At 71.8% G+C, this 57671-nt stretch carries 47 protein-coding genes (2 of these 47 cut by a window edge); 25 read left to right on the top strand and 22 right to left on the bottom strand.

Annotation, left to right across the window (positions count from 1 at the left end; translation table 11 throughout):
• Positions 1–799: the 5' portion of a SpoIIE family protein phosphatase gene (locus tag ACIQI8_RS01885; RefSeq protein WP_402343518.1), read on the bottom strand. Its footprint begins 1949 nt before the window's first position; 799 of the gene's 2748 nt are visible here — the first part of the coding sequence; it begins with the start codon at positions 797–799; its stop codon lies beyond the left edge, outside the window.
• A 121-nt stretch (positions 800–920) separates the two neighbouring features.
• Entirely contained in the window at positions 921–3449 is a 2529-nt protein-coding gene (locus ACIQI8_RS01880; RefSeq protein WP_402343515.1) for a SpoIIE family protein phosphatase, read from the bottom strand.
• Between the two features lie 606 nt (positions 3450–4055).
• Between ACIQI8_RS01880 and ACIQI8_RS01875 the strand changes: the two genes are divergently transcribed.
• Positions 4056–4715 carry a GNAT family N-acetyltransferase gene (locus ACIQI8_RS01875; RefSeq protein ID WP_402343512.1) on the top strand — a complete coding sequence of 220 codons (660 nt, stop codon included), beginning with the start codon at positions 4056–4058 and terminating at the stop codon, positions 4713–4715.
• Between the two features lie 7 nt (positions 4716–4722).
• Here ACIQI8_RS01875 and ACIQI8_RS01870 read toward each other — a convergent pair whose 3' ends face one another.
• Together ACIQI8_RS01870 and ACIQI8_RS01865 are read right to left on the bottom strand one after the other, a co-directional pair.
• A complete protein-coding gene (locus tag ACIQI8_RS01870; RefSeq protein ID WP_402343509.1) occupies positions 4723–6447 on the bottom strand; it encodes a dolichyl-phosphate-mannose--protein mannosyltransferase in 1725 nt (574 codons plus the stop codon).
• Between the two features lie 33 nt (positions 6448–6480).
• The gene (locus ACIQI8_RS01865) at positions 6481–7158 is read right to left on the bottom strand and encodes a lipoprotein (protein WP_402346628.1); all 678 of its coding nucleotides are present in this window, start codon (positions 7156–7158) and stop codon (positions 6481–6483) included.
• Positions 7159–7238: 80 nt separating this feature from the next.
• Here ACIQI8_RS01865 and ACIQI8_RS01860 point away from each other — a divergent pair, with 80 nt between their 5' ends.
• Both ACIQI8_RS01860 and ACIQI8_RS01855 read left to right on the top strand, forming a co-directional pair.
• Positions 7239–8018 (top strand): maleylpyruvate isomerase family mycothiol-dependent enzyme, encoded by a 780-nt coding sequence (locus tag ACIQI8_RS01860; protein WP_402343506.1) that lies wholly within the window; start codon positions 7239–7241, stop codon positions 8016–8018.
• 260 nt (positions 8019–8278) lie between these two features.
• Positions 8279–10246, top strand: a complete 1968-nt coding sequence (locus tag ACIQI8_RS01855) for a DUF1996 domain-containing protein (protein WP_402343503.1) — start codon at positions 8279–8281, stop codon at positions 10244–10246.
• 61 nt (positions 10247–10307) lie between these two features.
• Here the strand turns inward: ACIQI8_RS01855 and ACIQI8_RS01850 are convergent, their stop codons facing one another.
• The 3 genes from ACIQI8_RS01850 to ACIQI8_RS01840 all read right to left on the bottom strand — a co-directional run bounded on the left by ACIQI8_RS01850 (position 10308) and on the right by ACIQI8_RS01840 (position 12827).
• Positions 10308–10589: a hypothetical protein gene (locus ACIQI8_RS01850; RefSeq protein ID WP_402343500.1), complete on the bottom strand. Its 282-nt coding sequence runs from the start codon at positions 10587–10589 to the stop codon at positions 10308–10310.
• 64 nt (positions 10590–10653) lie between these two features.
• On the bottom strand, positions 10654–12231 hold the full coding sequence (locus ACIQI8_RS01845) for a glycerol-3-phosphate dehydrogenase/oxidase (RefSeq protein WP_402343497.1): 1578 nt from the start codon (positions 12229–12231) through the stop codon (positions 10654–10656).
• Positions 12228–12827 (bottom strand): TetR/AcrR family transcriptional regulator, encoded by a 600-nt coding sequence (locus ACIQI8_RS01840; protein WP_402343494.1) that lies wholly within the window; start codon positions 12825–12827, stop codon positions 12228–12230. Before ACIQI8_RS01840 ends, ACIQI8_RS01845 begins: the two co-directional genes overlap by 4 nt.
• Positions 12828–12934: 107 nt before the next feature.
• On the opposite strand from ACIQI8_RS01840, the gene ACIQI8_RS01835 reads away from it, so the two are divergent.
• Together ACIQI8_RS01835 and ACIQI8_RS01830 are read left to right on the top strand one after the other, a co-directional pair.
• Complete coding sequence (locus ACIQI8_RS01835) at positions 12935–14530, top strand: FAD-binding oxidoreductase (RefSeq protein ID WP_402343491.1); 1596 nt, start codon at positions 12935–12937, stop codon at positions 14528–14530.
• A 52-nt stretch (positions 14531–14582) separates the two neighbouring features.
• Positions 14583–15464 carry a YegS/Rv2252/BmrU family lipid kinase gene (locus tag ACIQI8_RS01830; protein WP_402343488.1) on the top strand — a complete coding sequence of 294 codons (882 nt, stop codon included), beginning with the start codon at positions 14583–14585 and terminating at the stop codon, positions 15462–15464.
• Between the two features lie 49 nt (positions 15465–15513).
• Here ACIQI8_RS01830 and mgrA read toward each other — a convergent pair whose 3' ends face one another.
• Positions 15514–16557: an L-glyceraldehyde 3-phosphate reductase gene (gene mgrA, locus ACIQI8_RS01825; protein WP_402343485.1), complete on the bottom strand. Its 1044-nt coding sequence runs from the start codon at positions 16555–16557 to the stop codon at positions 15514–15516.
• 128 nt (positions 16558–16685) lie between these two features.
• On the opposite strand from mgrA, the gene ACIQI8_RS01820 reads away from it, so the two are divergent.
• The 3 genes from ACIQI8_RS01820 to ACIQI8_RS01810 all read left to right on the top strand — a co-directional run bounded on the left by ACIQI8_RS01820 (position 16686) and on the right by ACIQI8_RS01810 (position 20080).
• Complete coding sequence (locus ACIQI8_RS01820; protein ID WP_402343482.1) at positions 16686–17138, top strand: flavodoxin family protein; 453 nt, start codon at positions 16686–16688, stop codon at positions 17136–17138.
• Positions 17139–17190: 52 nt separating this feature from the next.
• Positions 17191–18831, top strand: a complete 1641-nt coding sequence (locus ACIQI8_RS01815; RefSeq protein WP_402343479.1) for a serine/threonine-protein kinase — start codon at positions 17191–17193, stop codon at positions 18829–18831.
• Between the two features lie 106 nt (positions 18832–18937).
• Positions 18938–20080 carry a serine hydrolase domain-containing protein gene (locus ACIQI8_RS01810; protein WP_402343476.1) on the top strand — a complete coding sequence of 381 codons (1143 nt, stop codon included), beginning with the start codon at positions 18938–18940 and terminating at the stop codon, positions 20078–20080.
• A gap of 28 nt (positions 20081–20108) precedes the next feature.
• Here the strand turns inward: ACIQI8_RS01810 and araB are convergent, their stop codons facing one another.
• Both araB and ACIQI8_RS01800 read right to left on the bottom strand, forming a co-directional pair.
• Positions 20109–21746 (bottom strand): ribulokinase, encoded by a 1638-nt coding sequence (gene araB / locus ACIQI8_RS01805; RefSeq protein ID WP_402343473.1) that lies wholly within the window; start codon positions 21744–21746, stop codon positions 20109–20111.
• Entirely contained in the window at positions 21743–22045 is a 303-nt protein-coding gene (locus tag ACIQI8_RS01800) for a hypothetical protein (protein WP_402343470.1), read from the bottom strand. The genes araB and ACIQI8_RS01800 overlap by 4 nt, the downstream gene beginning before the upstream one ends.
• Before the next feature lie 266 nt (positions 22046–22311).
• On the opposite strand from ACIQI8_RS01800, the gene ACIQI8_RS01795 reads away from it, so the two are divergent.
• Both ACIQI8_RS01795 and ACIQI8_RS01790 read left to right on the top strand, forming a co-directional pair.
• Complete coding sequence (locus tag ACIQI8_RS01795; protein ID WP_402343467.1) at positions 22312–23142, top strand: serine/threonine protein kinase; 831 nt, start codon at positions 22312–22314, stop codon at positions 23140–23142.
• Entirely contained in the window at positions 23139–24692 is a 1554-nt protein-coding gene (locus ACIQI8_RS01790; RefSeq protein ID WP_402343464.1) for a protein kinase, read from the top strand. Before ACIQI8_RS01795 ends, ACIQI8_RS01790 begins: the two co-directional genes overlap by 4 nt.
• A 15-nt stretch (positions 24693–24707) precedes the next feature.
• Here ACIQI8_RS01790 and ACIQI8_RS01785 read toward each other — a convergent pair whose 3' ends face one another.
• Positions 24708–25901 carry a hypothetical protein gene (locus ACIQI8_RS01785; RefSeq protein ID WP_402343461.1) on the bottom strand — a complete coding sequence of 398 codons (1194 nt, stop codon included), beginning with the start codon at positions 25899–25901 and terminating at the stop codon, positions 24708–24710.
• Between the two features lie 111 nt (positions 25902–26012).
• Positions 26013–26402 (bottom strand): hypothetical protein, encoded by a 390-nt coding sequence (locus tag ACIQI8_RS01780; protein WP_402343458.1) that lies wholly within the window; start codon positions 26400–26402, stop codon positions 26013–26015.
• A gap of 291 nt (positions 26403–26693) precedes the next feature.
• On the opposite strand from ACIQI8_RS01780, the gene pgm reads away from it, so the two are divergent.
• The 3 genes from pgm to ACIQI8_RS01765 all read left to right on the top strand — a co-directional run bounded on the left by pgm (position 26694) and on the right by ACIQI8_RS01765 (position 30858).
• Positions 26694–28334, top strand: coding sequence for a phosphoglucomutase (alpha-D-glucose-1,6-bisphosphate-dependent) (gene pgm / locus ACIQI8_RS01775; RefSeq protein WP_402343455.1), 1641 nt, complete (start codon positions 26694–26696; stop codon positions 28332–28334).
• Between the two features lie 149 nt (positions 28335–28483).
• Positions 28484–29314, top strand: coding sequence for a PP2C family protein-serine/threonine phosphatase (locus tag ACIQI8_RS01770; protein ID WP_402343452.1), 831 nt, complete (start codon positions 28484–28486; stop codon positions 29312–29314).
• Positions 29315–29820: 506 nt separating this feature from the next.
• A complete protein-coding gene (locus tag ACIQI8_RS01765; RefSeq protein ID WP_402343449.1) occupies positions 29821–30858 on the top strand; it encodes an MASE1 domain-containing protein in 1038 nt (345 codons plus the stop codon).
• Here the strand turns inward: ACIQI8_RS01765 and ACIQI8_RS01760 are convergent.
• Positions 30836–31300 (bottom strand): hypothetical protein, encoded by a 465-nt coding sequence (locus ACIQI8_RS01760; RefSeq protein WP_402343446.1) that lies wholly within the window; start codon positions 31298–31300, stop codon positions 30836–30838. The two genes, ACIQI8_RS01765 and ACIQI8_RS01760, sit on opposite strands and share 23 nt — an antisense overlap.
• A gap of 683 nt (positions 31301–31983) precedes the next feature.
• On the opposite strand from ACIQI8_RS01760, the gene ACIQI8_RS01755 reads away from it, so the two are divergent.
• Positions 31984–34254, top strand: coding sequence for a M4 family metallopeptidase (locus ACIQI8_RS01755; protein WP_402343443.1), 2271 nt, complete (start codon positions 31984–31986; stop codon positions 34252–34254).
• Between the two features lie 6 nt (positions 34255–34260).
• Here the strand turns inward: ACIQI8_RS01755 and ACIQI8_RS01750 are convergent, their stop codons facing one another.
• The 5 genes from ACIQI8_RS01750 to ACIQI8_RS01730 form a co-directional block, all read right to left on the bottom strand.
• Positions 34261–35748, bottom strand: a complete 1488-nt coding sequence (locus ACIQI8_RS01750) for an HAD-IA family hydrolase (protein WP_402343440.1) — start codon at positions 35746–35748, stop codon at positions 34261–34263.
• Between the two features lie 135 nt (positions 35749–35883).
• The gene (locus ACIQI8_RS01745) at positions 35884–36963 is read right to left on the bottom strand and encodes an ABC transporter ATP-binding protein (protein ID WP_402343437.1); all 1080 of its coding nucleotides are present in this window, start codon (positions 36961–36963) and stop codon (positions 35884–35886) included.
• A 3-nt stretch (positions 36964–36966) separates the two neighbouring features.
• Complete coding sequence (locus ACIQI8_RS01740; RefSeq protein WP_402343434.1) at positions 36967–37785, bottom strand: ABC transporter permease; 819 nt, start codon at positions 37783–37785, stop codon at positions 36967–36969.
• Entirely contained in the window at positions 37770–38669 is a 900-nt protein-coding gene (locus tag ACIQI8_RS01735; RefSeq protein ID WP_402343431.1) for an ABC transporter permease, read from the bottom strand. The genes ACIQI8_RS01740 and ACIQI8_RS01735 overlap by 16 nt, the downstream gene beginning before the upstream one ends.
• On the bottom strand, positions 38666–39823 hold the full coding sequence (locus tag ACIQI8_RS01730; RefSeq protein ID WP_402343428.1) for an ABC transporter substrate-binding protein: 1158 nt from the start codon (positions 39821–39823) through the stop codon (positions 38666–38668). The genes ACIQI8_RS01735 and ACIQI8_RS01730 overlap by 4 nt, the downstream gene beginning before the upstream one ends.
• Before the next feature lie 212 nt (positions 39824–40035).
• Here ACIQI8_RS01730 and ACIQI8_RS01725 point away from each other — a divergent pair, with 212 nt between their 5' ends.
• Together ACIQI8_RS01725 and ACIQI8_RS01720 are read left to right on the top strand one after the other, a co-directional pair.
• Complete coding sequence (locus tag ACIQI8_RS01725; RefSeq protein ID WP_402343425.1) at positions 40036–40776, top strand: GntR family transcriptional regulator; 741 nt, start codon at positions 40036–40038, stop codon at positions 40774–40776.
• A gap of 252 nt (positions 40777–41028) precedes the next feature.
• Positions 41029–41940: a hypothetical protein gene (locus tag ACIQI8_RS01720; protein WP_402343422.1), complete on the top strand. Its 912-nt coding sequence runs from the start codon at positions 41029–41031 to the stop codon at positions 41938–41940.
• A gap of 25 nt (positions 41941–41965) precedes the next feature.
• On the opposite strand, the gene ACIQI8_RS01715 is transcribed toward ACIQI8_RS01720, so the two are convergent.
• Complete coding sequence (locus ACIQI8_RS01715) at positions 41966–42433, bottom strand: hypothetical protein (RefSeq protein ID WP_402343419.1); 468 nt, start codon at positions 42431–42433, stop codon at positions 41966–41968.
• A gap of 222 nt (positions 42434–42655) precedes the next feature.
• Here ACIQI8_RS01715 and ACIQI8_RS01710 point away from each other — a divergent pair, with 222 nt between their 5' ends.
• From ACIQI8_RS01710 to ACIQI8_RS01675, 8 genes are all read left to right on the top strand, one after another.
• Positions 42656–42973 carry a hypothetical protein gene (locus tag ACIQI8_RS01710; protein WP_402343416.1) on the top strand — a complete coding sequence of 106 codons (318 nt, stop codon included), beginning with the start codon at positions 42656–42658 and terminating at the stop codon, positions 42971–42973.
• A 192-nt stretch (positions 42974–43165) separates the two neighbouring features.
• Complete coding sequence (locus tag ACIQI8_RS01705) at positions 43166–44749, top strand: ABC transporter substrate-binding protein (RefSeq protein ID WP_402343413.1); 1584 nt, start codon at positions 43166–43168, stop codon at positions 44747–44749.
• 2 nt (positions 44750–44751) lie between these two features.
• Positions 44752–45708 carry an ABC transporter permease gene (locus ACIQI8_RS01700; protein WP_402343410.1) on the top strand — a complete coding sequence of 319 codons (957 nt, stop codon included), beginning with the start codon at positions 44752–44754 and terminating at the stop codon, positions 45706–45708.
• Positions 45705–46595 (top strand): ABC transporter permease, encoded by an 891-nt coding sequence (locus ACIQI8_RS01695; protein WP_402343407.1) that lies wholly within the window; start codon positions 45705–45707, stop codon positions 46593–46595. The genes ACIQI8_RS01700 and ACIQI8_RS01695 overlap by 4 nt, the downstream gene beginning before the upstream one ends.
• A 26-nt stretch (positions 46596–46621) precedes the next feature.
• Positions 46622–48352 carry a dipeptide ABC transporter ATP-binding protein gene (locus ACIQI8_RS01690; protein WP_402346626.1) on the top strand — a complete coding sequence of 577 codons (1731 nt, stop codon included), beginning with the start codon at positions 46622–46624 and terminating at the stop codon, positions 48350–48352.
• Complete coding sequence (locus tag ACIQI8_RS01685; RefSeq protein ID WP_402343404.1) at positions 48349–50355, top strand: CocE/NonD family hydrolase; 2007 nt, start codon at positions 48349–48351, stop codon at positions 50353–50355. Before ACIQI8_RS01690 ends, ACIQI8_RS01685 begins: the two co-directional genes overlap by 4 nt.
• Positions 50352–50993: a TetR/AcrR family transcriptional regulator gene (locus ACIQI8_RS01680; protein WP_402343401.1), complete on the top strand. Its 642-nt coding sequence runs from the start codon at positions 50352–50354 to the stop codon at positions 50991–50993. The genes ACIQI8_RS01685 and ACIQI8_RS01680 overlap by 4 nt, the downstream gene beginning before the upstream one ends.
• 29 nt (positions 50994–51022) lie before the next feature.
• Complete coding sequence (locus ACIQI8_RS01675) at positions 51023–51700, top strand: NAD(P)H-binding protein (protein ID WP_402343398.1); 678 nt, start codon at positions 51023–51025, stop codon at positions 51698–51700.
• On the opposite strand, the gene ACIQI8_RS01670 is transcribed toward ACIQI8_RS01675, so the two are convergent.
• Positions 51672–53996: an FUSC family protein gene (locus ACIQI8_RS01670; RefSeq protein ID WP_402343395.1), complete on the bottom strand. Its 2325-nt coding sequence runs from the start codon at positions 53994–53996 to the stop codon at positions 51672–51674. The two genes, ACIQI8_RS01675 and ACIQI8_RS01670, sit on opposite strands and share 29 nt — an antisense overlap.
• Positions 53997–54177: 181 nt before the next feature.
• On the opposite strand from ACIQI8_RS01670, the gene ACIQI8_RS01665 reads away from it, so the two are divergent.
• Positions 54178–55653 (top strand): MFS transporter, encoded by a 1476-nt coding sequence (locus tag ACIQI8_RS01665; protein WP_402343393.1) that lies wholly within the window; start codon positions 54178–54180, stop codon positions 55651–55653.
• Between the two features lie 42 nt (positions 55654–55695).
• Here the strand turns inward: ACIQI8_RS01665 and ACIQI8_RS01660 are convergent, their stop codons facing one another.
• Together ACIQI8_RS01660 and ACIQI8_RS01655 are read right to left on the bottom strand one after the other, a co-directional pair.
• Positions 55696–56526 (bottom strand): MHYT domain-containing protein, encoded by an 831-nt coding sequence (locus tag ACIQI8_RS01660; protein WP_402343390.1) that lies wholly within the window; start codon positions 56524–56526, stop codon positions 55696–55698.
• Between the two features lie 122 nt (positions 56527–56648).
• Positions 56649–57671 carry the end of a PQQ-binding-like beta-propeller repeat protein gene (locus ACIQI8_RS01655; protein WP_402343387.1) on the bottom strand. It continues 1134 nt past the right edge of the window, so the window shows 1023 of its 2157 coding nt (coding positions 1135–2157); its start codon lies beyond the right edge, outside the window; its stop codon occupies positions 56649–56651.

The following is a 57671-nucleotide window of genomic DNA, read 5'->3' as shown; positions in this document are numbered from 1 at the left end:
CCCGCACGGAGTGCAGGACCGCGTCGTGATGCTCGTACATCCGGGTCATCTCGTGCGGCCCCAGGCCGTGCGTCTGGCGCAGCAGCCGTCTGCTCACCAGTGCGGTGCCGCCCGTGGCCAGGGCGAGTGCCGCGGCGGCGGCGAGCAGGACCAGGGGCAGTTGGCGGTCGGCGGCGCCGCCGACGTTATCGGTGGTGATGCCGGCCGACACCAGGCCGACGACCTTCCCGCCGGGCGCCTCGATCGGGACCACCGCCTGCACGAGGCGGCCGATCGTGCCGTCGACCTCCTCGGTCACGGTCCGCCCGGCCAGCGCGGGCGCCAGCGTCCCGACGAACTTCTTGCCGATGCGGTCCGGCTTCGGGTGCGTGTAGCGGATGCCGTCGGTGTTCATGACGACGATGAAGTCCACGCCGGTCGCCTTGCGGGCGGCCTCCGCGCGCGGCTGCAGGATCGCCGTGGGGTCGGGAGTGCTGAGCGCCTCGCGCGTGCCGGGCGCGTTGGCGAAGGACTCGGCGACGGCCACCGAGCGGTTGCGGGCCTCCTGGGTGCTGTCGTGCCGCACCTGCAGCACCAGCGCCACCACGGCGGCGACCACCAGCAGCAGCACGATCGCGACCTGGAGGAGGAACACCTGTCCGGCGACGCTGCGCCCGTTCACCGCCGACCGCAGTCCCGAGAGCCGCCCCTGTGCGGCCCGGTCCCCGTGCGCCGCCACTTGGGCAGGCGTGTGCCGGGTGCGCGTGGGGCCAGCCCGGCGGGTCGACCGGGTCTGGGAACGACCCAGAAGTCGGACCATGTGCTCATGTCTACACTGCCGGGCCGCGCGAGGCGAGAGGCGTCACGGAGGGTGACAAGGCGCGCCCCGGTTCCTGTGTGTCCGCTGTGCGCCGCGGGGTCCGTGGGGCCCGGTACGTCCGTCAACGCCGGTCGCCGCGACGGGTCGCGAGCAGGAGGGCGATGTCGTCGGGCCGGTCGGCGGTGTGCCGGGCCGCGGCGGTGAGGCGTTCCGCGACGCCGGCCAGTGAGCGGCCGCCGGCGCGGGCGGCCGGGGTGCCCGCCTTCGCCAGCGCCACCCGCAGAGCCGTGATGCCGTCGTCGATGTCGACGCCGGGCCGCTCGACAAGGCCGTCGGTGTACAGCGCGAGGATGGCGCCGGGCTCGACCTCCAGCTCCGCCACCGGGTAGTGGGCCTGCGGGTCGACCCCGAGCACGACCCCGCCGGGCAGGTCCACCACCTCGGTGTGACCGTCGGGGCGGCGCAGCAGCGGCGGCGGATGCCCCGCCCGGGCCGCCAGCGCCCGACCGGAGGCCGGGTCGAGCCGGATGTAGCAGCAGCTCGCGAACTGGCCGGGATCGAGGTCGATGAGCAGGTGGTTCGTGCCGCTCAGCACCTCGTCCGGCGGTCGGTCGCCGAGTGCGAACGCCCGTACCGCGGTACGCAGTTGACCCATCGTGGCCGCCGCCTGCACCCCGTGCCCCTGCACGTCGCCGATGACCAGCGCGAGCCCGTCCCCGGCCTCCACGACGTCGTACCAGTCCCCGCCCACCTCCATGCCCTGGGTGCCGGGCAGATAGCGTCCGCTGGTCTCCACGTCCGGGTGGACCGACAGCTTGCGCGGCAGGAGCGCCTGCTGCAGCCCGCGCGCGAGGGCGGCCTCGCTCTCGTAGCGCTGGGCCTTCTCCATGGCGTGGGCGATCAGTCCGGCGAGCGCGGTCAGGACCGCGCGTTCCTCGGTGCTGAAGCTGCGCGGGCGGTCGAAGCCGAGGATGCAGGAGCCGACCGGGCGCCCGGAGGCGATCAGGGGCAGGAAGGCGCGGGCCCCCTCGGCCGCGTCGAGCTCGATCCCGGGGTAGGCGGCGGACAGCTGCTGCATCGAGTCGAAGAAGAGCGGCCGGCCGCTGGTCAGCGTCTCGACCCCGGGCAGCCGGGCGTCGAGCCCGACCCCCTCGAAAGGGGCGAGGAACCCCTTGGGGAATCCGGTCTCCCAGGACAGGTACAGGTGCCGGTCCTGAAGGAGGTAGAGCGCGAGCCGGCCGCCGCCGAACGCGGGCAGCAGCTCCCGCATGACCACGGCCGACACCTGCCGTGCCGTGACCGCCTCGGTGAGCGCGATGGCCAGGACGATGGGCCGGTACAGCGGAGCCAGCGACGGCATGCCCGACCGGGACCCCTCGGCCGGGACCTCCAAGTCGGCCGCGGTGCTCGCCATCCGGTTCGCCGGACGGAACGTGCAGGTCAGCACGGATGCGCCGGCATGGACGGAGACGTCGAGCCAGGCGCCTTCGTACGAGGTGGTGGTGCCGTCCGTGTCCTCGCCGGCCCTGTCGTCGGCGGGGCGCTCGACGTGGAAGCGGACCGGGTCCGGGGAGAGCAGGGCGCTGCGCAGATGGTCCTCGCAGGCGGGCTGGTTCAGCCAGGGCACGGCCTCCCACAGGGGGCGGCCCAGCAGTTCGCCCTGTGAGCGGTGCAGCAGCTGTCCGGCGCGCGGATTGGCGTAGTGGACCATGCCGAGCCGGTCCAGTCCGAGCACGCCCTCGGGCAGCAGGTCGGCTGCCGCGTCGGCGGCGGCGCCGGGCCCGGGTTCGACGACCAGGCCCCGGACCGGGCGGGGGCCGGACGGGATGCCGGGGGCGGCGGAGTACGGGTTCCACAGCTCCACCAGCCGGAGCGGGCCGGCCTTGGGCTGGGTGTAGAGGGGAAGGGCGGGAGGCCTGCCCGCGGCCGTGTCCTGGAGCGCGGCCATGATCCGCTCGGCGTCGGACCCGGCCAGCGCGTCCGCGAGCGCCGCCGCGGAGGCCGAGATCTCGTCCTTCGGGCCGCCCAGCAGCCCCGGAAGCCGCTCGTCGACGGTCACGATGTCCGCCGCCGGGTCCCAGGCGAAGGCTCCGGCCCGGCCCGCCGGCCGGTTCGCGCCCGGCGGCCGGATGCAGACCGGCTCACCGTCCCAGGCGACCGCCGGGCCGCCCGCGTCGTCGAGGCCCCGCAGCTCCTCGCCCAGTTCCTCCGCCAGGCCCACCATGCGGTCGCGGTGGCGCAGCAGCTCGGTGGCGTCGGCGGCGGAGGGCCGCAGCACGGTCAGTACGCCGAAGGTGGTCGCGCCCGCCGTGATGGGCACGTACAGCGAGCCGAACTGGAAGGGCAGGCTGGCCGCGAACTGGGGGTAGCGGCGCATCGTCTCCGTGGCGTTCGGGAGAACCACCTGGACGCCCAGCCGGTAGGCGTCGGCCACGGGGAAGGCCCGGTCCACGTGCATCCGCCACCAGGCGCGGAACAGCGGCCCGGGCAGCCCCGAGAGCACGGCCAGGCGCAGCAGGCCGGGCGTGCCGGAGCGCAGATAGACGCCGCCCGAGTGCCCGCCGGCCGCGCCGATCGCCTCCGTCGAGGCGTCGATCAGCAGCGCGGCAAGCTGCCCGGGCGTTTGTATGTCCTCCGCGCTCCCAGTCATCAGCCCTGCCTCGTCCGTGCCCGCCGAGCGGGCGACACAGCAAGAATGCGCCACGACGGGGGCGCGGCGCACCTGGGCGGTATGGATTCGTGACCCGCGGCGGGAGTGACGCAGGGTTCCGGCGAGGTGCGCGGAGTGCCCAGGAGAGCGGGCCGAGTGTGCGGGAGGCCGACGGGGCGGCCTTCGACGGGTGCCCGGCCCTGGCCGGCGTGACCCGAAATCCGAGGGAATCCGCGGGCGCGGCCGAAAAGCGACACCCCCGCCACCGTCCGACTTCCTTTCTCCCGAAGGGACTTGGCGGACCCTCCGATCCACGCAGCTGCCACTCTTTTCCCAACGGGCGGCAACGGCCCGGCAACCGGCCGATACCCCGGGTCATGGCTTGGCCAACCCCTTCCCGCGCGTTGTCCGCAAGTTCACCACCCACCCCTGATGCCCCCGCCGAGCCGGGCGGGGAGTGATCGGCGGTCCGCTCCACGGGCGGACCGAAAGCCCTCACTCGGCAGAGCCGGTCCCGCTCAAGAAGGGGCAATCATGGCCGAGTTGACACGCCGTAGCCTCCCCCGAGTCTTGTGGGAGCGCTCCCAAATCGGCCACGATGCTGCGATGACCCCGACTTCGGACACCCGCCCCGCGATTCGCCCCTACCGGCCCGAGGACCGCGCGGCCCTCGACGACATCTGCGTGCGCACCGCGCACCTCGGCCAGGACTGCCGGCCCTTCTACGAGGACCCCGGCATCTTCCCGACCATCTTCGCCGCGCCGTACCCCCAGCTGGATCCCGGTCTGTCCTTCGTCCTCGACGACGGCATGGGCAACGCGGTCGGCTACATCGTCGGAACGGCCGACACCCCCCGGTTCGTCGCCGAATTCCGCACCAAATGGCTGCCGTTGGTCGCCGACCGCTACCCGCCGCACCCCGGCCCGCCGGCCACCCCCGACGCGGCGATGGTCGCGCTGCTGCACGACCCCGAGCGGATGATCGTCCCCGAAGTCGCCGCCTATCCGGCCCACTTGCACATCGACCTGCTCCCCGACTGGCAGGGGCAGGGCCACGGCCGCGAGCTGATGTGGACCTTGCTGGATGCCCTGGCGGACCGGGGTGTCCCGGCCATCCACCTCTGCATGGTCACCGCCAACACCCCGGCCAGGGCCTTCTACGACCGCCTCGGCTTCCACGAGATCGCGGTGCCGGATCCCGGCCCCGTCACCTACCTCGGGCGTACGACGGGCAAGGTGGACCGAGCGCCAGGCCAACTGCCGTGACCGGCCCTCAGATCCAGCTGTCCAGCCACATCCGGGCCTGCCAGTCCGGGTACGGGATCGTCACTCCCGTGTAGATCGGGAAGAAGTAGATGAAGTTCCAGACGATCAGCAGCACCAGCACACCCGCGCCGACCGCGCCCACGGTCCGCCGGCGCTGGTCCGCGTCGGGCGGCCCCAGTACGGCGCCCACCATCATCGCGACGGCCAGACACAGGAACGGCACGAACACCACGGCGTAGAAGGAGAAGATCGTACGGTCCTGGTAGTTGAACCACGGCAGATAGCCGCCCGCCACCCCGCACAGCACGGCTCCCGCGCGCCAGTCGCGGCGCAGGGCCCAGCGGAAGAGCAGGTAGAGGAGCGCGAAGCAGCCCGCCCACCACAGCAGCGGAGTGCCCAGCGCGAGGATCTCCTGAGAGCAGCCGGCCGTGACGTGGCAGCCGTCCTGGCCCTTCGGGGCCTCGTAGTAGAAGGACACGGGCCGGCCCTGGACCAGCCAGCTCCACGGGTTCGACTTGTAGCGGTGCCAGGCGTGCAGGTTGATGTTGAACTCGTAGACGGCGTGCTCGTAGTGCCACAGGCTGCGCAGGGGAGCCGGGATCCACGACCACACCCCGCCGCGGCCGTCCGCCCAGTGCCGGTCGTAGCCCTTGTCGGACAGGAACCAGCCGGTCCAGGTCGCCAGGTACGTCAGTACGGCGACCGGCACGAGGGACAGCGTCGACCGGCCGAGGTCCTTGCGCAGGACCGCGCGGTAAGGGTGGTGCGCGCCCGCCACGCGGCGGGCACCGACGTCCCAGAGCACGGTCAGGGCGACGAAGAAGGCCAGGAAGTACAGGCCGTTCCACTTGCTCGCGGCGGCGAGGCCGAGGAAGAAGGCGGCCGCCAGCCGCCACGGACGCAGACCTGTGCCCGCGTGTTCGCCGGTGTGCGCGTCCGGCCGGGCGAAACCGTCCGCGCCCACCGGGAGGGCGGCGGCGAGCCGGGCCCGTGCCTTGTCGCGGTCGACGAGGAGACAGCCGAAGGCGGCCAGCGCGAAGAACATCACGACCAGGTCCAGCAGGGCCGTACGGCTCATCACCAGGTGCAGGCCGTCCACCGTCATCAGCGCGCCGGCCAGACAGCCCAGGGCCGTCGAGCGGAACAGCCGGCGACCTATTCGGCACAGCATGAGCACCGACAGCGTGCCCAGGACGGCCGTCATGAACCGCCAGCCGAACGGGTCCAGGCCGAACATCCACTCCCCGAGGCCGATCACCCACTTGCCCATCGGCGGGTGCGCGACGAAGCTGCCCGCGTCGGAGAGCGGGATGACCTGGGGGTGCGCCAGGATCTGCGGGTCGGCGACCTTGCGGTCGGGCCAGGTGCCCTCGTAGCCGAGCCGGAGCATCGACCACGAGTCCTTGGCGTAGTACGTCTCGTCGAAGATGAGGTCGTGCGGCGAGCCCAGCCGCCAGAACCTGAGGATCCCGGCGACGACGGCGACGAGGACCGGGCCCACCCAACCGACGGACCGGGCCGCGAGAACGGCCAGGCGCGGGCTCAGTCCGGCCGACTCCCAGCGGCGGGTGCGCGGCTCCGGGAAGGGCGGGACCAGTCGCTCGCGGGTGTCGACGGGGCGGTCGAGCGGCGCGTACCCGAACCGGCGCAGCCGCCGCGCCCAGGCACTCGACTCGCCCTCCGTCGAAGCCTGCCCGCCTACCTGTTCCCGCGTCGGGGCGTCACTCGTCACCGGATCATCGTAGGGAAGGGGTCGCGGCCGGGCTCAGGCGGTGCGCAGGGTCTGCTTGGCCAGTTCGAACGCCGGGAGCATGTCCTCGTGCTCCTCGGAGTCCAGACCGCCCAGGTGCAGGACCACCGGTCCGCTCGCGGTGGTGACGGCGAGCGCGCGCTCCTTCTTCGTCTCCTCCAGGAGCTTGCTGGTGAACAGGTACTCCACCTCGACGCCGTCGAGGCCGCCGCTCCTGAACGTCGTGTACTTCGGCTTGCTCGTGTTGTCCTCGGCCTTCACGAAGGCCTCCAGCACGGTACGTGCGTCGTCCTTGCCCGGCTTGCCGGTCCAGACGCGCAGGAAGCCGATGTGGCCCGCCGGCTTGGCGTCCACCTCGCAGGCAGCGGTGACCGGGCCCTGGTGCAGCAGCGCGTCGGCGATCTCGTCGGCGAGATCGCTCCCGTCCCCGGCCGACTTGGCGTCGATGGACTTCGCCTTCCACTTCGCCGCGATGTCGAAGGTGACCGGGAGTTCGCAGGCCGAGCCGGACGTGCCGATCGTGCCGCCGCTCTCGGCGGCCTTTTCGCTTCCCCCGGCCGCGTCCGCCGTCGCCGACGCGCTCGTGCTCGCACTCGGCGCCTCGTCGGACGCCTCCGCGCACCCCGTCAACACCGCGGTCAGCAACGCCACATGGGCCAGCCCGCGTCGTGTGTTCCCCGCCCCCACCAGCATTTTCTGCATCTCCTCGTCGATTCGGCCGGGACACAGTATCCGAGGTGTGGCGGCGGGCCCGGATGACCCATGATGTCCGGGTGAGTTCGCTGACGTTCGACCGCTATTGCCATGAGATCGGCTATCAGACCGATCTGCTCGCCGGGCATGTGAAAGACGTGGACGGGACCGCTCCGATCGCCGCCTGCCCAGGCTGGGACCTCGACAGACTGCTGCGCCACGTGGGCGGCGACCACCGCTGGGCGGAGGAGGTGGTCCGCACGCGAGCCGCCGGGCCCGTCCCCGACGAGGGGGTCAACGACCCTGCCGTGTACGCCGACATCGACGGCGAGGCCCTTGGCCCTTGGCTCTCCGACGGCGCCGCGGCACTCGCCGCGAGCCTGCGTGCGGCGGGCCCGCGGGTCCGGGTGTGGACGCCGGCCGAGGACCGGTACACCACGGCGTTCTGGGCCCGGCGCATGACCCACGAGACCGTCGTGCACCGGGCTGACGCGGCGCTGGCGACCGGCGCGGAGTTCCGGCTCGACGACGACCTCGCGGCCGACGGGATCGAGGAGTGGCTGGAGTTCTCGACCGTCTCCGAGGCCTACGAGTCGCGTCCGGACACCCCTGAACTGCTCGGCGCCGGGCGCTCGCTGCGCTTCCACGCCATCGGCGCGGGGCAGTGGTTCGTCGACCTCGACGGCGACCGGCCCACCTGGCGCATCGGGTACGGCGACGCCGCCGTGAGCCTGCGCGGCTCCGTGACCGATCTGCTCCTGCTCCTCTACCGACGCCCCGCGCCCAGTGTGGAAGTACGGGGCGAAACGGACCTGTTGGACCTGTGGTTGACCAGAACGGGTTTCTGGCTTGAGGTTTAGCCTTCGGATCCTCGTGATCAGCTGGCTGACCAGGGCCGCTTTCGATTCTCCTGTGGTCTGTGAGTCACTGGAGTCGAACGCTTCCTAAGAGATTCCGAAGAATTTCCGATGCGGTTGAACGCGCCTGTCGTCTCGTGCGTATGGGACCGGGGGAAGCCATGCCCGACCCGCACCCGAGGCGCAGGAGAACTTCCGTGGGACGCAACACGCGCAGACGACCAACAGGCGCGCGCCGCGCAACCTTTGCAGCAGTGGCGCTGATGTTGGGAGGAGGAGGCCTCGTCGCGGCCAACGTGTACGCGTCGGCCACCGAGAGCGGTGGGGACTCGTCGCAGCACACGGACAGCGCCCCGGGTGGCGTCACGGTGGACTGCCCCGATGTGGGTGACCAGTTGACCGATGTGCCCGAGGAGGCGCAGCCCAAGGTCGACGAGGACCTCGCGGCGATGGACGGCCAGATAGCCGAGGCCTACCAGCGGATGCGGGACGGAAGCTCCGACGACGTCCTCGCCTCGCTGAAGGAGAAGCGGTCGGCGACGATCGAGGACATCTCCAACACGATCGACGAGGCGGGGGAGCGGCCGCAGGGCCTGGACGACCTCGCCGAGTGCACCTGGCGCAAGTCCGACGACCAGAGCGGCCAGGACCAGGCCCAGGACCAAGGGCAGGACCAGGGCCAGGGTCAGGACCAAGGCCAGGACCAGGGTGACGGCCAGGATCAGGGCGGCCAGCCGGCCGGCAACGGCCCGGTCGCCGCGGACTACGCGGACATCAACTCCGTCCAGCCCAACTCGCCCGCGCCGGACCTGAACTCGTTCGTCTCCAAGGGCACCTTCACCACCAGCTGCGGTGTCAACGAGAACGGCCTGCGCAACTCGGACAACGTGATCGTGGCCCCGGGTGTCTCCAACGGCGCCCACCACTTCCACGACTACGTCGGCAACCAGTCCAACACCGCCTTCGCGAGCGACGACGACCTCGCCAACGCCGACACCACCTGCGAGAACCCGGGTGACAAGTCGACGTACTACTGGCCGGTCATCCGCCTGCAGAACGGCACGCAGGAGAAGGACGCGGGCGCGCCCGGCGGCGGCACCGAGGGCAACTCGGGCCAGATCGTCACGCCCAAGCAGGTCACGCTGACGTTCATCGGCAACCAGCGCAGCGAGGTCACGGCGATGCCCCGCCTGCTGCGCATCATCACCGGCGACGCGAAGGCGTTCGTCAACGGCACGGCCAACGCCAACGCCTCCTGGAGCTGCACCGGCTTCGAGGACCGGCAGCTGAAGGACAAGTACCCGCTGTGCCCCCAGGGCAGTGACGTGGTCCGCACCTTCCGCTTCCAGAGCTGCTGGGACGGCCGCAACATCGACAGCGCCAACCACCGCACCCACGTGGCCTTCGAGGACTCCTCCGGCAACTGCCCGGCCGGCTTCAAGGCCATCCCGCAGCTGGTGCAGCGGATCGTCTACGACGTGGACGCGCCGAGCCTCCAGGACGGCGGGAAGACGACTCCGCTGTTCGCGCTGGACTCCTTCCCCGAGAACCTGCACAAGCCGGTCACCGACCACGGCGACTTCATCAACGTCTTCTCCGACAAGCTGATGGGCGAGGCCGTCGACTGCATCAACGGCGGCCGCCAGTGCGGTGCCGGCACCGGTGAGGACCCGGGCGGGGACAACGGCGGCGACAACGGTGGCGACAACGGCGGGAACCCGCCGGCGACCGAGCAGCCGAGCCAGCAGCCCTCGCAGCAGCCGTCCGAGGAGCCCACGCAGAAGCCCACCGAGAAGCCGACCGACCAGCCCACCGAGGAGCCGACGACGGCCCGGCCGACGGACAACCCGGGCGAGAACCCGTCGGAGTCGCCGCGCGAGACCCGCGGCAGCGGGAACAACAACGGCGACGACAACGGCAACGGCAACGGCTCCGACGACCAGAACAACGACGAGCCCACCATCTCCAGCACCGAGGAGCCTCAGGTCCTCGCCTCCGCCTCGAAGAGCGCCGAGGCACCCGCGGTGGGCCAGGACAGCTCCACCCCGCCCGCCCAGAACGTGGGCGGCAACGACCCGGTCGCGGAAGGCGGCAGCCAGTCGCAGGCGGTCGGGGGCGGTGACCTCGCCGAGACGGGCACGAACCTGTGGCCCGCCGCGGGTGGCACGGTCCTCCTGATCGGAGGCCTGGTCCTGCTCACCCGTACCAGGCGCCGCTACCCGAGCGCATAGCCGCACACGAAGGCGCCCGGACCGCACGAACGACATGCGGTCCGGGCGCCTTCGTACGCCGTCATTCCTCCGGCTTCGGGTGCCGCGCCGCCGACTTGACGTCCGCCTCGACGTCGTTGCGCGCCAGTCCCTCGTCCTTCGCGTACTCGGTGACGGTGGCCTGGACCTCGCGGGCCAGATCGCGCCAGGCCCGCCAGGCCGTCTCGTACGTATCGGTCTGCTGCCCGCTCCAGCCCTCCGGCTGCGTCGGCGGCCCGTAGGAGTCCCGCAGCTCCTCGACCCGGTCGTGCGCCTGATCGGCGGCGCGCTGCTTCTCCACCAGCTCGTCGAAGGTATGTGTCACGGAATCAGACGATAAGGACCGATACGCGCTTTCGCGCGACGGACGCGGCTGTCCGGACCAGCGCTCAGCCGTGCCGGGTCACGATGTCGCCCAGCAGTCGGCGCACCGCGTCCAGCGCCGCGGCCCGGTCGGCGGGCACCAGGCCGATGCGGGTACGCCGGTCGAGCAGATCGGCCTCGTCGAGGGCCCCTTCGTGGCGTACGGCCCAGACGACCTCGGCGGCGGTGACGGGATGGTCGGGGAGCACGCGCTCGCCGAGCCCGGGGTCGCGCTCGGCGAGTGCCTGGACGGCGAGGGCCTCGGTGCCGTACCGCCGGATCAGCCGCCCGGGTGCCGGTAGCGCGTCCAGCGTGCGCGGCGAGGCGGCGCCGACCAGGGAAAGCGAGGCGGTCGGGGAGGGACCCGCCGTGAGGCCGCGGGTGCGGACGGCGGCGTCCACGGCGTCCTGCGCCATCCGCCGGTAGGTGGTGAGCTTGCCGCCGACCACGGTCACGACGCCCTCCGACGAGGTGAGCACCGCGTGCCGGCGGGAGATGTCGGAGGTCCTGGCCGCCGTACCGGAGTGGGCGTCGGCCGTGGTGTCCAGCAGAGGGCGCAGTCCGGCGAACGCGCCCACCACGTCGGCGCGGTGGACCGGGGTGTCGAGGACCGAGCCGAGGACATCGAGCAGGAAGCCGATGTCCGCCTCGGGGACCTCGGGCACGTCCGGGATGTCCCCGTCGACGGGTTCGTCGGTCAGCCCGACGTAGACGCGGCCGTCGCCCTGGGGCAGGACGAGGACGAAGCGGTTGGTCTCGCCGGGGACGGGGATGTGCAGCCCGGCCGGGAGCGGGCCGAGGCGCTCGGCGCGCAGGACGAGATGGGTGCCGCGGGAGGGGCGGATGCGAATGCCGTCGACCAGGCCGCCGGCCCACACGCCGGACGCGTTGACGACCGCGCGGGCCCTGATCTCGCCCTCCTCGCCGCTGAGTTCGTCGCGTACGCGGGCGCCGGAGCCGGTCAGCTCCAGCGCCCGGACGCGGGTGAGGACGCGGGCGCCGTGCGCGGCGGCGGTCCGGGCGAGGGCGGTGACCAGTCGGGCGTCGTCGGTGAGCCGGCCGTCCCAGGACAGCAGGCCGCCGCGTACGCCGTCGGCGCGCAGGGCGGGCGCCAGGTGGCGGGTCTCCAGGGCGGAGAGCCGGCGCGGGGCGGGCAGGGTGGCGCGGGAGGTGCGGGCGGCCACGCGCAGGGTGTCGCCGGCCCGGAAGCCGGCCCGGGCCAGGGCGGCCTGACCGCGGGAGACCAGGGGAGTCAGCGGCAGCACGAACGGCTGGGCGCGGACCAGGTGGGGCGCCGTGCGCTCCATCAGCACCCCGCGCTCGACCGCGCTCTCGTGGGCCACGTCGAGCTGCCCTGAGGCGAGATAGCGCAGCCCACCGTGGATGAGTTTGCTGCTCCAGCGGGAGGTCCCGAAGGCCAGGTCGTGCGCGTCGATCGCGGCGACGGTCAGACCACGGGCCGCCGCGTCCAGGGCGACCCCGGCGCCGGTCGCGCCGAGTCCCACCACGAGGACGTCGACGACGGGACCGCCCACCGTGTCGGCCAGGTCGCGGGAGCGCCGGGCGGCGGACAGGGACGAACCGGCGGCGGGGCTGGGGGTCATGGCGTGAGGGTCCTCTCCAGGATGTCCCGCAGCTCCGTGAGGAAGGCGGCGGAGGACAGGTCGGCGTCGTCCTCGTCGGTCATGGTCCGCAGGGACAAGGTGAAGGACTGCACGATCAACAGCAGCGACCGGGCCTGTCGTTCAAGGTGTGCGTGACGCACCGAACCGTCGGCGTGCCCTTCCTTGAGGCCGTCGGCGAGCAGCTCCAACAGGGCGTTCTGGCTGGCTCCGCGGCGGTCCAGAACGTAGGGCAGGAGCAGTTCGGGATCGACGTCGACGATCTTGCGGAAGAGCGGGTGGGCGCGGAAGGACTCGACTCCGGCGACGAGTCCTGCCACGAGCCGCTCGCGCGCGGTCGTGTCCGGGCGGTGCTCGGGAATGGCCCCGGTGGCCACGCCGACCCACTCGCGGGTCATCAAGTCGCCGACCAGGGAGCGCACGTCGGGCCAGCGCCGGTACAGCGTCATCCGGGAGACGCCCGCGCGGCGGGCCACGTCCGTGAGCGTGGTGCGGCGGACCCCGACGGCCAGGACGCAGTCGCGGACCGCGTCCAGCACCGCGTCGCCGTCCGACTGGTTGTGACGAATAGGCGTCATGTGTCACAGTGTAACGCCTCGGGGCCCGGTGGGGCCGCGGAGGAACGGAATTCGGGGAACGGGACCGGAGCGCGAGCGCTCGACATCGACCGGTGAGGATGACAGCGATGGACATGCTGTGGAGCGGCTGGGGCGACCCGGACCGGGCAACTCCCTTGCCCGACACGGTGATCGGGCTGCTGCGCGATCTGCTCGGCGTGAAGCCGAGCGCGGCGGCGCCGGTCGACCTGGCCGAAATCGCCGTCCCCGAGCCGGAGTTGGAGCCTGCCGCCCTCAACGCCCTGAGCGCCGCGGTCGGCGGCGGGCGGCACGTCCGTATCGACGCGGAGACCCGGATCCGGCACACGCGCGGCAAGTCCACGCCCGACCTGCTGCGGATCCGGGAGGGCGAGGTCGACGACATCCCGGCCGCCGTGGTGCTCCCCTCGGACCACGACGAGGTGCTCGCTGTGCTGCGGGCCTGTGCCCAACTCGGCCTGGCGGTCGTGCCGTTCGGCGGTGGCACGTCCGTCGTCGGCGGCCTCGCCCCCGGCCGCGGGGGCGCCTTCGTCGCCCTCGACCTGCGCCGGATGGACCGCCTGCTCACCGTCGACCCGGTCTCCCGCACCGCCACCCTGCAAGCGGGCCTGCGCGCACCGCGGGCCGAGGCGCTGCTCGCCGAACACGGCTTCACCCTCGGCCACTTCCCGCAGTCCTACGAGTGGGCGACCATCGGCGGATTCGCCGCCACCCGCTCCAGCGGCCAGGCCTCCGCCGGCTACGGCCGCTTCGACGAGATGGTCCTGGGCCTCACCCTCGCCACCCCCGAGGGAACCGTCGACACCGGCCGCGCCCCGCGCTCCGCCGCCGGCCCCGACCTGCGCCAGCTCTTCCTCGGCTCGGAGGGCGCCTTCGGCGTCATCACCTCCGTCACGGTCCGGGTCCGCCCGGTCCCGCAGATCCGCTTCTACGAAGGCTGGCGCTTCGCGTCCTTCGAAGAGGGCGGCGCGGCCCTGCGCCGGCTCGCCCAGGATGGCCCGCGACCCACGGTGCTGCGGCTGTCCGACGAGACCGAGACGCTGACCGGGCTCGCCCAGCCCGAAGCGATCGGCTCCGCCGAGACACCACCGGCCGGCGGCTGCGTGGCGATCGCGGGCTACGAGGGCACGGTGGAGGGCACCGCCTACCGCCGGGAGCACGCGGCGGCCGTCCTGCGCGAGAGCGGCGGCACGCCCCTCGGCACCGAACCCGGCGAGCGCTGGGCGCACGGCCGCTACTCCGCCCCGTATCTGCGCGACTCGCTCCTCGACGCGGGCGCCTTCGCCGAGACGCTGGAGACTGCCGCCTTCTGGTCCCGCGTCCCCGGCCTGTACGCGGCCGTTCGTGACGCCCTCACCACCACACTCACCGAGGCGGGCACCCCGCCGCTGGTCATGTGCCACATCTCCCACGTCTACGAGAACGGCGCCTCGCTCTACTTCACGGTGGTCTCGGCGCAGGGCGAGGATCCACTGGCGATCTGGACACGGGCCAAGCACGCGGCCAACGAGGCGATCCTCGCCGCGGGCGGCACCATCACCCACCACCACGGCGTGGGCACCGACCACCGCGACTGGTACGTGCGGGAGGCGGGCGCGTTGGCCGTCGGGGCGCTGGGCGCCGTGAAACGGTGCGTGGACCCGGCCGGGGTGCTCAGTCCCGGTGTCCTGCTGCCCCTCGACTGAGCCGACCCGCCCACCGCCGAACCGACACCCCGTCCGCCCCGGAGGCGCACCGATGCGACAGTTCACCGCCGTCGTCAACCCCACCGCGGGCGGCTCCGCCTCGGCCGCCGCGCTGCTCGACGTGGCCCGGCTGCTGCGTGCGGCGGGGGCCGAGCTGGAGACCGAGTACAGCCGCAGCCTGGACCACGCCAAGGAACTCGCCCGGGATGCCGGCGGGCGAGGCCGCGTGGTGCTCGCCGTCGGCGGGGACGGCATCGCCGGCGGTATCGGGGGCGCGCTCAGCGGAACGGACGCCGTGCTCGGCCTCGTACCGGCGGGCCGTGGCAACGACTTCGCCAGGGCGCTCGAGCTCCCCACGGAACCAGCGGAGTTGGCGCAGGTGCTGCTCCATGGCCAGCCGCGCCCGGTGGACACCATCGAGGTCGAGTCGGCCGTCCACGACCGCACCGTCGTGCTCGGCAGCGTGTACGCCGGCGTCGACGCGCTCGCCAACCGGCACGCGAACCACGCGAAACTCCTGCGCGGAGCCGCCTCCTACTACGCCGGCGGACTGCGCGCCGTCACCACCTGGCGCCCGGCCCGGTATCGCGTCACCGTCGACGGCGAGGAACACCCGCACACCGGCTACACGGTGGTCGCCGCCAACTCCGGCTACTACGGCTCCGGTCGGCTGATCGCCCCCGACGCGCGCGTGGACGACGGCTTCCTGGACGTCGTCATGATCCGCGAGGCACCCCGGCGGCTGTTCTTCGCCCTGATGAACGAGCTCAAGACGGGCGCCCACGTCCGACGGCCCGAGGTGACGATTCTGCGCGGCCGGGAGATCCGCATCGAGGCCGACCGCGAGGTGCCCTACGGCGCGGACGGGGAGGTCGAGGCCGTCCTCCCCGTCACCGTGCGGGTCCTGCCGGGAGCACTGCGCGTGCTGTGCTGAGCGGCGCGGTGCCGGGCGGAGCCGTGCTCCTTCGAGCTGGTCCGGTCTGTCAGCCGAGGCTGCCGGTCCGGGCGTCCTGCCACAGGTCGACGCCGCCGTCGGTGGCGTACTTGTCGATCTCGGCCAGTTCGTCGGCGCTGAAGTCGAGGTTCTCCAGCGCGGCGACGTTCTGCTCCAGCTGCTCGGTGCGCGAGGCGCCGATCACCAGCGAGGTGACCCGTTCGTCGCGCAGCGCCCAGGCCAGCGCCATCTGCGCCAGGGTCTGGCCGCGCCGGGCCGCGATGTCGTTGAGCGCGCGCAACCGCTGCAGGTTGTCCTCCGACAGCCAGGACGTGTCGAACGACGTGCCCGCCGCGGCGCGCGAGTCCTCGGGTACGCCGTCGAGGTAGCGGCCGGTCAGCAGGCCCTGGGCGAGCGCGGTGAACCCGATGACCCCGAACCCCTCCTCCTGGGCGACGTCCAGCAGACCGTCCGTCTCGATCCAGCGGTTGAGCATGTTGTACGAGGGCTGGTGGATCAGGAGCGGCGTGCCCAGGTCCCTGAGGATCGCGGCGGCCTCGCGCGTGCGCTCGGCGTCGTAGGAGGAGATGCCGACGTAGAGGGCCTTGCCCTGGCGCACCGCCGTGTCGAGCGCGCCCATCGTCTCCTCCAGCGGAGTCGTGGCGTCGAGGCGGTGCGAGTAGAAGATGTCGACGTAGTCGAGGCCCATGCGCCGGAGCGACTGGTCGAGGGAGGCGAGGACGTACTTGCGGGAGCCGCCGCCCTGGCCGTAGGGGCCGGGCCACATGTCCCAGCCGGCCTTCGTGGAGATCACCAGCTCGTCCCGGTACGGCGCGAGGTCCTGCTTCATCAGGCGGCCGAAGTTGATCTCGGCGGAGCCGTAGGGCGGGCCGTAGTTGTTCGCGAGGTCGTGATGGGTGATCCCGAGGTCGAACGCGCGCAGGGCGATCTCGCGCTGCCTCTCGAAGGGGCGGTCGTCCCCGAAGTTGTGCCAGTAACCGAGGGAGAGGAGCGGGAGGTCGAGGCCGGAGCGGCCCGTCCGCCGGTAGCGCATGGTGCCGTCGTAGCGCTCGGGATTCGCGAGGTGGTTCATGAGGTTCACTGTGCTCGCGCACGATTCTGAAGTCCAACAACTCCTTTTCATCGCATTCAGCGGTGTCGTTTCTGAATGGAGATGCCGCTTCTGAAGGGGAGGCGTCCCCCTGACTTAGGGTGCGGAAGGTGCCCACCTTGCTGATCGTGCATCACACGCCCTCGCCCACCTGCCAGGCCCTGCTGGAGGCCGTCGTCTCCGGGGCGACCGCACCCGAGATCGAGGGCGTCGACGTCGTACGACGGCCGGCCCTGTCGGCCACCGCCTCCGACGTCCTGGCGGCCGACGCGTACCTGCTGGGCACGCCGGCGAACATCGGCTACATGTCCGGCGCCCTCAAGCACTTCTTCGACCAGATCTACTACCCGTGCCTGGACGCGACGCAGGGCCGCCCCTTCGGCTATTACGTGCACGGCGGGAGCGACGTCACGGGGGCGGTGCGCGCGATCGACGCGATCACGACCGGCCTCGGCTGGCGGCGCGCGGCCCAGCCGGTGACCGTGACGGGAACACCGGAGAAGTCCGATGTCGAGGCGTGCTGGGAGTTGGGCGCCACGCTCGCGGCAGGACTGATGAGCTGAGGGAGAAGGCCGCCGTCCGCTGCCGGACATGGTGTCCTTTATGCTCCTCGCCATGAACGAGGGGGACAGCGGCAGACGGGTCGTCGACGGGCGTTTCGAGCTGGAGTCGCGGCTCGGAGGCGGCGGGATGGGCACGGTGTGGCGCGCCCGCGACCTGCTGTTGCACCGGAGCGTGGCCGTCAAGGAGGTCCGGCCCGCGGACCCGGATCTCGCCGAGTACGACCCGCCCTCGGCGCGGATGCTGCGGGAACGGGTGCTGCGCGAGGCGCGGGCCCTCGCCCGGGTCCAGCATCCGAACGTCGTGACGATCCACCACATCGTCGACGGCGGCGAGGGCACCTACCCGTGGCTCGTCATGGAACTGGTCGAGGGCGGCTCCCTCGCCGACCGCCTGGCCCGTGGCCCGATGGCCCCGGCCGACGCCGCCCGCCTGGGCCGCGGTGTCCTTGAGGCCCTGAACGCCGCGCACGCGGCGGGCGTCCAGCACCGAGACGTGAAGCCCGCCAACGTCCTCCTGCGCACCGACGGCCGGCCCGTCCTCACCGACTTCGGGATCGCCGCGATCCGGGAGTCCACCGCGCTCACGGCCACCGGTTCGATCATCGGCACGCCCGACTACATGGCCCCGGAACGCGTCACCGGCGAGGCCGGCGGCCCCGCGGCCGACCTCTGGTCGCTGGCGATGATGCTGTACGTCGCCGTCGAGGGCCACCACCCGCTGCGCCGGGGCACGACGCTGGCCACGCTGGCCGCGGTCCTCCACGAGGACGTCCCGCCGCCGAAGCAGGCCGGGGCTCTTACGCCCGTACTGACCGCGGTGTTGGTACGTGATCCCGGGGCGCGGCCCGACGCGGCGACCGTCGACCGGATGCTGGCCGCCGCCGCGGAGGCCGTCCCGGAGCCGGTCACGTCGTATCCCTTGGCACCTCCGCAGGACGCGATACCCGTCCTGCCTCCGCCGCTCGCCGAAACGGTTGTGCCGGGCCGTTCCACGGGATCGCGCCGGGCTGTGATCGCCTCTGCCGCAGCGGGTGTGGTGCTGGTCGGTGGGCTGACCTGGGTGACGCAGTTCGGGGGCGATCGCGATGACGGGTCGGGGTCCCTGGGGGCGGGGCCGACGGGGAAGACCACGTCGGCGTCCACGCCTGGGTCGCTCGGTTCCGGGTCTGTGTCGGACCCTGCGTCTCCGTCTGCCGACAAGGGGACGCCGGTCCCGAAAGGCTCGTCGAAGCTGGCCAAGGGCATGCTCACGCCCGACGGCATCCGAACCGCGCTCAAGGCCATCGAGAAGAAGACGGGACGGGACACCTTCTGTGACCTTTCCGTCTACCAGGACTACGTGTCGGTGAAGGCGATGGTCCCCGGTAGCCGGACCAAGTACGACACGTACGACTACCGGCCGGCGACGGGGGTCAAGAAGGGCATAATCAACGGCAGCCTGTTTGGCGGCAAAGAGCCTGTGAGCCTTGAGAACTACGACTGGGACGCAGTGCCGAGCCTCCTCGCCTTCGCGGAGAAGAAGTTGAACGTCGACAAGCCGGAGACCGCCTACCTGCTGCTGAACCCGCCGAACAACATCTCCAACACCCCCGCCTACCTCGCGATCTACCTCAGTGGCGACTACAGCGTCAGTGGATATCTGCAGGCCGATCCCCAGGGCAGGGTCCTGAAGGTGTATCCCGCCGACGAATGACCGGTGCCGCGGCCGGCATTCCGCCGTATGCAGCAGCACAAGAAGCCTCCCCGCCGATCGAGGGAAAGGCTGGGCCTGCCCCGCCACCCCGTCCCTGGGAGATGCCATGCCCCTCCGGCTGCTCGCCTGTGCCCTCGTCGCCTGCGTGACCGCACTCGGCCCCGCCACCACCAGTACCGCCGTCACGAAACACGGCGACGACCTCCAGCGTCAGGCCGACCGGTTCGTCGAATCCCCGGGCGGACCGCCCGGTCTCATCGCCGTTCTCCAGAAGGACGGGGAGACCCGCGTCGTGCGGGCGGGTGTCGCCGACCTCGCCACGGACCGACGGCCCCAGCCGGACGACCACATGCGCATCGCCAGCACCGCGAAGGCGTTCAGCGCGGCGGTCGCCCTCAGCCTCGTCGACCGGCACGCCCTGCACCTCGACGACACCCTGGGGCGACGGCTTCCGCGCCTGCCCAAGGCCTGGCACCGGGTGACTCTGCGACAACTGCTCAACCACACCAGTGGTCTGCCGGACTTCTCGCGGAGCGAGGAGTTCCTGAAGATCGTCACCGCCGACCCGCGCCACCACTTCGACTCCCGCCGGCTGCTCGACTTCGTGGCCGATCAGCCGTTGGGGTTCAAGCCGGGAAGCCGGTACGTGTACTCCAACTCCGACAACATCGCCGTGGCCCTGATGGCGGAGGCGGTGACCGGGACACCGTACGAGAAGCTGCTGCGGACACTGGTCTACCGGCCGTTGGGACTGCGGGACACCAGCCTGCCGCAGGGGTACCGGATGCCCGAGCCCTATCTGCACGGCTATGACGTGGCGCCGCCCTCGCCGGTGGAGGACGTCAGCGAGGTCCTCAGCGCGTCCGGCGTGTGGGCTTCGGGCGGGATCATCTCCACGCCGGCCGACATGACCCGCTTCGTTCGCGGTTACGCCGGAGGGGCGCTCTACGAGCGGTCAAGTGTGCTGCGGGAGCAGCGGAGTTGGATCGCCGGTGCGTCCGAGCCCGCCGGTCCCGGTGCCAACATGGCGGGCCTGGGTATCTTCCGCTACGCCACCCGGTGCGGTGTCGTGCTGGGGCACACCGGCAACTTCCCGGGTTACACCCAGCTGATCGCGGCCACGCCGGACGGGCGCCGGTCGCTGACCTTCTCCGTCACCTCGCAGATCAACCAGGCCCAGGCGCCTGAGCAGTTGAAGCGGATGCGGGCCGTCGAGGAGAACTTCGTCTGCGCCCTGATGAGCGCATAGGAAGGCGCTCGGGCGTCCCCTTGGCGCATCACGGACTCCTCGTCTTCAGTGCGTGCAGGCGGTGCAGGACGTCGTTGCCCCCGCGGCCGAAATGGTCGTGCAGTCGCACGTACTCCTCGTACAACTGCTGGTAGACCCGCTGATGTTCCGGGATCGGCAGGTAGGCGGCATGGTGGCGGCGGCCCATGGCGGCGGACGCGGTGCGGACCTCGGGATGAAGGCCGGCGGCCACCGCTGCGTGGACGGCCGCACCGAGCGCGGGCGCCTGCGCGGAGTCGACCACGCTCATTGGCAGCCCGGTCACGTCCGCGTAGATCTGCATCAGCAGCGGGTTCCTGACCAGGCCTCCGGCGGCGACGAACTCCGTCACGGGCAGGCCCGCGGCGCCGAAGGCGTCCAGGATCACGCGGGTGCCGAACGCGGTCGACTCCAGCAGCGCCCGGTAGATGTCCACCGCCGTGGTCGACAGCGTCATGCCGAGCAGCGCTCCGGACAGTTCGTGGTCGACCAGCACCGACCGGTTGCCGCCCATCCAGTCCAGGGCCAGCAGCCCGTGCTCGCCCACCCGCTGGCGGGCGGCGAGTTCGCCGAGCACCTCGTGCACGCCACGGCCCGGTTCGTGGTAGCGCTCGGGTACGGCGTTCTCCACCCACCAGGCGAAGATGTCGCCGGCCCCGCTCTGCCCGGCCTCGTAGCCGAAGGACCCGGCGACGATGCCGCCGTCGACCACCCCGCAGGCACCGGGGACCTCGCGCAGCACGTCGGCGTTCATCATGTGGCAGGTGGACGTGCCCATGATGGCCAGGAGTTGGCCGTTCCCGTAGGTCTGGGCGGCGGCCGCGGTGACGTGCGCGTCCACGTTGCCCACCGCGACGGGTGTGCCCTCCGGCAGCCCGGTCCAGGCGGCGGCCCGCGCGCTCAGCCCGCCCGCGCTGCTGCCGAGCGGGGCGAGCGGATGGGCGACACGGGTGCGGTACACGTCGGCGAACCGCGGGTGCAGCGCGGCGAGATAGTCCTCCTCCGGGTAACTCCCGTCCTGGTGAAGGCCCTTGTATCCGGCGGTGCACGGGTTCCGGGTCTCCCGGCCGGTCAGCTGCCATACGATCCAGTCCGCCGCCTCGATCCAGCGTTCGGTGGCCGCCCATACCTCGGGGTCCTCGTCGAGGATCTGCAGCGCCTTCGCGAGCTGCCACTCGGCGGAGATCCTGCCGCCGTATCGGGACAGCCACGGCTGCTTCGACGCCTGCGCGAGGTCGGTGATCCGCTCCGCCTGTGGCTGAGCAGCGTGGTGTTTCCACAACTTCGGCCAGGCATGCGGGCGTTCGGCGAACTCGTCCAGGACGCACAGGGGTGTTCCGTCGGCGAGCACGGGCAGCGGGGTGCTGGCGGTGAAGTCGGTGCCCACCCCGGCCACGCTCGCCGGATCGATCCCCGCTTGCCCGACCGCCACGGGCACCGCCTCGCGCAGGACCGACAGCCAGTCCCGCGGGTCCTGCAGCGCCCACAAGGGTGGCAGCCCGGCGCCCGACCCGGGCAGGGCGCGGTCGATCACGCCGTTCCGGTACGGATGCTCCACACAGGCCAGTTCGGCACCGTCGTCGGCGCTCACCACGAGCACCCGTGCGGACAGGGTGCCGAAGTCGATCCCCAGGACATGCGCGGTCATGACCGGCCCTCCTGCCACTCACGCAGGAACCGCAGGCCCGCCATGGCGGGGCCGTCCTGGGACTGCGCCGGCGGGCGCCGGACAGAGGCGGCGGTGGCGATCGACGCGTTGTCCGCGGTGAACGACTCGATGCCGAGCATGCCCCGATAGCCCCTCTCGGTGAGGCAGTCGCGGATCAGCGGCCAGCCCTGCGGATCGTGGCCCGGCGCGCCCCGGTCGTTCCCGCGGACCCGCAGGTGCGGCTGCCGGTCGCCGACCGTACGGAAGGCCGTGCGCGGATCTCGCTCCTCGATGTTCATGTGCCCAGTGTCCAGACTGCCTTGCCGCTGTCGATGACCTTCTTACCGCGAATCGGCGCCGGTGCCGTCGCGCGACACCGTACAGAGGGGCGTACGACTCCGCGATCCTGCCCGATGAGGCGCCGGGCTCGTAGCGGTTTCGACGCGTTGGTTGCGACCTGTGTGTTCTCGCCGCGCGGCCGCGTGTGGCGTGAACGCGATCATCGCGGTGTGGGCCGCGACGATCGAACGTAGAATCCCCCCGACCGTCTCGGGGGAGATCACAAATGGAAACGATCATCGTCCAGTTGCCGGAGCCGCCGCGGCCTGACCTGTTGCGGCCGGAACCGGAAGTCGGACGCGGCACCGCACTGTTGCATCTGGGACCCGGAGACGCGGCCGACTTCGGGCGGGGCCTGCCGAAGGGTGGAGGCGTGCCGGAGGGTGCGGGCGTGCGCATCCTGCTCGCCGACCCCGGAGTCTCGCGCCGGGCCGGGCGGTTGGAGGCGGCCGAGGACTACTGGCGGCTGTCCAACTACAGCCGCAGCGCCTCCTACGTCGTGGAGAACCTGGAGGGCGCCGGCGAGTACATCACCGTCGCTCCGGGCCGCCTCGGCGCGCCGGTGCCGTTCGAGTTCTCGCGGGTGGTGCTGCCCGCCCTGTCCGGCACCGCCGCCTTCAAGGTGTTCGCCCCGCAGCACGCGTATCTCGACGAGCGATCGGTGCCCGGAGCCGGCGAACAGACCGTGCTGCCCTTCGCGTTGGACATGACGGCGAAGTACTTCCTCGTCCTGGTCGCGCTGTGCGAGCCACGCCTGCGCGACGGCTCGGACGCCACCCTGCCCGGCGTCGGGGAGATCGTGGAGCGCCTGCGCCCGCTGGAGTCCTGTCAGGGTCTGACGCGCTCGGCGGTCAACTACCACGTCGACTACCTGGCCCTCGCCAAACTCCGCCTGGACCTGGGCGAGGAGACCGGTCCCGACGACGGCCGCACCGGCGCCAAACGCGCCCGACTCGCCTCCGTCGCCCTGCGCTTCGGACTCGTACGTGAGGAGCACCTGGGGCTGCTGCCGCCGCGCGGGGCGGTCCGGGCCACCGTGGAGGGGGTACGGGCATGACCGCGTCCGAAGACGTCCGCGAGCCGTTCGAGGTGCGGCCGCTGCCCGTCGGATTCCGCATCGCCGACTGGGAGTTGGGCGCGGTCATCGGCTCCGGCGGCTGGGGCACCGTGCACGAGGCGCACACCGTCGGCGACGGTGACGGGGTGCCCGTCGCGGTGAAGCTGCTGCCGACCGGCGCCCTCGCCCCCGGGCAGCGCGCCGCGCTCGGCGAACTCGTCGCCAGCGAGGTCCGGTTCAGCACCGAGGCGGACCACCCCAACCTGGTGCGCACGCATGCCGTCCACACCGTGGAGGCCCCCGGTCTGGACGCGTGGGACGGTGCGATCGCCCTGGTCATGGACCGGGCAGAGACCGGCCTTCAGGACGTGCTGGACGCCGCCGACACCGGCCGCCCGATCGAGGGCGCCGACCGGGTGCTGCGCGGAGTCTCGGCCGGCCTCGCCCATATGCACGCATCGCGCCGGGTGCACGGAGACCTCAAGCCCGCCAACGTCCTGCTGGGGCCGAACGGCGCCGTATGGCTGGCCGACTTCGGGCTCACCGCCGAACTCGACGGCACCCACGCGCACTTGCCGCCGCTGGGCACCCTCGACCATCTGCCGCCGGAATGGTGGTCGCAGCGCACCGGCGTCGAGGGCGCGGTCGTCCGCCCGAGCGCCGACATCTGGGCCTTCGGTGTCCTCGCCCACCAGGTCCTCACCGGTGGACTCCACCCGTTCCCCGGTGCCACCGCCCGCGCCCGGTCCCTCGCCGCCCAGGCCTACGCCCGCGGCACGGCACCACTGCGCCTGGACGCGGGGCTGCCGGAGGACTGGCGGCGCCTGATCGCCGACTGCCTCGCCCCCGACCACGCCGCCCGCCAGCGGCACTCGGCCGACACGCTCGCGACCAGGATCGAGCGGCTGACGGGCACCGCGGGCTCGCGCGGAAGACGTCGTCTGCTGCCGGCCGCCGTGGCCGCAATGGTGGTTCTGGCGGCCGCCACCGCCGGTGGGGCAGCGCTTCTCCGGGACGACGGCGGCAACGGGAAGAAGGGCGGCGGCACCCCGGCCGTGGTGACCGACGCGCACGCCACCCCCACCCCCGGAGCGATCCCCGCCGACTCCGACGTCCCCGACGACCTGCGCCCGGTCATCGACAGCGCCGCCCGCCGCTGTACCGACGCGGAGATCACCCCCGTCCTGCTGGCCGCCATGATCAAGGCGGAGAGCGGCTTCGACACGAAAGCGGCCCGACCGGCCACCGAGGAGTACGGCGTCGCCATGTGGACGCCCGCGGTCTTCCGGGCCTGGGCCGTGGACGGCGACAAGGACGGCGACAAGGATTACATGTCACCGCCCGACGCGATCTCGACCATGAGCCTGTACATCTGCTGGCTCGACCAGCGCTTCAAACAGGAGGGCATGCCCGCCAAGGACCTGCCCGCGCTGATCGCGGCCGGCTACCGCACGAGCGACCGCAGCGTCATCGAGGAGGGCGGTGTCCCCGAAGCCGTGCGGCCGCACGTGAACAAGGTGCTGCGCTACCTCGCGGAGTACGAGGGCTGAGGCGCAGTACCCGGGCTACTGGGTGCGCGCGCCCTGACTGCCCGTGCACACCGACACGTTGGGCAGCTGGTTGTCCGGCGAGCTCATGTAGATGTTGGAGACATAGCCGCCGTACTGGGGCAGATAGGCCCACCACTCGTTGGTGTAAGGCGGCACGTTCACCACCTGGCCCTTGACCTGGCAGCCCACCAACACCTCGACACCGGCCGGGAGTTGGGTGAGCGGCGCGTCTGCCGTGGACGGACCGGGACGGACGTTCACGTGCTCGCTCCAGGTCCCGAACCACGTGCCGGCCGGCCGGGTCGCGCCCGGTACGTTCAGCGAGCGCGTCAGTCGCCCGATGTCCGTGTAGGCCTTGCCGTACGACGTCCCTACCGGGTGCTGGGTGAAGACGGCGACGATCGCGCGGTCGCCGGCGCCCACGGTGCCGGTGGTGTGCAGGGCCGGGCGGGACAGGTCCACTCCGGCCGCGGCTGCCTTCGTGTCCGTCTTGGCCGCGCCGGTCGTCCTCGCCCCGGAGGTGGCCGCCGCGGTGGGCGAACCGCACGTGCCGTCCTCGTACTCGCCCGACCACCCCTGCTTCACGGCCCAGGGCTTCTGGAACGCGCCGGGGATGCCGAAGTGCTGGTCGAACTTGTCCGAGGCGCAGCGGGTGGACTGGCGCAGGTTGCCCATGACGAAGTCCCGTACCGGGGCGGGCGCCTTGTCCAGGATGTAGCGGTAGATCGTGACGGTGTCACGGGCCGAGAGCGCGGTGTAGCCCCAGAAGCCCTCGTAGCCGGCCGGCGGCGGCTGGGTGTCGGTGAGGCCGAGGCGGCTCACCATGCGGGTGATGATCGCGGAGCCGCCGTCCTCGGTCCAGTAGTGGTTGGCCGCGTCGTCGTTGCTGCTGCGGAGCATCGGCTCCAGCAGGGCGCGGTCGGCGGCCGGGATCGAGTAGTCCGGGCCCCGGTTCCAGAGGAAGTCCAGCGCGAGCAGCAGTTTGACGACCGAAGCCGACCTGAACTGCGTCGAGGAGTTGAGCTGTTCGGTGAAGGTGCCTGTGCTGCGGTCGAAGACGGCGACCCCGGCCGTGACGCCGGACGGCACGGTGACGGACGGCGCCTCGGCGGGCCGCGCCGAGGCCGGCGCGGCCGTGCAGAGGGCGAGCAGCAGCGCGGTCAGGGTTGCCGCCGAGGCGAGGATGGAACGGTGTCGGAGCAGACGCATGAGGCCGTCTCTTCCTGTAGGCGAATGGTCAAAAGGCTTGTGGGAGAAGGGAGTCGGTGCGTGCCGACGGCCCGTCGGCAGGCCGTCGGCACGCTCGTTCCCCTCGTCGGGTCAGCAGGGCTCGACCGTGTTCGTCTCGCTGATGACGTCGCCGTCGGACACCCAGCCCCAGGTGGCGTTGTCGTCGCCCTGCGTCCACAGCCAGCGGTAGGGGTGGACGCTGGAGCCGTTGGGGCGGTCGGTGAAGTCCGCGCGACAGGCGAACCACGAGGGGTTCGTGCGCAGGTGGTCGATGACGTGGGTGGCGCCGTCGACCAGTTCGTAGACGTTCGCGCCCTGCACGTTGTTGCAGGTGAACGCGTTGTGGCCCCAAGCGGTGATCCCGGTCGGCCAGCAGTTGGAGGCGGCCTGGGCCGAGCCGGTCGGCAGGGCGATCAGGGCCGCGGCGGCGGAAGTGGTGAGGGCGAGCGTGAGCGTCTTGCGGGTCGCTGAGCGAGGCATCGACAGGTCCTGTCCGTGTGGGGAGCGGGTCCGCCGGAGGAGGGCTGTGCGCGCTCGCTCCGGTGCACCGCTCACGCTAGGAACGGATGGCCGCCGGCGGTCCCTGACAGGTGTCAGGACCGGGGTTCGCCCGGCCCCTGGCCTCGGCGCCGGTATCGCGACACGATCCGTCTGTGCGGAGCCCGGGCCCGTCGGGCTCCCGCCGGGGCGGGCCACTCGCGGTCCGCCGCCGTGACGGGGGAGGATGGGCGGGCAGACGATATTGGTCAACCGATGTGGAGGAGCGGGCACATGCCTCACGAGCGAGCGGGCCGGCAGGCCGGACCCGAGGATCTCGTCGACGTCGCCCGGCTGGTCACCGCGTACTACGCGCTGCACCCGGACCCGGCCGACCCGGGCCAGCGGGTGGCGTTCGGTACCTCAGGGCACCGCGGTTCGTCACTGGCGACCGCGTTCAACGACGACCACATCGCCGCGACCAGCCAGGCGATCTGCGAGTACCGCGCCCAACAGGGCACCGACGGTCCCCTCTTCCTGGGGGCCGACACCCACGCGCTCTCCGAGCCCGCCCGGGTCACCGCCCTGGAGGTGTTCGCGGCCAACGACGTGACCGTCCTCATCGACGAGTCGGACGGCTACACGCCCACCCCCGCCGTCTCGCACGCCATCCTCACCTTCAACCGCGGCCGCAGTTCCGGCCTCGCCGACGGCGTCGTGGTCACCCCCTCGCACAACCCGCCCGCCGACGGCGGCTTCAAGTACAACCCGCCCAGCGGCGGACCGGCCGGCTCCGAGGCGACGTCCTGGATCCAGGACCGGGCCAACGACATCATCACCGCCGGCCTCAAGGACGTACGCCGCATCCCCTACGAGCGCGCCCTCGCCGCCCCCGGCACCGGCCGCTACGACTTCATGGGCACCTACGTCGCCGATCTGCCGAGCGTCCTGGACCTGGACGCGGTCCGCGCCGCAGGCGTGCGCATCGGCGCCGATCCGCTGGGCGGGGCGTCGGTCGCGTACTGGGGCCGTATCGCCGAAGTGCACCGGCTCGACCTCACCGTGGTCAATCCGCTCACCGATCCCACCTGGCGGTTCATGACGCTCGACTGGGACGGCAAGATCCGTATGGACTGCTCGTCGCCGTACGCGATGGCCTCCCTGATCGCCCAGCGCGACCGCTTCCAGATCGCCACGGGCAACGACGCCGACGCGGACCGGCACGGCATCGTCACGCCGGACGCGGGGCTCATGAACCCCAACCACTACCTGGCCGCCGCGATCGCCTACCTCTACGCCCACCGCGAGCAGTGGCCCGCCGGCACCGGCATCGGCAAGACGCTGGTGTCGTCCACGATGATCGACCGGGTCGCCGCCGATCTCGGGCGCCGACTGGTCGAGGTGCCGGTCGGCTTCAAGTGGTTCGTGGACGGACTGGTCGACGGGTCGATCGGGTTCGGCGGCGAGGAGTCGGCCGGCGCGTCCTTCCTGCGCCGGGACGGCTCGGTGTGGACCACGGACAAGGACGGCATCATCCTGGCGCTGCTCGCCTCCGAGATCCTCGCGGTCACCGAGAAGACGCCGTCGGAGCACTACGCGGCGCTGACCGCCCGCTTCGGCGAACCCGCCTACGCGCGCATCGACGCCCCCGCGAACCGCGAGGAGAAGGCGCTGCTCGCCAAGCTGTCCCCGGCGCAGGTCACCGCGGACACCCTCGCCGGGGAAGCGGTCACCGGCGTGCTCACGGAGGCCCCGGGCAACGGTGCGGCCATCGGCGGCATCAAGGTGACCACGGAGAACGCCTGGTTCGCGGCACGGCCCTCCGGGACCGAGGACGTCTACAAGATCTACGCCGAGTCCTTCCGCGGTGCCGACCATCTGCGCCAGGTCCAGGAGGAGGCCCGGGCGGTGGTCGACACGGCGCTGGGGGGCTGACGTGACAGCGAGGTAGCGACAGGAGTGCGGCGGTGCGGTGGTGACGGTGGGGACCGGGCGGGTGTGAGAAGCGTCTCGCTTTGTCCACCTTTGGGTGAAATTCATATGTTCTACCCTGAGGAGGCCCCCCGTCACCGCCGGAGTGATCAATGTCCCGCAAGGGTCCAACGGACGACGGCGACGAGCTGCTGGCCAGGCTCGGATCGCTGACCGCCCAGGCGCGCGAGCTCGCACAGCTGCAGCGCTCCCGGGTCGAGCTCGCCGTTGCCCTCCAGCGGGGCATGCTGCCCAGGGACCTGCCCGAGGCCCCCGGCCTCCAGCTCGCCGTCCGCTACGCGCCCGCCTACCAGGGCCTGAACGTGGGCGGCGACTGGTACGACGCCTTCACCATGCCCGACGGCCGCATCGGGCTGTCCATCGGCGACGTCCAGGGCCACAACATCGAGGCGGCGGCCTTCATGGGCCAGGTCCGGGTCGGCCTGCGCGCGCTCGCCTCCGTCACCAGCGAGCCCGGCGAGCTCCTCGCCCGCACGAACGACCTGATCCTCTCCCTCGGCACCGACCTCTTCGCCACCTGCACCTTCATGCGGCTCGACCCCGCCACCGGCGTGCTGGAGAGCGCGCGGGCCGGCCACATCCCGCACATCTGGGCCACGGCGGACGGCAGATCCGGCGTCAGCGACGACGAGGGCGGGCCGCCCCTGGGCGTCGAGCCGGGCACGGAGTACCCGGTGATGCGCCACCGGCTCACCACCGGCGGCGTCTTCGTCCTCGTCACCGACGGCGTCGTCGAAGGCCCCTCCCTCAGCCTCGACGAGGGCCTCGACAAGGTCGTCCGCCTCGCCGGCGTGGCAGCCGTCGCGGGCCTGGAGGCGGGCGCGCTGGCCGCTGCGGTGATCAAGATGGCGGGGTCGGTGGGGCATGAGGACGACGCGGCGGTCCTGGTAGTGGGGCACGACGGGGCCGTGGGGCGGCTGTAGCGGGCCCGGTGGCCTGCCGACCTGGCTGTTTTGTCACGGCGACGGGCTCCGGCCGCCCGGACGGCCCCGAGGACACGGCGGCCCTGAACAGGCCCGACAGGCCCGTCAGCCCCGACATCGCCGGCAAGCCCGGCAGCCTCGACAAGCCCGACAGCCCCGATAAGCCCGGCAGGCCCGGCAGGCCCGGCAGTCCCGACAGGCCCGTCAGCCCCGATAGCCCCCACGAGCTTGACGGGCCCGACTGTTCAGACCACTCCGACGGCCCCGCCGAGCGTGACGGCCCTCACTGTCCCGCCGTGCCCGGGCAGCGCCGACGGCCTCGACGATCCCACCGGCCTTGGCGGCTCCGGCACCACTGACACCGCCGCCGACCAGGACGGTCCCGACGCCTCCTGGCACACCGGTCCCGTGACACCCCGGCCCCCTTCACTCCGACCGCCCAGGCCCGGCGCAGCCGACCCGCAGCCGACCCGTTCGCCTCGCCGTCCCGGCCTCCTCGGTGTCTGATGGCAGCTGTGGTGGGTACCCGTGATCTGCGCCCGGCGGCCGGCCTGGTGCTGCAGACCCTGGCCGTCGCCGCCTGCTATTTCGCGGCCGGGCGGCTGGGCCTGTTGCGGCAGCTCGTCGTCGAGGACGCCATCGTCACCCCCATCTGGCCGCCCACCGGCGTGGCCGTCGCCTGTCTGCTCCTGTACGGCATGCGCTCCTGGCCCGGCATCGCCCTCGGCGCCCTGCTCGTGGTCATGTCCATCACCTCCCTCCAGCCCGAGGTGATCGGCACGCTGGTGGGCAACACGCTGGCCCCGGTCTGCGCGTACTACATGCTGCGCAAGGTCGGCTTCCGCACCAGCCTGGCCCGGCTGCGCGACGGCCTCGCCCTGGTGTTCCTGGGTGCCCTCACCGCGATGCTGGTCAGCGCGACCGCGGGTGCCAGCATGCTGGTGATCACCGGCAAGCTCGACACGAGCAGCTTCTGGCTCGTCTGGCTGGCCTGGTGGGTGGGCGACGCGATGGGCGTGCTGATCGTCACCCCCCTCCTGCTGCTGCTCCTTCAGGCCGCGCGCCGGTCCCTGAACCTGAGCCGCTGGAAGGAGGCCGCGGGCCTGGCCCTGATCGCCGGCTGTCTGATACCCGTGGCCACGCACAGCCCCATGAGCCTGCTCTTCCTGGTCTACCCGCTGCTGATCTGGGCCGCACTGCGCTTCCAGCTCGCCGGCAGCTCCCTGTGCGCCCTGTTCGCGTCGGTCTCGGCCACCATCGCCGCCACGGACCGCGCGGGGCCGTTCGAGCACCTGACCAGCGTCGAGGTCATGATCAAGCTCCAGGCGTTCAACGGCTCGATGGCCCTGACCGCCCTGCTCCTGTCCGCGATGATCACCGAGCAGCTCAACACGAGGCGGTCGGTGGAACGGGCCTGTCAGGAGCTGGTCGAGGTGCTCGCGCACCTGACCGCGGGGGAGTCGCCACCGGTACCGCCACCCGTGGACGAGAAGAACCGCCCGAATCCGGTGAGTCCCCCGGTCAGTCCCACAGGGGATACGTGACCGTCGGGCCGTAGATGTCGGGTCGGCTGCCCGGATAGGCGAGGGTGATCCGGGTGTAGTGCTGCGTCCCCGGGTGCTTCTTCCAGGGCTTCGGATCGGAGAGGCGCACGACCACCGGGTACGAGCGGAAGGTGCCGGCAGCACAGTAGGGCTTGCAGTCGTTGAGCATGTTGACGCCCTCGGCCGTCGCCGTCCGTGTGCCCCACTGCGACCACTTCAGCGAGGTCAGCCGGCTGTTGCCGTCCCCGCACGCGAGCGTGAAGTCGGCCGGGCGCACGTCCGTGTGCCAGAGGCAGTCGACGAGCACGGGGGTCGTCTGCCGCTGCACGACCGGTGCGGCCGGTGACGACGGCCCGGCGGAGGACGGGGCCGCGCCCGCGGCGGCGGCGAGCGCCGCGGCCAGACAGAGCGTGACCGCCGTACGAATCGCGATTGCCCGCATGTCCGCTCCCCGCTGTCTCCGGACCGACCCGTCCGTGCCGCCCGAGGTGTTCGAGCTGTCCGTGCCCACTGTGCTGTGCCTGTTCCGACGCTACGACCGACGGGCGGCGCGCACCACTCGGACGGAGTAATGACGGCCGTCGGCGGCGAGGGGTTCCGCCGGTCACACGTCGTCGAGAGGCGCGTAGGCACGTAGGGGCTTTCGAACGGTCGATGTGCCGCTCGGTGAGGTCTGTGCGGGACCGGCTCGCGCCGGGACATGCGATCCGGCCAGAAGCCCTTGTACGCCATCAGCGGCTCCGCGCGCGTTCGCGGCTCCAGCGGCAGCACGGGAGTAAGCGCGCGCCCGGTCGAACTCCCGTCAGGCAACCGTCAATTCAAGCCGATGTCTTGTCACCTCCATGACAACTCTGTGCGTGGGATGTCACTCTGCTGTCCGCAGGTTCACCTGCCCTTCACGCCCCCCACATTTCCCACACCCCCCATCTCCACCCCCCACCCCCCACCCCCCACCCCCCACCTCTTCCCATCCCCCCACCCCTTCTCGCGCGCGGCCGGGCCCCGGCGCCATCCGGGCGTCGCTCGTGCCGTGCGTGTGCACCCGCGCGCCGCCGGACGGCCATACCCGGCCGACCGCTTGCCCCGGCCTTGACCCGAGGCCGACCGCTGCAGAGGGAGAACGCCTTGTCCAGGCAACACCGCTTCTCGCACCGCTCCAGATACACCATCGCGCTGGCGCTCACGGCCGCGAGCACGATGCTGGCCACCGGCTTCCAGGTCGGCACCGCGGGCGCTGCCCCCGCCGACGCCGGTGCCGCGAAGATCCACGCCACCCCGCGCGCGGGAGCGGCTCCGGCCGCGCTCAGTCCCGCGCAGCACACGGCGCTCCTCAAGCAGGCGAGCGCGGCCGTCGGCGACACGGCCAAGAGCCTCGCCCTGGGCAGCCGGGAGAAGCTCGTCGTCAAGGACGTCATCCGGGACACCGACGGCACCACCCACACCCGCTACGAGCGGACGTACGCCGGTCTCCCCGTGCTCGGCGGCGACCTGGTCGTGCACACCAAGGCCGGCCGTACGACGGCGACGAAGGCGACCAACGCGAAGCTCGACCTGGCGTCCGTGACCCCGAAGGTCACCGCGGCCACGGCGAAGAGCAAGGCGCTCGCCGCCGCCGAGAAGGCCAAGGCGGACGCGCCGAAGATCAACAACTCCCGCCTGGTCGTCTGGGCCGCCGACGGCAAGCCCGCGCTGGCCTGGGAGTCGGTGGTCGGCGGCTTCCAGGACGACGGCACGCCCAGCGAGCTGCACGTCGTCACGGACGCGAAGACCGGCAAGGAACTGTTCCGCTACCAGGGCGTGGAGACCGGCACCGGCACCGGCCAGTTCAACGGAACGGTCCCGCTGGGCACCACGCTCTCCGGCTCGACGTACCAGCTCGTCGACGGCGACCGCGCGGGGCACCGCACCTACGACCTCAACCAGGGCACGTCGGGTACCGGCACTCTCTTTACAGATGACAACGATGTCTGGGGCGACGGCACTCCGACCAACCGCCAGACGGCCGGTGTGGACGTGGCCTTCGGTGCCGCGGCGACCTGGGACTTCTACAAGGACGTTTTCGGTCGCAACGGCATCCGCAACGACGGTGTCGCCGCCTACAGCCGCGCCCACTACGGCAGCAACTACGTCAACGCCTTCTGGCAGGACGCCTGCTTCTGCATGACCTACGGCGACGGCTCGGGCAACACGCACCCGCTGACCTCGCTCGACGTCGCCGCGCACGAGATGAGCCACGGCGTCACCAGCGCCACCGCTGGTCTCACCTACTCCGGCGAGTCCGGTGGCCTGAACGAGGCGACCTCCGACATCTTCGCCGCGGCGGTGGAGTTCCACTCCGACCTGCCCGCCGACGTGCCGGACTACCTGGTCGGCGAGAAGATCAACATCAACGGCAACGGCACCCCGCTGCGCTACATGGACAAGCCCTCCAAGGACGGCGCGTCCCGCGACAACTGGGACTCCTCGCTCGGCGGAATCGACGTCCACTACTCCTCGGGCCCGGCGAACCACTTCTTCTACCTCCTGTCGGAGGGCAGCGGCGCCAAGACCGTCAACGGGGTCGCCTACGACAGCCCCACCGCCGACGGCCTTCCGGTCACCGGCATAGGCATCGAGAACGCCCAGCAGATCTGGTACCGGGCGCTGACCACGTACATGACCTCCTCCACCAACTACGCCGCCGCGCGCACCGCGACCCTCCAGGCCGCGACCGACCTGTTCGGCGCCTACAGCCCCACCTACCTGGCCGTGGCCGACGCGTGGGCCGCGATCAACGTGGGCAACCGGGTCGCGCCGGGCGTGAACATCAGCCCGCTGGCCAACCAGACGACCGGGGTCGGCGAGCAGGTCTCCCTCCAGGTCGACGCCTACACCACCAACACCGGCTCCGCGCTGACCTATTCGGCGTCCGGTCTGCCGGACGGACTGACGATCAGCGACACCGGTCTCATCACCGGCTCGCCGACCACCGCCGGCACCAGCAGCGTCACGGTGACGGTGACGGACGAGACCGGGTCCACCGCCACCAAGTCCCTGTCGTGGCGGGTGGCGAACCTGTTCTCCAACAACACCCGGGTCGACATCCCCGACGCGGGAGCCGCGGTGGAGTCCGCCGTGACGGTTCCCGCCGACCATGAGGGCAACGCCTCGGCGACCACCGAGGTCTACGTCAAGATCGTCCACACCTACCGCGGTGACCTGACGGTCGACCTGGTGGCCCCCGACGGCACGGTCTACTCGCTGCTCAACCGCAGTGGTGGCTCGGCCGACAACGTCGACCAGACCTTCACGGTGAACGCCTCGTCCGAGCCCGTCGCCGGCACCTGGAAGTTGCGCGTCCAGGACCGTGCGTCGATCGACGTGGGCTACATCGAGAAGTGGTACCTGGCTCCCTGATCGGCCTCACCCGGCGCTGGGCCCTTCCGGCAGGCCCAGCGTGAAGGTGGTGAGGACCGCCGCGTGGTCCGACGGCCAGTCGTTTCCGGCCACGTCGGGCCACGCGCGCGGGACGCCGGTGACGACCGTGCGGGAGTCGACGACTTCGAGGCCGCGGCCGTCGTGCAGGACGTAGTCGATCCGGTCCTGCGGCTCGGCGAGGGCGGGGTCGTCCTCGTTCACCGGGTGGATCGGTGACCAGGTGTGGCCGGGGGCGCGGACCGGATCGGGGTGCGCCTCGCGGTAGGAGTCGCGCAGCCCCGCGGTCTCGGCCGCCCTCGTCACCGGCCAGGCCGCGTCCGAACGGTCCAGGTGCGAGGGGCAGTTGAAGTCCCCGGTCAGCACCACGGGCACATCCGGCCGTGCCGCCTCCTCGATCCGCCGCAGCGCCTCCCGCATCTGCGCGAGCCGCATGTCCTCGTGGGCGATCAGCTCGTCGGCCGCAAGTTCGTCGAAGGCGGCTTCGTAGGGACCGTACGGCGTGTAGTGCAGGTGGGCCGTCCATACGTCCACCTCGCGCGCGTGCCCGACGCGGACCCGGGCGCCGGCCGCCCCGTAGAAGCCGACGTCGGGGTCGCCGAGGGCGGCCGTGATCGGGTGGCGGCTGATGATGCCGAGGTTCTCACCGGCCTCGTGGTGGTACCAGCCGAGCGCCTCGGCCAGTTCCCGGGCCGCGGTGCCGGCCGTCTCCTGGAGGCCCACGACGTCGGCCTCGGTGTCCAGGATGACCTTGAGCTGCTTGGCGCGGTGGTCGTCGATCCTCGCGCCGCCGAGCCAGAGGTTCCAGCTCAGCACCCGCAGCCGGGGCGCGACCAACTCCCGCAGCAGGCAGGGGGTGACCTCTTCGAGGCTGGTCACGACCGTGCGGCCGGGGGCCGGGTCTATCGGGGCCAGCGACGGCACCGCGAGGACCGCGCAGCCGGCGGCCTCGGCGGAGCTGACGCCGGTCGCCGTGTCCTCGACGGCGACACAGCGGGCCGGATCCACGCCGAGGGCGCGGCAGGCGGCGAGGTAGGGATCGGGGGCGGGCTTGGTGTGCGGGGTGTCCTCGGCGGTGACGGAGACGGCGAAGCGGCTCGCGCCGAGGGCGTCCAGGACGGTGTCGGCGACCGCGCGGGGGGACGCGGTGACCAGCGCCGTGGGGACGCCGTCGCGGGCCAGGGCGTCGAGCAGGTCGAGCGCGCCGGGGCGCGGCACGATGCCGGTGCGGACGCGGGCCGCGAACTCCCGGTGCAGTGCGGCCGCGAGGTCCGCCGCCGACGCATCCGTGGCCCGGGCGAGCCAGTCGGCGGTGTGCTCGACCGGGCGGCCGAGCACCTCCGGCTGGTCCGCGTCCGTCAGGGTCCTGCCCGCGATCTGCTCCACCGCCTCCCACCACAGCCGCTCGGTGTCGACGAGCGTTCCGTCCATGTCGAACAGGACGGCCTGGAGCGGGAGTTGGGTGTGGGGGGTCACGTTTCTCTCTTTCGGTACGGGCACCAGGCGCTCCGCTGGAGGGCGCTGATGAACCTGCGGGCCGGTGGGGGCTGGTCGCGCAGTTCCCCGCGCCCCTTACGGGGCGCGATACAACGGCTCACAGGCCCTGGGGCCTTACGGATGAATACGTTCCGCCACGAGTACCGGCCGTTGCGGCAGCGAGACGGTCACGGCGACTCCGGCGCCGAGCGTGGTGGCCTCGTGCGCGGGCAGGTCGGCCTTGACCTCGGTGCCGTCGCCGAGCCGCACGCCGACGCGGACGACCGCGCCGAGGAAGGCGGTGCCGACGACCCGTGCGTCTCCGCTCTCGTCGGCGTGCACGTTGATGGCCTCGGGCCTCACGAGCACGTCCACCTCGGGGCCGGCCGGCGCCTCGCCGTCGACCGGCAGCCGCTGGCCGAGCACCTCGACGGTGCCGTCCGTGAGCCGCCCCGGCAGCCGGCTCATCGTGCCGACGAACTCGGCGACGAACGCGGTCGCGGGCCGACCGTACAACTCGGCCGACGCGGCGCACTGTTCGAGCTTCCCGGCGCGCATCACGGCGACCCGGTCGGCGATGGACAGCGCCTCTTCCTGATCGTGCGTCACGAAGAGGGTGGTGATGCCGAGTTCCTGCTGAAGGCGGCGGATCTCCTCGCGCAGGCTGAGGCGCACCTTGGCGTCGAGCGCCGACAGCGGCTCGTCCAGGAGCAGCACGCGCGGACGCAGGGCGAGCGCGCGGGCCAGCGCGATGCGCTGCTGCTGGCCGCCGGAGAGCTGGTGCGGGAAGCGCTCGCCCTTGTCGCCGAGCCCGACGAGGTCGAGCAACTCGGCTGCGCGCGACCGTCGTTCGGCCGTACGGACCTTGCGCATGCGCAGTCCGAAGGCGACGTTGTCGAGCGCGTTGAGATGCGGGAAGAGGCTGTAGGACTGGAAGACCATCCCGGCGTCACGGCGGTGCGCGGGTACGTCGGTGACGTCCTTGCCGTCCACCAACACCTCGCCGGAGGTGGGGTGTTCGAACCCGGCGAGCATGCGCAGCGCGGTGGTCTTGCCGCATCCGGAGGGGCCGAGCAGGGCCAGGAACTCGCCGGGGCGGACGGTGAGGTCGAGTCCGTCGAGGGCGACCGTCGGCCCGAACTCCCGCCGCAGGTTCCGGAATTCGACGGTGGCGGCATGGTCCGTCGTGATCTTCTCAAGCGTGGTGGCGGTCATGGTTCATCCCCGGGACGAAGCGGTTTTGTCACGTCCGCCGACACCGGCGAGCGCGAGGAGGAGTGCCCAGGTGACGACCAGGCTGAGCACGGAGACGGCGACGGAGAGCTGGGCGTTGGACCCGCCGACGCTGTAGATCCACACGGCGAAGGGCTGGAAGCCGAGGAGCTGGGCCACGGTGAACTCGCCGAGCACCAGCGCCAGCGTCAGGAAGGACGCGTTGAGCAACGCCCCGCGCAGATTGGGCAGTACGGCCCGCACCAGCGCCTGCGGCCAGCCCGCGCCGCAGCTGCGGGCGGCCTCGACGAGGGTCTTCACGTCGATGGCGCGCAGCCCCGAGTCCAGCGCCCGGTACACGAACGGCAGCGCCATCACGACGTAGGCGAGCACCAGGATGAAGGGGAAGTCCGGGTTCTGGATCGCCACGAAGGTCTGGAACAGCGGCGTGCGGGAGAGGTGGTCGGGGCCCCACTTGAGGACCGTGGCGATACCGGCGACGAACGCGATCGGCGGGACCACCAGCGGCAGCGAGCAGATCACCTCGACCACCGGCCGCAGCCGGGGCGCGCCGAGCCGCAGCGCGACCATGGCCGGGACCATCAGGAGCAGGACCACGGCGATGGTGGCGGCGGCGAGTTCCAGCGAGAGCACCAGGCTGGTGGTGAAGCCGTCGGCGGAGACGATCTCGGTGTAGGCGTCGAAGGTGACGCCCTGCCCGGGCACGTCCACGGTGAAGATCACGGACGCGGCGAGCGGCACCAGGAAGTACAGGGCGGCGAGGGCGAGGACGACCCACCGCCAGAGGTTCAGGCGTCCAGCCATCGCGCGCTCCGTCGTTGCAGGGGCAGATACACGGCCATGACCAGGCCCGCGACCAGAACCATGTCGAGACTGAGGGCGAGGGCCACGTTCTCCTGGCCGACCAGCACGTTGCCGGAGATGGCGTCGGCGATCTGGAGGGTGACCAGCGGGACCGAACTGCCCACCATGGCCGCGGCGGTGGCGTACGCGGCGAACGCGCTGCCGAAGAGGAGGACGAACCCACCGAGCAGCGAGGGCAGCAGTACGGGCAGGGCCACGTGCCGCCAGTACTGGACCCCGGTGGCGCCGTTGTTCTGGGCGGCCTCGCGCCACTGGCTGCGCAGGCCCTCCAGGGCCGGGGTGATGGTGAGGACCATCAGCGGGATGAGGAAGTACAGGTAGACGAGGACCAGGCCCGAGAAGCTGTAGAGGTCCCAGCCCTTGTCCTTGAGGCCCAGGTGCGTCGTCAGCACACCGGCGTTGCCGAGCGTGGCGACGAACGCGAAGGCGAGGGGGACACCGCCGAAGTTGGCGAGGACGCCGGAGGCGGTGAGCACGGCCTCGCGCAGCGCGCGGAAGCGGGAGGTGACGACGACCTGCGCGAGCGGCAGCCCGAGCAGGGTGCCGAGGGCGGCCGAGAGGGCGGACAGCTTGACGCTGCCGATCAGCGCGGTGAGGTAGGCGCCCTTGAGGGAGTCGGTCAGGTTGACGGTGCTGTACGAAGTGGCGCCCGTCGTCTGGTCCTTGACGGTGAAGGCGCCGTTCAGCATCGCGATGGCGGGCACCCCGAAGGCGACCGCGACGAACACCAGCAGCGGGACCACGGCGATCCAGCCGGGAACGCGGCGCCGCCGCTTCGAGGAAGCGGCGGCGACCACGTCGGCCCGCGTGAGCGTGGCCGTCATCCGGAGACGGCCTTCGCCCAGCCCTGCGCGATGACCGTCTTGGCCTTGCTCTGCTGGGCCTCGGTCGGGAAGCTCGGCGTGCCGGAGACCTGCGGGAGCTTGGCGGCGGCGGTCTTGTCGAGCGTGCCGGCCGCCTCCATGGAGGTCATCAGCGCCGGACGCGCGTATCCCTTGAGCCACAGGTTCTGGCCCTCGGCGCTGTACAGGTACTCCTGCCACAGGCGGGCGGCCGCCGGGTGCGGGGCGTCCTTGTTGATGGCCTGCGAGTAGTACTGCGCGAACTGGCCGTCGGAGGGGATGGAGACCTTCCAGTCGACACCCTTGGACTTGAACTCGTCGGCGTAGCCGGCGTTGAGGTAGTCCCAGTCGATGGAGATGGGCGTCTCGCCCTTCTCGACGGTGGCCGGGGTCGACTCGACGGGCGTGTAGTTGCCGTTCTTCTTCAGCTCGCCGAAGAAGTCCAGGCCGGGCTGGATGTCGTCGAAGGAGCCCTTGTTGGCGAGCGCCGCCGCGTACACGCCACCGAAGGCCGAACCCGACTTGGTGGGGTTGCCGTTGAGGGCGACCTGACCCTTGTACTGCGGCTTCAGCAGGTCCGCGAAGGTGGTCGGACAGGTCTTGACCCGCTTGGCGTCGCAGCCGATGGAGATGTAGCCGCCGTAGTCGTTGAACCACTGCCCCTTGGGGTCCTTCTGACCCTCGGGGATGTCGTCGAAGGAGGCGACCTTGTACGGCGCGAGCAGCCCCTGCTGGGCGGCGCTGAGCGCGAAGGAGGAGCCGAGGTCGAGGACGTCGGGAGCGCGGTCCTGGCCCTTGCGGGAGGTCACGGCGTTGATCTCGTCCTGGCTGGAACCGTCCGGGTTCTCGTCCGTGATCTTGATGCCGTACTTCTTCGTGAAGCCGTCGATGAGGGCTCCGTAGTTGGCCCAGTCGCGGGGGAGGGCGATGGCGTGCAGCGTGCCCTCCTTCTTGGCTGCCTTCACCAGGGCGTCCATGCCGCCGAAGTCGGCGGCGGAGGTGGCGGTGGCGGCGTTCTTGCCGTCCGCGGTGGTCGACGAGTTGTCAGGGGCGGCGCCGCAGGCGCTGAGCGCCAGCGCGGCGACGACGGCGAGGGAACCACCCAGGACGGCGTTTCTCGGCGGGGACACGGTCACGGTCTCTCCAGGGGTGCGCACGAGGGTCAGAGCAGAGCGGAGAACTTGTCTGAACAAGTTGGCCTCAGTACGCCCGGCGATGGTGTCCTGTTCGTAAACATTGGCGAAACCGTGACCCCTCATTCCCTGCACACTCCTGGCTGACACGGATCACCGGGGGAACTCGACTACGCTGCTCACGCTGTGCACAGTGGCCAACTCGGAGGGGAAGCATGACGGCGCGACACGAGGAGATCGCCGACGAGCTGCGCAGGGCCATCGGTCGCGAGGAGTACACAGTCGGGAGCCGGCTGCCCGCGGAGACGGACCTCGCGGCGCACTACGGCGTCTCGCGCGGCACCGTCCGCCAGGCCGTCGCCGCCCTCACCGCCGAGGGGTTGATCGGCTCCCGTCAGGGCGCCCGCCGGATGGTCCTCGCCAGCCGCCGCAGTCAGAGCTTCGCGGAACTGCGCAGCTTCGCCGAGTGGGCGCGCGCGATGGAGCGCGAGGCCACCGGGCACGTGGTCGAGCAGGAGTACCGCCCGGCCACGGCCGAGGACGCCGTACGCCTCCAACTGGCCGAGAAGACCCGCGTGTTGCACGTCCTGCGGGTGCGCGGTCTGGACGGCGAGCCGGTCCTCCTGGAGCGGACGGTGTACGCCGACTGGATCTCTCCCGCGGTCGAGGTGATCGAGCCGGATTGCCCCTCGGTGACCCAACGCCTGTACGACGACACGGGATTGGTCTTCGCCTACGGCGAGCACGTCATCGACGCGGTGGCGGCGGGCGCGCAGGACGCGGAGTTGCTGGGCATCCGCCGGACCAGCCCGCTGCTCCGGGTCCGCCGCGTGACCACGACCCGCGAGGGCCGTCCCGTGGAGTGGTCCGACGACCGCTACCGCTCGGATGCCGTGAGCTTCAGTGTGCACAACTCGATAGGGAACAACGCGCTGGCGCGCAAGACGGCGGAGTGAGGCGAGGAGCGTCGCCGGTCGGACCGCGATTTGGGCATGCATCGGGACGGATGATGACCTTCAGGTCGTGAGCAACTCGTGAAGGATTGACGGGAGTTGTGGAAGGTGGCAAGAATGCGGCTCACACCTTCGCTGTGACTGAACTGAGCGAAGTGACGCGAGTGGCTCGGTCACGCATGCCGTTGTCGCTGCCGACCGTGTACCCACCACGCTGTGCCACCTCCCACACCTTCTTTTCCACAGAGGCTCATCTTGTCGCGTTCGCAAGAACCCAGAACCCTTGCCGCCCTCGCGGCAACCGCTTTCGCCGCCGCCCTCGTGCCCGTGCTCGGCGCGGGCACGGCCAGTGCCACGACGGCCGAGTGCAACGCCGCCACGGTCCAGTACCGCATCGTCGGTGCGGATGGAAACGTTGTCGGTGCCGACTGGACGTCGCAGGGCGGCTTCCTGCAGTGGACCACCGTCCCCGGCACCGTCCAGGTCAGGCTCGCGCCGGGCCAGACCGTGGCCGACGGCTGCACCTACCCGGTCTCCCTGGCCGAATACACCACCGAGGGCCCGAACTGGTACACCTCGGGCCACCAGACGATGGTCGACAAGGCCACCGTCTACCTCACCAAGGACGACGTCGCCGGCTCCGACGACAAGGGCCGGACCTGGCAGAAGCTGTCCGTCAAGTCCCCCGACTGCTACGGCCAGATCGACCTGTACGGCGACGACATCGCCTACGACGGCAAGACGGGCACGGGCCACGGTCCGCTGCCGTACCAGCCGGGCAACGTCAACACGCCGTACCACCTCATAGCGGCCTGGAACGGCGGCGACAAGGAGTGCACCCCGGGCACGCCCGAGTCGCCGACGCCGTCCGAGACGCCGCCCACCACCCCGGCGACGCCGTCGACCCCGCCGGCCGGCAGCACGCCGCCCGCGGAGACCCCGCCGCCCACCACCCCGGCGCCGTCCACCACGCCCCCCACCACCCCGGACGTCCCGCCCATGACGACGCCGCCGAACACGCCGGAACCCAAGTCGAGCCCCAGCGGCCCGCCGCTGGCCGAGACCGGCTCCAGCGCGCCGGTCGGCGCGATCGCCGGCGGTGCCGCGGCGGTCGTCGCCATCGGTGCCGGTGCGCTGTACATGGGTCGTCGCACGCGTCGCTCCTGACGCCGTAGGCCGCCCGGCCCGTCGCCTAACCGGCGGCCAGGTGGCGCAGTATCCGGGAGGAGACCGGCGTGGGCAGGGCTCGCAGCGTACGCACCAGCATCGTCGTGGCCCACGGGAAGTACGCCTGCGCCGGTTCCCTCTCCAGCGCGCGGACGCCATGCCGCGCCGCGCGTTCCTGGCTGATCTCGAAGGGCTTGGGCAGACCGTCCCCGCTGATCCGGTCGGTCGCCACGACACCCGGGTGAATGCTGGTGAGCCGGATTCCCCCGGGCGCCAGTTCGACGCGCGCGGCGTCGATGAGCGTTACGGGCGGCGGCCTTCGCCCCCGAGTACGGCCCCTGACGCGGGCACGAGCCGGGGCGGCGAGTTGGTGTGGGCGATGAGCCGGCCGGCGGGTGCCGGGCTGCTCGATCAGCGGGACCAGGTGCTTGACGACGACGTCGTGGTCGAGCGCCATGATCCGTGCCACGTCCTCGACACCGGCTTCGTCCATCCGCAGATCCGGTCCCTGCCCCGCGTCGAGCAGCGCGATGACGATCAGGATCGTGCTGCCGGTGATGCGCGCCGTAGGGTTCCCTCGCTGGTCCGGCCCGGGGACAGGTGTGCGAAGGGGACTCTCGCAGGCGGGAGGCGGTCCCGTCGACCCGGCGCGACACGGGAGGGTCGGCGGCGCGAAGCTGGGTAGACGGTGGTTCACCCCGACGGAAGGATCACCATGACGACCTACGTGGTCACTGTGCCCGGCACCTTCACCGACGGGATCGAGGCCGGGGCGAGGGCCGAGCTGACCCGGGCCCTGCGGCCGGCCGACCCGCACGCCACCCAGCTGGGCAACACCGAGGACCTCGACGTCCTCGCGGTCAACGACGACAACACCTTCACCCTGCACATGAAGGTCGAGGCTGACAGCCGCGCCGACGCCGAGAACGATGCCCGCCACCTCGCGGACTCCGCCCTGCGCGCGGCCGGTCTGGACGAGGACTCCGCGCCGCTCGGCCCCGTGATCATCACGGGCATCGACTCCGACATCTGAGCCGACCCCGGCCGGACCGGCCGCGCGCAGCCCGCGCACCACTCACCTCGCGAACCCGTCTCCCGTAACCGATGGGTTTCGCGAGGTTAATTTCCATGCCCGGAGGGTTGGCGGCAAAGCGTCGTCTCGTTATCGTTCACGCACTTCACTCAATCGTTCCGCTGAACGAATAGCGAGAGAGACGGTCGGTCCATGTCCGACATCCACCACCCGCGCCGGCGGTCGGTGCTCGCCGCGGGTTCGGCCTCCGTGGCCTCGCTCGGCGCGTCATGGCTGCTCTCCGGCTGTACGGGCGCCACCGCGACGCCGGTGCTGCCGGTCGCCGCGCGGCAGGGCGCCCCCGACAGCGGCGGCACCCTGCGCATCGCCCGGCCGCCCGCCTCCGACGCCGAGACCCTCGACCCGGCGAGCTCTCTGTCCGCGTACGAGTACCTGGGCGCCCTCTACAACCGGCTCGTCCGGATCGGCGCCGACGGCGAACTCGCCCCCGACCTCGCCGAGTCCTGGGAGAGCGACGGCAAGGCCCGCACCTGGACCTTCCGGCTGCGCGAGGGCGTCGCCTTCCACGACGGCCGCGCCTTCACCTCCGCCGACGCCGCCTACACGCTCCGCCACATCCTCGACAAGGCGACCGCGTCCCCGCAGGCCGCCGTCCTCGCCCCGCTCATCGACCCCGCGAAGCTGGGCACGCCCGATGCCCACACCCTGGTCGTCCCGCTGAAGACGCCGAACGCCGAGTTCCCGAGCCTGCTCACGCACTACAACTGCTATGTCGTCCCCGACGGCAGCGCCAAGTCGATCGGCCGCACCGGCATCGGCACCGGCCCCTTCAAGCTGGAGTCGTTCGCACCGGCAGGCCCCGGCCGCGTCACGGCGTACGCGGACCACTGGGCGGGCCGCCCGGTCCTCGACGCCATCGACTTCTACTCCGTCGCCGACATGTCGGCCCGGTCAAACGCTCTTCTCGCAGGGCAGGTCGACCTCCTCTCCCAGACCAACCTCGACTTCGCGACCGCCCGCGTGGTCGCCGCCTCGGACCGGGCCACCATCGCGCGCGTGAAGGACGCCCAGTGGTACGTCCTGCCGATGCTCACCACCGACAAGCCCTTCACCGACGTACGCGTCCGGCAGGCGATGAAGTTCGCCTACGACCCCGAGCACGTGGTGAAGGTGGCGCTCCAGGGCGCGGGCACCGCCGGCTGGGACAACCCCGTACCGCCGAGCGACCCGGCCCGCATCGCCGCGCACCCCGAACACGACCCGGAGAAGGCGAAGTTCCTGCTGAAGCAGGCAGGGCACGACGGCCTCGCCGTCGACCTCTACACCTCCGCCTACGACCCGCTGTTCACGCCGATGGCGCTCGCCTACCAGGACTCGGCCAAGCGCGCCGGGATCCGCGTGCGCGTCAAAACGGCGTCGGCGGACTCGTACTACACGCAGATCTGGATGAAGAAGCCGCTGATGGCCACCTACTGGTTCACCGGCCGGCCCGTCGACCAGCTGCTCACCCAGATCTTCCGCAGCGGCTCCTCGTACAACGAGACGGCCTGGTCGGACAAGGAGTTCGACTCCGTCCTGGACCGGGCCCGGGCCGAGACCGACGACGCGAAGCGGCGCGAACTCTACGGCGAGGCACAGACGTTGGTGATCGAGAAGGGCGGGGCGATGACCCCGATGTTCGCCGACCGGCTCGTCGGCATCTCGCGCAAGGTGCGCGGATACGCCGAGCACGGCTTCGAGTTCGACTACCTCGGCATCGGCCTGAAGGGGGCCTGACCATGCTCTCCTTCACGCTGCGCCGACTGGCCTCCGCCGTCGGCACGTTGTTCCTCTCCTCGGTCCTCGTCTTCCTCGCCGTCCAGGCGCTGCCCGGTGATGTCGCCACCCAGATCCTCGGCAAGGACGCCACCCCGGACGCCGTGGCCGCCCTGCGCGACCAGCTGGGCCTCGACCGGCCCGCCTGGGAGCGGTACTTCGACTGGATCAAGGGCGCTCTGCACGGCGACTTCGGGGCCTCCCTCGTCTCCGGAAAGGGCGTCGGCGGCGAAGTCGCGATGTACCTCGGCAACTCCGCGCTCATCGCCCTGGTCACCGTCCTGTTCGCGGTGACCGGCTCCCTGGTCCTCGGCATCCTCGCGGGCCTGTACCGCGACCGCTGGCCCGACCACGTCATCTCCACCGTCAGCCTGATCGGCATGAGCGTCCCCGAGTTCGTGGTGGCGACCGTGCTGGTGCTGTGCTTCTCGGTCGCTCTGCCGTGGTTCCCGGCGGTCGTCCTCTACGGCCCCGACGCGAGCGTCGGCCAACTCCTGCCCGCCGTATGGCTCCCCGCCCTCGCGCTGGCCGTGGTCATGGCCGCGTACATCGTGCGCATGGCCCGTACCTCGGTGATCGACGTGATGGCCGGCGAGTACGTCACCACGGCCCGCCTCAAGGGCCTGTCCACCTGGCGCGTCGTCACCCGCCACGCCCTCCCCAGCGCCTTGCTCCCCACCCTGCACGTCATCGCCCTCAACGTCGCCTGGCTGGTCGGCGGGGTCGCCGTCGTCGAGAACGTCTTCAACTACCCGGGCATCGGCAAGCTGATGCTCTCCTCCGTGCAGAACCGCGACCTGCCCGTCATCCAGGCCGTCGCCCTCGTCAGCGCCGTCGTCTACGTCTGCTGCAACCTCGCCGCCGACCTCGGCGCCATGGCACTCAACCCCAGGCTCCGCACCCGCGGGAGGACCCGATGACCACTCTCGACACCACACCGGTCGCCGTAGCGCCGGGCCCGCGTGCCGCCACCCGCGCGTGGCGCACCCTGCGCTCCTCCCGCACGGCCACCGTCGGCCTCGCGATCGTCGCCGTCCACGTCCTGATCGCCCTCCTCGCCCCGCTCCTGACCTCCTACGACCCCATCGCCAACGACGCCTCCCACGCCCTGCTCGGCCCCAGCGCCGACCACTGGGCCGGCACCGACCAGTACGGCCGCGACGTCCTCGCGCGCGTGCTGTACGGCGGCCGCTACGCGCTCGGCGTCTCCGTCACCGCCACCCTCCTGACCGTCGCCCTCGGCACGGTCGTCGGCTGCGCCGCGGCCCTGCGCGGCGGCTGGTTCGACGACGTCCTCGGCCGGATCCTGGACGCCGTCCTGTCCATCCCGTCGATCCTCGCCCTGCTCGTGGTCGTCACCGCCCTCGGCACGGGACCGGCGGTCATCGTCCTTGCCATCGCCGTGAGTTACGTCCCCCAGGTCGCCCGCGTCGTGCGGGGCGCCGCCCTCGCGGTGGTCCCCATGGACTACGTCACCGCGGCCCGAGCACGCGGCGAGAGCACCTGGTCGATCCTGCGCCGCGAGGTCCTGCCGAACATCACGGACGTCGTCTGCGTGGAGTTCGCGATGCGCGCCTCCTGGGTCGTGCTGCTGATCTCCTCGCTGTCCTTCCTCGGCTTCGGTGCCGACCCGCCCACCCCCGACTGGGGGTTGATGGTCGCCGAGAACCGGACCGCCATCACCGTCGTACCCATGGCGAGCCTCGCGCCGATCATCGCCCTGGCCACGCTGGTGGTCGGGCTCAACCTCGCGGCCGACGGCCTGTCCAAGGCGTGGGGCGTCGACCGGATCAGGGAGGGACTGTGACGACCTCGACCCCGGGAGGGTCCCCGATGCACCCCGTCGTCTCCGTGAACTCCCTTTCCGTGGCCTACCATTCGGGCGGTCGGGGCGTGCCGGTCGTGCACGAGGTGTCGCTGGACGTGGCGAAGGGGCGCACGCTCGCGCTCGTCGGCGAGTCGGGCAGCGGCAAGTCCACCGTCGCCGCCACCCTGCTCGGACATCTGCGCCACGGCTCCCGTATCACCGGCGGCTCGGTCCACGTGGACGGCCAGGACGTCTTCGCCCTGCCCGCACGGGAGTTGCGGCGGTTGCGCGGCGGGATTGTCGCCATGGTCGGCCAGAACGCCGGGCAGGCGCTGACACCCACCATGCGGATCGGCAGGCAGATCGAGGAGGCGGGCGGCACCGTACCCGTCGTCGACCTCCTCGAACAGGTCCGGCTGCCGCGCCCCGCCGAACTCGCCCGCCGCTACCCGCACGAACTCTCCGGCGGTCAGCAGCAGCGCGTCGCCATCGCCATGGCGATCGCCGCCCGCCCCAAGGTGCTCGTCCTGGACGAGCCGACGACCGGTCTGGACGTCGTCACCCAGCGCGGTGTCCTGGACCTGATCGCCGCTCTGCGTGACGAACTCGGCCTGGCCGCCGTCCTGGTGAGCCACGATCTCGGCGTCGTCGCCCACATGGCCGACGAGGTGTGTGTGCTCAAATCGGGCCGCGTCGTGGAGACCGCAGTCACTCGACAGCTGTTCGCGCAGCCCCAGGACCCGTACACGAAGCGGCTGTTGGCGAGTGTGCCGCGTCTGGACGACACGGGACTCGCCGTCGTGACCGAGGCGGGGGAGCGGGAGGTGCGCCCGAAGGCACTCGTGCCCGAGGACTCACCGGTCGCGGTCTCCGCGCACGACGTCACCATCGACTACGGCAGCTCACGGGCCGTGGACGGTGTCTCCTTCGACGTCCGGCGCGGTGAAGTCGTCGCCCTGGTCGGCGAGTCGGGCAGCGGCAAGTCCACGCTGGCCTGGACCCTGGCGGGTCTGCGGACCCCGTCCGGCGGCACGCTGGCCCACGAGACCGGCGACCTGGCCCGCCCCGCGCACAAGCGCCCGCTCGCCCTGCGCCGCCGCATCCAGCTGGTCTTCCAGAACGCCGACACCTCCCTCAACCCCCGCCGCTCCGTCGGCGACGCGGTCCGCCACCCCCTGCGTTTCTTCGGCACCGCGGCCGGCCGCACCGAGGCGGCCGAGCAGGCCCGCCGGCTCATCGCCGACGTGCGCCTCGACCCGGCCCTCGCCGAGCGCCTGCCCGCCCAGCTCTCCGGTGGTCAGCGCCAACGCATCGGCATCGCACGGGCGTTGGCGGGCGAACCGGACGTCCTGATCGCCGACGAGATCACCACCGCGCTGGACGTGTCCGTGCAGGCCGACGTGCTGCGCCTGCTCGACGACCTGCGGCGCGAACGCGACCTGGCCTGTCTCTTCATCAGCCACGACCTCGCCGTCGTGCGCGGCATCGCGGACCGCGTGGTCGTCCTGCGGCACGGTGTCGTCGTGGAGGAGGGACCGACGGAGGCCGTCTTCGCCGCACCCGGCCACCCCTACACGCGCCAGCTCATGGCGGCCGTCCTCGAACCCGACCCGGACGCCCGGCCGTACGTCGACGACACCCTCGACTGGGCCGACGCGGCGGACGGGGACGACATCTGGACCGACGGGGGCGACGGCGGCCACCGGGTACGACGCTGGCGCCCCCTCGACACCCCCGTGGCGGAAGGAGTTTCGTGAAGTACCGCGAACAGTTCGAGCGCCAGGTCGTCTGCGGGGACGTCTGGATCCCCACCCGGGACTGCCGCACGCGACTGCACGCGCGCGTGTGGCGGCCCGCCGACGCCGAGACCGACCCGGTACCCGCGCTGCTCGAATACCTCCCCTACCGCAAGAGCGACTGGACCGCCCCGCGCGACGCCCAACGCCACCCCTGGTACGCGGGCCAGGGCTACGCCTCGGTCCGCGTCGACATCCGCGGCCACGGCGACAGCGAGGGCGCACCCGGCGACGAGTACGACGAACAGGAACTCGCCGACGGCGTCGACGTCGTCAACTGGCTTGCCCGGCAGCCCTGGTGCACCGGCAAGGTGGGCATGTTCGGCATCTCCTGGGGCGGCTTCAACTCGCTCCAGATCGCCGCCCTCGCCCCCGAACCCCTGAAGGCGATCGTCACCGTCTGCTCCACCGACGACCGCTACGACAACGACGTCCACTACACGGGCGGCGCCGTCCTCGGCATCGACATGCTCGCCTGGGCCGGCACCATGCTCGCCTTCGCCGCCCGCCCACCGGACCCGGCGAACGTCGGCGCCGACCGCTGGGTGCCGATGTGGCGCGAACGCCTCGACGCCCTCGAACCCTTCCTGCACACCTGGCTCGAACACCAGCAGCGCGACGCCTACTGGCGGCACGGCAGCGTCTGCGAGGACTACACCGCGATCGACGCGGCCGTCCTCGCGGTCGGCGGCTGGAACGACCCCTACCGCGACACGGTGCTCCGCCTCGTCGAACACCTCCCGGCGGACCGCGTACGGGGGTTGATCGGCCCGTGGTCGCACCAGTACCCCGACCGGGGCCTGCCGCCGGGCCCCGCGATCGGCTTCCTCCAGGAGACCCTGCGCTGGTGGGACCAGCACCTCAAGGGCATCGACACCGGCGCCATGGAGGAGCCGCTGCTGCGGGCCTGGATCACCGATTCCGTCCCGCCGGCGACCTCGTACGACGTCCTCCCGGGCCGCTGGGTGGGGGAGAGCGACTGGCCATCGCCACAGGTCGCCTGGGACGCACGGCCGTTGGGCACGGGCACAGCTCCCGTACTCGTCCGCTCCCCGCAGCACACCGGCCTCGACGCGGGCCGCTTCTTCCCCTTCGGCAACGCGAGTGACCTGCCACCCGACCAGCGTGAGGAGGACGGCCGCTCGGTCCGCTTCGACTCCGAGCCGCTCGACGAGCGCGTCGAGATCCTCGGCCGCCCGCGCGTGCGGCTGCGCCTCGACAGCGCCACCCCGCGCGCCCATGTGATCGCCCGGCTGTGCGACGTGGCCCCCGACGGCTCGTCCACCCTCGTCACCCGCGGCGTGCTCAACCTGCTCAGCAGGCAGGGCCGGGACAAGGCGGTGGAGTGGAGCCCGGGCACGTACGAGGACGTCGAGTTCGAACTCTCCGGCATCGGTTACGCCTTCCCGCCCGGTCACCGCGTCCGCGTCGCTGTCTCGGACGCCTACTGGCCCTGGGTGTGGCCGCACGGCGAACGCGGCGAGCTGAGCGTCGTACCGGCGGACAGTGCCGTACTCCTGCCCGTGCGCGAGCCCGGCGAGGAGCCGACCATCCGCTTCGAGGAGCCCGAACAGGCCGCGCCCCTCCCGGTGACCTACGACCCGCCGGCCACCCCCCGCCCGGAGCGGCTGGTCACGCACGATGTGGCCGCGGGGGAGTGGACGCTGGTGGTCGACCCCAACTACGGCGGCTCGCGGACGTATCCCGACGGGCTGCGTTACGAGGAGAGCGCGCGGGAGACGTACCGGATACGGAGCGAGGATCCGCTGTCGGCGAGTGCCGTCTCCGAGTGGCGGATCCGGTTGCGGCGCGGGGAGGGCTACGACGCTGAGATCATGGCGTCCACGGAGCTGCGCGCCACGGCCGCTGACTTCATCATGGACAGTCGCATCGAGGCACGGGCGAACGGAGAGACAGTGGTCAAGCGCGCATGGCACCGCACCGTCGGGAGGACGTCCGGATGACGGCCGCCAGGACCCCGCGCCGTGCCGTCGCCGCCGCCGACCGCACCCGCCAGCCCACCGAGGTGCGCCGGCGCCTCATCGTCGAGGCGGCCCTCCCGCTGATAGCCGAACGCGGTTACGCCTCCGTGGGCGTGCGGGACGTGGCCGCCGCTGCCGGGGTGTCCGTCGGCACGGTGACGTACCACTTCGGCAGCGTCCAGGAGATCCTCTCCGAGGCGATGGTGCTGCACATCGAGCGGTACTACGCCGAGCTGAGCGAGACCGCGGAGCGGGCGGACACGGGCGCCGAGGCGCTGCGGCTGCTGGTCGACGCGCTGTTCACGGAGGACACCGACCGGCACTGGCGGATGTGGTTCGACTACTGGAACGCAGGCGACCAGGCCACGGACGAGACCTTCACGCGTGGGCAGGCCAGACGGTACGAGGCATGGCATCAACAGATCCGGGGGCTCGCCCAACGGGGCGTGGACGACGGGGAGTTCACCGGTGACGACCTCGACGGCTTCACCGTCCGCTTCGCCGCCCTCGCCGACGGGCTGGCTCTCCAACGCCTGCGCCAGGCACCCCCGTTGAGCACCCAGGACGCCCGTCGTCACCTCAACCGGTTCATCGACACCGAACTCGCCCGCACGCCCTGACCCCCCAACTTCCCCTCACGGAGCCGCTCGTGAACGTCGTCATCTTCGGTGCGTCCGGCATGGTCGGCCACGGAGTGCTGCACGCCTGCCTGGAGGACGCGGCGATCGCCCGCGTCGTCGTGGTGGTCCGCGCCCCGCTCGGTGTCAGCCATCCCAAGCTGCACGAGATCGTCCACGACGATTTCACGGACCTGTCCGCTCTCGCGGAGCAACTGACCGGTCTGGACGCCTGCTTCTACTGCCTCGGCGTCTCCAGCGCCGGGCGCGACGAGACCGAGTACACCCGCATCACGTACGACTGCACGCTGGCCGCCGCCCAGGTCCTCGTCGAACGCAGCCCCGGGATCACCTTCGCCTACGTCTCCGGCGAGGGCACCGACAGCACCGAGAGCGGCCGCACGATGTGGGCCCGTGTGAAGGGGCGCACGGAGAACGCCCTGCTGGCCCTGCCGGTGAACGCCTACATGTTCCGGCCCGGGTACATCCGGCCGCTGAAGGGGGCGGTCTCCAAGACGTCCGCCTACCGCGTGATCTACGGCCTGACCTCCTGGCTCTATCCGGTCCTGCACCGCCTCGCGCCCGGTCACACCACGACCACCGAGGCGCTGGGCCGCGCCATGATCGCGGTAGCGACAGAGCCGGGCGCGGAGGAGCGGCACGTCCTCGACAGCCGGGACATCAACCGCCTGGGCGCGAAGCCGAGTTGACACCCCGGTCCGCGGTGTCCGGCTTCGCCGCCGCCGCGAGCGAGGGCTGGAGGCGGCGGGCGACGTCGAGGTGGTCGGCGGTCCAGATGATGCGCACGGCCGTGTCCGTGGCCCGGCCGTTCTCGTCCCTCAGGTCGCTCCGCAGGGAGGCGACCAGACGGGCCTCGGCGGCGCTGTCGGGCGGCATCGGAGCCGGCACCGGGGCGCCCTCGTCCAGGCCGGCGGCCAGGTTCCGGTACCAGCCGGACACGCCGTCGGCGGTGCCGAGGAGGACGACGCGGGCGTCGGCCCGGTCCGTGCCGGCGGGCTGCTCGTCGGAGCGCTGCCACAGGCCCAGTACGGCATCGGCGGCCAGCCGCAGCCCGACCACGCCCGTGACCAGGGTGGTCATGTCGGCCAGCGGCACGGTCTTGGCGCCGCGCTCGGCGAGGTAGCTGCGGAACGCGTCGTCCAGCCGGCGTGCCGCGGCGGCCGCCTGCCGGTTCTCCTCGTCGGGCGCGGCGACGGGCGGGAGACCGCCGGCACAGCGGCCGACCGCGTAGCGCACGGCGCCCGCCAGATAGCGCGCGCTGTCCGTGTACGCCGCCGCCAGCGCCCGGTCCACGGCGGCCGTGGCACCGCGTGGCCAGAAGAACAGACCCACGAGCACGCTCACCCCGCAGCCCAGGGCGATGTCCTCGATCCGGAACAGCACGATGTGCCAGTCGGGGTGCCGGCCGATGTTGAACAGGATGACGAGCGTGACGGTGAAGGCCGCCTGACCCGCGGCGAAGGAGATCGCCGCCGGCGCGATGCCCGCCACGAGCACGGCGACGGGGAGCAGGAACCACAGCACGGTGTCGTGGTCGCCGATCAGCTGGAGCAACCCGGCCCCGAGGACCGACCCGGCGAGGGTGCCGGCCAGGGCGCGGACGGCGTTCTGCCCGGTGTTGAGGGCGTTGGAGCGCAGCACCGACAGCGTTCCCAGCAGCACCCAGAAGGAGTGCTGGGCGCCGATCAGGTCGGCGAGGGCGACCGCGATGCCGAGGCCCAGCGCGCCGCGGAGGCTGTTGTGCAGCCAGACCGACTCGCGCTGGAGGTGGGCGCCGGCCCGCTCCCGCGCGGAGGCCAGCGGCTGGGTGACGGAACCGGGCTCGTGACCCAGGAGCCGCTCGGGCCAGGTGCGGTGTTCGGCCGCCGCGGCCAGATCCACGTTGTCCGCGATCTGGAGGGTGGCGAACCCCAGCTCCTGGGCGCGGAAGGACAGGTCCAGGGCGCCGATGAAGGCACGGATCTCCGTCTCCGTACCGGGGCGCGGCCGGTGCACCGGAAGCCTGGTGGTGGCGCCGTGCTCCATTCCGTCGATGACGGCGCGCAGCTCGGCGGAGGCCGCGCGCAGTGCGTCCGGTGCGATCCGCGGGGTGTCGAGGAGGTCGGCGGCGCGCTCCAGGACGGTGGCGGCGGCCCGCCTCACGGCATGGGCGTCCCGGTCGCAGTCGGGCGCGGTCGTGTCGGTGTCGTCGGACGGTGGCGTGCTGTCGGCCACGATGGCGCTGAGCCAGGTCAGCTCGTCGACCAGCCGGACCACGGCGCGCGAGCCGGTGGACAGCCCGGTCGGCCGGTAGGGCGTGGCGTCGAAGGCGGTGCGCAGATCGGCCGCCGCGGCGGCGGCATCGTCCGCGGTGACCCGGCACTGCTTGAGGCTCGGCGCCTCGGGCTCCCCGGCCAGCCGGGACGCGTCGGCGCGCAGCTGGGCCGCGGCGGCACGGCAGACGCGGGCGGCCGGTGCGCTGAGCGGGTCCGCGGTGGGCCGGGGCCACAGCAGGGAGATCGCGAACATGGCGGCCACCGCCGCGAGGCCGGCGCCGGCGAGCCGGTCGGGCAGCTCGGAGAGCGGCGCGGGCGAGGCCACCGGCAGGACGAAGGCCAGCAGCAGCGCCGTCGACGCACCCGCGAGGACCGAGCTGACCACACCCGAGAACAGCACCAGAAAGCCGACCACGACGGTGACGACGACCGCGAGCCAGGTCTGCCGGGCCACAAGCGTGCCCACGCAGATCAGCGCCGCCCAGGCCGCCGCCAGCCCCACGTGCGCCCGCAGCCGCTGCGACATCGGCCCGGTGAACTCCACGAGCAGCAGCATCGAGAAGGAGCCGAACGCGGCGAAGGTGGCGATCGTCGGCGAGTCCAGCACCTGACTGCACAGCGCGAACAGTCCGGGCATCACCAGCGCCGTGCGCCCGGCCCGGCGGGTCGCCACCAGCCCCGGATCGTGGTCCCGCAACCAGGTCGGGACACGGCGGCCAGGTATGCGCATACGCCCCCACACCTCCTGTCGGCAGATCACCCGCGTATCGAGTATGTGCGCACTGCCGCATTCGTGGGACCCGGTGGCCTCAACCGTCACCTCGTCCGCCGCCCCGTCAATGAATCCGTTTCCCGGCGCGCCGGGCCATGCTTGCCGGACGGACAGGTGACGGACGGACGCAGGAGGAGCAGTGCCGACGCAGACGGACGACACCCCCGACCCCCGGCGCTGGAAAGCGCTGTGGGTCACCCTGGTGGCCGGGTTCATGAGCCTTCTCGACGTGACGATCGTGGCGGTCGCGCTGCCCTCCATGCAGCGGGACCTGCACACCACGGCACCGGCCATCCAATGGGTGGTGTCCGGCTACGCCCTCGCCTTCGCGCTGGTCCTGGTGACCGCCGGGCGGATAGGCGACGCGATCGGCAGACGCCGGATCTTCCTGCTGGCGCTCGCCGCGTTCGTCCTGTGCAGCGCCGCCGCGGGCGCGGCGCCGAACATCACGCTCCTCGTCGTGGCCCGTATCGCGCAGGGAACCGCGGCGGGCTGTCTCGCCCCCCAGAACTCCGCCCTCATCCAGCAGATGTTCCGGGGCGCCGAACGCGGGCGCGCCTTCGGCCTGTTCGGCGCGACCGTGGGCATCTCCAGCGCCGTGGGACCGGTCGTCGGCGGCCTCATCCTCACCCTGGCCGACGGCCCCGACGGCTGGCGCTGGATCTTCTACGTCAACGTGCCCGTCGGCGTGCTCGCCCTGGTACTCGGCATGCGCTTCATCCCCCTCACCGCCCCCGGCCGCCGTGAACGCCTCGACCTGGGCGGAGTCGCGCTCCTGGGCTGCGGGGTCCTGGCACTGATGCTGCCGCTGGTGCTGGCCGAGTCGGGTGGCGTACGGCGGCTGTGGTGGCTGTTCGTCGTGGGTGTGGTGTGCCTGGTCGGATTCGTCCGGTGGGAGCGACGAGTGGTGGCCCGTGAGGGCCAACCGCTGCTGGATCTGCGCCTGGTGACCGAGACGCGCGGTTACGCCGTCGGCGCCACCATCGCCACCCTGTACTTCGTGGGTTTCAGCGGTGTGTGGCTGGTGTTCGCCCTGTTCTTCCAGGACGGCCTCGGCTACTCACCGCTGCGCTCCGGGCTCACGGTCACGCCGTTCGCCATCGGCTCGGCCGCGGCCGCCGCGCTCGCGGGCCGGTCGGTCGACCGGTTCGGCAGGCTGCTGACCGTCTGCGGACTGGCCGGCGTCGCACTCGGACTCGGCGGGACCGCGCTGATCCTGTGGCTCGCCCCCGCCGACAGCGCGGGCTGGCTGGCCGCCCCTGCTCTCTTCGTCGGCGGCCTGGGCAGCGGCTGCGTCATCTCCCCCAACGTCACGATGACCCTGCGGGACGTCCCGGTACGGATGGCCGGAGCGGCCGGCGGCGCCCTCCAGACCGGCCAGCGCCTGGGCGGCTCCATCGGCACGGCCGCCCTGCCCGGCCTCTTCTACGTCGTCCTGGGCACCGGCCGCCGCGACTACCCCTCCGCCGTGGCGACCGCCGTCGGCCTCGGCGTCCTGCCCGTCCTGTGCGCGCTGGGCCTCGCGATCGACGACTGGCGCCGTGACCGCCGAGCCGCCAAGCGCCCCTGCCCGCCCGAGGTCTCGCACAGCCACCTGCACGCAGGTCAGGGCTGACCGGTTCGACGGCCCGGTGGCCGCCGCACGCGGTCCGTCCGGTCAGCGGGAAGCGTACGGATCCGAGTGCCGGCCCGGCTGCTGCTGCGTGAACAGGTCGTCCTCGTCGGACTGCGCGGGCCCCACCCGGTCCGGATCCGTGCTCGCGACCATCATGTCCGGGTCGAACATCACGATCACCGCGGCGACCAGCAGGACGGCGAGCGGCCCGGCCAGCATCAGCAGCAGGAACGCCAGCAGGCTGGTGGACGACTGCCCGGCGTCGCCCGAGCCGTCGAGCGTCACGGAGACCGCGGCCATGCCGGTGTAGTGCATGCCGGTGACGGCGACTCCCATGACCAGGCTCGCGCCGAGGCTGGACCACAGCTTCTGGATGGAGACCGCCGCCCACAGCGCCGCCGTCGCGGCGACGACGGCGATGACGACGGACAGCGCCACGGTCGTCGTGTCGTAGTGGACCGTGCCGTTGGTGTGGACGGCCGCCATGCCCAGGTAGTGCATGGCGGCCACGCCGAGTCCGGTGATGGTTCCGGCCACGCCCAGATTCAGCGGTGTACCTCCCCGGTAGCCGACGAGAAAGACGCCGACCGCGACGACGGCGATCGCGACGATCAGGCTGAGGAGGGTGAGTCCGGTGTCGTAGTCGACCAGCGAGCCGTCGATGCTGAAGCCGATCATCGCGATGAAGTGCATGGTCCAGATGCCGCAGCCGATGGACACGGAGCCCAGTGCCAGCCAGCCGGATCTTCGGTGGGCGCGTCGCAACGAGCGTGTGGTGCACCGCAGTCCCAGCGCCGCTCCGAGACAGGCCATGAGGTAGGCCGCGACCAGAGTCACGACCCCGTAGTGAAAGTTGGAGATAGTGGCGTTCACCAAAGGTCCCCCCTTTGAGGTGGCACGAGTCAATCCTGACTCAAACACAACTCCTTCACTTTTTCGCCACATTGAAGTGTCTGTTGGCTGAATCGATACTTCTTGACGTCGGTTCAGTCGGTTCAGGTGACGTCGGCGACCGAGAAGACCCCCGGTCCGGTCACCCCGTACAGCACCCCGCCCACCAGGAACGGCGGTGTCCCGCTGGGGGAGAGCTCCTCGAAGGAGCGGCCCGAGGTGTCGAAGGACGGGTCGGTGCGGCCTATCTCCTTGCCCGTGCGCGGGTCGAGGGCGAGGACGCTGGTGTCCGGCATGCTGACGTACAACCGCCCGTCGTGGACGGCCGGTTCGCTGAAGACGCGCAGCTCGCGCGAGCTGGTCCACAGCGGCTTGCCGTGGGTGAGGTCGAGGGCGAGCAGCGTCTCGTTGCCGTAGTCGAAGATGTACATCGTGTCGCCGGCCACGAGCGGCGGCGCCTCCGGCTCGACGCTCCAGGGGAAGTCGATCCGCCGGGTCCTGCCGCTGACGAGATCCTGGATGAAGAAGGCCGCGGAGACGCCGGTGTCGTTCTCCCAGCGCGCGTAGTACGCCTTCGCGTCATGGACGGTCGCCAGCCACAGGTCGCCCTTGGGCGCGTCCACGCTGCCCAGCGTCCGGCCCGTGCGCTCGTCGAGACGCGCGATGCCGCCGGAGCCGCCGCGCAGGTCGGCGTAGAGCGTGCCCTTGGGGCCCTCGTAGAAGGGGCTGGCCGAGGAGGACTTGAGCGTGCGCCGCCACAACTCCTCGCCCGTGCGCGGCTCGTAGGCGGCATAGGTCGCGGTGTCGGGGGGCCCGAGCGGGTCCAGGCGCACCAGGAGCACCTCGCCCAGGGGCTCGTACTGGCCCAGGGGCCCGTCCCGATGCCACAGCCGCTTCCCGGTCCTGCCGTCGAACGCGTCCATGCCCTCCGAGCGGTCCGCGCTGTTGGCGAACACCACACCGTCGTGAACGTCCGGTGCGTTGATCGAGAAGCTGCTGACCTGTTTCTTGCTCATCGGCCGTGACCAGTCCGTGCGGCCCGTCGCGGGGTTCAGGCGCATCAACGCGATCCGCTCCGAGGAGCAGAAGACGCCGAGGACGCTCGGTGTGCAGGCCGGTTTCATGCC

This window comes from Streptomyces sp. NPDC092369 (genome assembly GCF_044755245.1).
Classification (GTDB): Bacteria; Actinomycetota; Actinomycetes; order Streptomycetales; family Streptomycetaceae; genus Streptomyces.
Note: the sequence above shows the minus strand (reverse complement) of the source record. Positions and strands in the feature narration are given on the sequence as shown.

Bases quoted from the DNA above. Each gene is read 5' to 3' on its own strand.
- ACIQI8_RS01790 (WP_402343464.1), top strand. From the start codon at position 23,139: ATGACCGCGTCCGAAGACGTCCGCGAGCCGTTCGAGGTGCGGCCGCTG.
- ACIQI8_RS01705 (WP_402343413.1), top strand. From the start codon at position 43,166: ATGTCCGACATCCACCACCCGCGCCGGCGGTCGGTGCTCGCCGCGGGT.
- ACIQI8_RS01780 (WP_402343458.1), bottom strand. From the start codon at position 26,402: ATGCCTCGCTCAGCGACCCGCAAGACGCTCACGCTCGCCCTCACCACT.
- ACIQI8_RS01765 (WP_402343449.1), top strand. From the start codon at position 29,821: ATGGCAGCTGTGGTGGGTACCCGTGATCTGCGCCCGGCGGCCGGCCTG.
- ACIQI8_RS01785 (WP_402343461.1), bottom strand. From the start codon at position 25,901: ATGCGTCTGCTCCGACACCGTTCCATCCTCGCCTCGGCGGCAACCCTG.
- ACIQI8_RS01800 (WP_402343470.1), bottom strand. From the start codon at position 22,045: ATGAACATCGAGGAGCGAGATCCGCGCACGGCCTTCCGTACGGTCGGC.
- ACIQI8_RS01690 (WP_402346626.1), top strand. From the start codon at position 46,622: ATGCACCCCGTCGTCTCCGTGAACTCCCTTTCCGTGGCCTACCATTCG.
- ACIQI8_RS01740 (WP_402343434.1), bottom strand. From the start codon at position 37,785: ATGGCTGGACGCCTGAACCTCTGGCGGTGGGTCGTCCTCGCCCTCGCC.
- ACIQI8_RS01845 (WP_402343497.1), bottom strand. From the start codon at position 12,231: ATGACCCCCAGCCCCGCCGCCGGTTCGTCCCTGTCCGCCGCCCGGCGC.
- ACIQI8_RS01760 (WP_402343446.1), bottom strand. From the start codon at position 31,300: ATGCGGGCAATCGCGATTCGTACGGCGGTCACGCTCTGTCTGGCCGCG.
- ACIQI8_RS01745 (WP_402343437.1), bottom strand. From the start codon at position 36,963: ATGACCGCCACCACGCTTGAGAAGATCACGACGGACCATGCCGCCACC.
- pgm (WP_402343455.1), top strand. From the start codon at position 26,694: ATGCCTCACGAGCGAGCGGGCCGGCAGGCCGGACCCGAGGATCTCGTC.
- ACIQI8_RS01830 (WP_402343488.1), top strand. From the start codon at position 14,583: ATGCGACAGTTCACCGCCGTCGTCAACCCCACCGCGGGCGGCTCCGCC.
- ACIQI8_RS01835 (WP_402343491.1), top strand. From the start codon at position 12,935: ATGGACATGCTGTGGAGCGGCTGGGGCGACCCGGACCGGGCAACTCCC.
- ACIQI8_RS01710 (WP_402343416.1), top strand. From the start codon at position 42,656: ATGACGACCTACGTGGTCACTGTGCCCGGCACCTTCACCGACGGGATC.
- ACIQI8_RS01815 (WP_402343479.1), top strand. From the start codon at position 17,191: ATGAACGAGGGGGACAGCGGCAGACGGGTCGTCGACGGGCGTTTCGAG.
- ACIQI8_RS01840 (WP_402343494.1), bottom strand. From the start codon at position 12,827: ATGACGCCTATTCGTCACAACCAGTCGGACGGCGACGCGGTGCTGGAC.
- ACIQI8_RS01770 (WP_402343452.1), top strand. From the start codon at position 28,484: ATGTCCCGCAAGGGTCCAACGGACGACGGCGACGAGCTGCTGGCCAGG.
- mgrA (WP_402343485.1), bottom strand. From the start codon at position 16,557: ATGAACCACCTCGCGAATCCCGAGCGCTACGACGGCACCATGCGCTAC.
- ACIQI8_RS01880 (WP_402343515.1), bottom strand. From the start codon at position 3,449: ATGACTGGGAGCGCGGAGGACATACAAACGCCCGGGCAGCTTGCCGCG.
- ACIQI8_RS01680 (WP_402343401.1), top strand. From the start codon at position 50,352: ATGACGGCCGCCAGGACCCCGCGCCGTGCCGTCGCCGCCGCCGACCGC.
- ACIQI8_RS01865 (WP_402346628.1), bottom strand. From the start codon at position 7,158: ATGCTGGTGGGGGCGGGGAACACACGACGCGGGCTGGCCCATGTGGCG.
- ACIQI8_RS01695 (WP_402343407.1), top strand. From the start codon at position 45,705: ATGACCACTCTCGACACCACACCGGTCGCCGTAGCGCCGGGCCCGCGT.
- ACIQI8_RS01670 (WP_402343395.1), bottom strand. From the start codon at position 53,996: ATGCGCATACCTGGCCGCCGTGTCCCGACCTGGTTGCGGGACCACGAT.
- araB (WP_402343473.1), bottom strand. From the start codon at position 21,746: ATGACCGCGCATGTCCTGGGGATCGACTTCGGCACCCTGTCCGCACGG.
- ACIQI8_RS01810 (WP_402343476.1), top strand. From the start codon at position 18,938: ATGCCCCTCCGGCTGCTCGCCTGTGCCCTCGTCGCCTGCGTGACCGCA.
- ACIQI8_RS01725 (WP_402343425.1), top strand. From the start codon at position 40,036: ATGACGGCGCGACACGAGGAGATCGCCGACGAGCTGCGCAGGGCCATC.
- ACIQI8_RS01855 (WP_402343503.1), top strand. From the start codon at position 8,279: ATGTTGGGAGGAGGAGGCCTCGTCGCGGCCAACGTGTACGCGTCGGCC.
- ACIQI8_RS01735 (WP_402343431.1), bottom strand. From the start codon at position 38,669: ATGACGGCCACGCTCACGCGGGCCGACGTGGTCGCCGCCGCTTCCTCG.
- ACIQI8_RS01715 (WP_402343419.1), bottom strand. From the start codon at position 42,433: ATGGACGAAGCCGGTGTCGAGGACGTGGCACGGATCATGGCGCTCGAC.
- ACIQI8_RS01795 (WP_402343467.1), top strand. From the start codon at position 22,312: ATGGAAACGATCATCGTCCAGTTGCCGGAGCCGCCGCGGCCTGACCTG.
- ACIQI8_RS01875 (WP_402343512.1), top strand. From the start codon at position 4,056: ATGACCCCGACTTCGGACACCCGCCCCGCGATTCGCCCCTACCGGCCC.
- ACIQI8_RS01700 (WP_402343410.1), top strand. From the start codon at position 44,752: ATGCTCTCCTTCACGCTGCGCCGACTGGCCTCCGCCGTCGGCACGTTG.